This window comes from Rhizobium sp. RSm-3 (assembly GCF_001854685.1).
In the GTDB taxonomy this organism is placed as follows: domain Bacteria; phylum Pseudomonadota; class Alphaproteobacteria; order Rhizobiales; family Rhizobiaceae; genus Rhizobium; species Rhizobium ecuadorense.
The window spans coordinates 282,906-338,709 of the sequence record NZ_MAWZ01000024.1 but is presented as its reverse complement, the minus strand read 5'-3'; the positions used below and the strand labels follow the sequence as shown (position 1 = coordinate 338,709).

The window sequence follows — 55,804 nt, the reverse complement described above, 5'->3', positions numbered from 1 at the left end:
TGCTGGACGAGCGCTCGGCCGAATGCCGGGCCAAGGGCCTGGGGCTGGCGATCCTGCATATCGATCTCGACCGTTTCAAGCAGATCAACGACACGCTCGGCCACCGGGCCGGCGACGCCATGCTGCAGCATGCCGCAAGCGTGCTCAGAAATTCCGTCCGCGCCGCCGATTTCGTCGCCCGCATCGGCGGCGACGAATTCGTCATCCTCTGCACTGTCGATCCCGCGTCGAAGAAGATCGCCGGCCTTGCCGAACGTATCATTCGCGAGTTGCGCAAACCGGTGAGGTATGAGGGACACGACTGCCGTTTCGGGGCCAGCATCGGCATCGCCGTCGACAGCGGTCCGACGCTCGACGCCAAGCAGATGCTGCTCGATGCCGATATCGCGCTCTATCGCGCCAAGGGCCTCGGCCGCAACCGCTTCGAATTTTTCTCGGCTTCTGCCCGCCGCGACGTCATCTCGGCCAAACATCTCGCCGACCAGATCCTGATCGGCCTCGAGCGCAATGAATTTGTGCCCTTCTATCAGCTGCAGTTCGATGCCCGCACGCTCGATGTCGTCGGCGTCGAAACACTCGCCCGCTGGCAGCACCCGGTGCATGGGCTGCTGACACCCGACCGTTTCCTCGATATCGCCGAGGATCTCGACGTCGTCTCGACCATCGACGCCCTGATCCTGGAGCGCGCCATCGCCGATCGCCGCGCCTGGATCAAGGACGGGCTGCCGGTCCCGAAGATATCGGTCAATGTTTCCGCCCGGCGGCTTGCCGATCCCGATCTCGGCAAGAAGCTCCGCGCCCTGAAGATCGAGCCCGGCACCTTCGCTTTCGAATTGCTGGAATCGATCTCGCTCGACGATTGCGACGAGGCGGTCGCCGCCAACCTGAAAAAGCTGCGCAAGCTCGGCATCGACATCCAGATCGATGATTTCGGCACCGGCCATGCCTCGATCGTCAGCCTGTTGCGCTTGAGCCCGAAGACGCTGAAGATCGACCGCGAGCTGATCCGCATGCTGCCGCAATCGGCCGAGCAGCGCAAACTCGTCGGCTCGATCATCGATATCGGCCGCTCGCTTGATATCCTCGTCATCGCCGAGGGTGTCGAAACCGCCGATCATATCCGCATTCTCGAAGAGCTCGACTGCGACACGCTGCAGGGCTACGCACTCGCCCGGCCGATGCCGGCCATGCAGATCCCCTCCTTCATCCGAGCCGGAAGCTGGCGCCACGGGCAGATCGCCGCGCGCGCCCTGCAGACACAGCTTCGTCGCACGCTGCGAAGCAGAGCCGCCAAATAAAGATCTGCACAAGCTGCCCGCCATTTCGCCGTCATTTCACCCTACGGGAAAAAGGCGCTAGACTCGTCTTGCGAATTCATTCGATTCTCTTGGCGGTATTCCGTAAAATCCGGATACCGGGCCAGAAATCCGGAGACGGGGGCCAGAAATCCCGAAACCGGGGAAGGAGCGACAGGCGGATTGTGAAACTTACTCTTTTCCTTTAAGGGGACGCCACGAGATCGATCCACTCGCGCTATCCCAAGAGCGCCAACAATAGAGAATGACCACGATGAACCGTCGCCGCCGTATCTACGAGGGCAAGGCAAAGATTCTGTATGAGGGTCCGGAACCGGGCACTTTGATCCAGTTCTTCAAGGACGATGCCACTGCCTTCAACAAGAAGAAACACGAAGTCATCGACGGCAAGGGCGTCCTCAACAACCGCATTTCCGAATATATCTTCAGCCATCTGAACAAGATCGGCATCCCCACCCACTTCATCCGCCGCCTCAACATGCGCGAGCAGCTGATCAAGGAAGTGGAGATGATCCCGCTGGAGATCGTCGTGCGCAACGTCGCCGCCGGCTCTCTCGCCAAGCGCCTCGGCATCGACGAAGGTGTGGTGCTGCCGCGCTCGATCATCGAATTCTATTACAAATCCGACGCGCTCGACGATCCGATGGTCTCCGAAGAGCACATCACCGCCTTCGGCTGGGCCAACCCCGCCGAGCTCGACGACATCATGGCGCTTGCCATCCGCGTCAACGACTTCATGACCGGCCTCTTCCTCGGCGTCGGCATCCAGCTCGTCGACTTCAAGATCGAATGCGGCCGCCTCTTCGAAGGCGATCTGATGCGCATCATCCTCGCCGACGAGATCTCACCGGACAGCTGCCGGCTCTGGGATATCGAGACCCACGAGAAGATGGACAAGGACCGCTTTCGCCGGGATCTCGGCGGCTTGCTCGAAGCCTATTCCGAAGTCGCGCGCCGTCTCGGCATCATCAATGAAAACGAGCCTGTGCGCGGCACCGGCCCGGTTCTGGTCAAGTAAGGCAGGAAAGACAAAGTGATCAAGGCTCGTGTCACCGTCACGCTGAAAAACGGCGTTCTCGATCCGCAGGGCAAGGCTATCGAAGGTGCGCTCGGCGCCCTCGGCTTCTCGGGCGTCGGCCATATAAGACAGGGAAAGGTCTTCGACCTTGAGCTGGAGAGCACCGACAAGGTCAAGGCCGAGGCCGACCTCAAGGCCATGTGCGAGAAGCTCCTCGCCAACACGGTGATCGAGAACTACGCGATCTCAATCGACTGACGATCACCGACCCGTCGTCCGGCGGACTTTGAGGATTTGGCGTCATGACGCAAGCAAAGCTGGAGACGGAAGTCTCGAAATATATGAGCTATGTTTTGCGTCATGCGCCTGAAGCCGCTAGTCTGACGCTGGATGCCGAGGGCTGGGTGTCGTTCGATGAACTCGAAAAAGCGCTGACGTCGAAATACGACGTTTCCCGCGCCGATATTATCGAGATCATCGAAAGCAATCCGAAGAAGCGCTTCACCCTTGCCGACAACAGAATTCGCGCCAATCAGGGTCATAGCATCGACGTCGATCTCGCATTGAACCCGGTTGAACCGCCTGCCGCTCTTTTCCACGGCACGTCTTTGGCGAACTGGCAGTCGATCGAGCGCGAAGGTTTGCAGAAGATGCAGCGCCACCACGTTCATCTCTCGGCGGATGTCGAAACCGCGAAAATCGTCGCAACGCGCCGCAAGGGTGAATATGTCATCCTGCGCGTGGATGCGGCCCGCATGTTTTCAGAGGGTCATTCTTTCTTTGTCTCCGACAATGGAGTATGGCTCGCCGAAAGCGTTCCAGTTCAATATCTTTCGCCAGACGCGGGGACCCCATGAAATCAGCCGTCGTTCAACTTCCGGGCCTCAACCGCGACCGCGACATGATCGCCGCCTTGACCAAGATCTCCGGAAAACCGCCGGTGACGATCTGGCAAACGGAAACAGAGATCCCCGATGTCGACCTGATCGTCATACCCGGCGGCTTCTCTTACGGCGATTACCTGCGCTGCGGCGCGATTGCCGCCCGCATGCCGGTCATGCAGGCGATCATCGACAAGGCAGCAAAGGGCGTGAAAGTGCTTGGCGTCTGCAACGGCTTCCAGATCCTCGTCGAGGCCGGCCTGCTGCCCGGCGCGCTGATGCGCAATGCCTCGTTGAAATTCGTCTGCCGCGAGATCAAGCTTGAAGTCGTCAATGCCGAGACGGATTTCACCCGCGCTTATGCGCAGGGCCAGGTTATCCGCAGCCCGGTCGCCCATCACGACGGCAATTATTTCGCCGACGAAGCGACGCTGGCCAAGATCGAAGGCAATGGCCAGATTGTCTTCCGTTATGCCGAGGGCACCAACCCGAACGGCTCGATCAACGACATCGCCGGCGTGATGAACGAAAAAGGCAACGTGCTCGGCATGATGCCGCATCCGGAGAACCTGATCGAAGCCGCCCATGGCGGCTCGGACGGCCGCGGCCTGTTCGCCTCGGCGCTCGACGTCGTCGCTGCCTGAGCTTGGCTGGAGCAAGATCGATGCGCGCTCATGTCACCGTCGCCAACACCGCCCTGCTTGCCGCTCTCGCAGCCATGGTCGCAGCCTGCCAGTCCACGCCGGCGCCGTCAGGTCCGAACCGCGCCGCACTGCCGACGATGGAGCGCGTGGCGCTCGCCGCCAATGCCTGCTGGTTCAAATCGGGCGATCCGGCCTTTGCTGCTTACAAGCTCGCGCCGGAGCTCAATTCCTTCTCCGGCCGCCCGCGCATCCTGCTCGTCCATAAGGGCAGCCCGGAAAGCCGGCCGCTGCTCGTCGTCCAGGCCGAAGGAAGCCCGGCGCGTCTCCAGGCCTTCGGTCCGGTGATGTCGGAACCGGTCGCCGGCCGCATCGCCGCCGACGTCAATCGCTGGTCGGCAGGCAACAAGGCCTGCAGCTGATCGCTGCGGCCAATCCTCGCGGGATCAGTCCCAGAAGAACGACTTGCTGATTTCGCGCGCGGCATCGGACTGCGACACGCCGATATCCTTGAGTTCGCTCGCCGTCAGGCCTCTCAGCGCCCGGCGGCCTTCCCGCTTCTGATGCCAGAGAAGCACCGCCGCCCAGATCCGCCCCAAGCGAGTCGTCGCCTCTGCAGCCACATCGGGAAGGACGATCTGCCTCCTATCTTCGTAGGAGACAATCGGTACAATCGGCATTTTAATCTCAGGCAAGGCAGACATTCCAGGAATCCTCTCGGTTTTCCGTTGGAATTGACTCTTAATCTTGACGGATACAATGTGACAATATAGGTAATTGTCACCATGACAAATTGGCTTCCTGATCTTTCCCGCGGCTCCGGGCCGGTTTATCTCCGGCTTGCTGACAGCATCGAATCCGCTATATCGACCGGTGCCCTGCCCGCTGGCAGCAAATTGCCGCCGCAACGCAACCTCGCCTATGATATCGGGGTGACAATCGGCACGATCGGCCGTGCTTATGCGCTGGTGCACGAACGTGGCCTGGTCGCCGGCGAGGTCGGGCGCGGCACATATGTGCTCAACCGCTCGGAGACGCCTCCCGGCGAACAGGCCGACCCGTTGACGGTTTCGCTCGGCAGCACCCGCCTCCGGGATGCACCGGCAAACAAGATCCGTTTCGACACCACCGCCGCCCCCGATCTCGGCCAGGGCAAGATCATAGCCGGCATCCTTTCCGAGATCGGCGAGCAGCATCTTGCCGAAATCTCCTCCTATTCCCGGAGCTTTCCGGGCAACTGGTTCGAGGCCGGTCGCCGCTGGCTTGCCCGCAGCGGCTGGACGCCGGAAGCCGAAAACATCGTGCCGACGCTCGGCGCCCATGCGGCAGCCGTCGCCGTCATCGCCGCCGTCTCGGCGCCGGGCGACAAGATCGTCTTCGAGGACCTCACCTACACCCAGGTCAGCCGCAGCGCCCGCCTTCTCGGCCGCCGCACGCTGACGGTCGATTCCGATGAACACGGCGTGATCCCCGAGGATTTCGAGCGGCTCTGCCAGCAGCAGCATCCGAAGCTCGCCTTCCTCATGCCGACCATCCACAACCCCACCGTGACGATCATGCCCTATGAACGGCGTGCGGCAATTGCTGCAATCGCCAGGAAACACGGCGTCTGGCTGATCGAGGACGACCTCTACGGCGGCATGGCCGACGACGACACGCCGCTTATCGCCTCGCTTGCGCCCGATCGCACCTTCCTCGTCAGCGGCCTGTCCAAATCCGTCGCCGCGGGCGTGCGCGGCGGCTGGGTCGCCTGCCCGCCGCATTTTGCCCAGCGCATCAGGGTAACGCACAGGATGATCACCGGTGGCCTGCCCTTCATCCTGGCGGAAACCTGTGCGCGTCTCGTCGAAAGCGGCACGGCGCACGCGATCCGCAAGCAGAGTGTCGAAGAACTCTCCCGACGCGTCCGGCTTGCCCGCGAGCAATTGCAGGGCTTCGATTTCCAATCGCACCCGCACGCGCCTTTCCTCTGGCTGAAACTGCCGGAGCCATGGATGTCCGGCACGTTCAAGAACGCCGCCTACCGCGATGGCGTCCTGGTCGATGACGAGGATGAGTTCAAGGCAGCGCGCGGCGAGAAAATCTATCACCGCGTTCGCATCGGCTTCTCCTCGCCGAAGTCGGAACAGGAGCTGGCCTCCGGCCTGATGATCCTGCGCCGGCTGCTCGAAAATGGCGGCTCCGCCTATGACGGTGAAATATGACGTGTTGCAGATACACGTCATAATTTAGAAAAACGGCTGCGCCTGTCCGGAGCGCCTGTACCGACTCAACCGCCATGCTACCTCTTTGTTATTCCCGTCTGACGCGAATCAAAGGGCAGCAAATGAGGATCGACTTCGGAAAGATCGCGTTGCGTTGTTTGAGTAAGGCGTCGTTGGCAGTAATCGCCGTTAGCTTGTTGGCGGGCTCGGCGAATGCCGGCGAGCAGATATTCGATGAACTGCGTTTCGGCCTCTCGACCTCGGTGCAATCCGGCCATTCCAGGGAAGACGGCGTCTTCCCCGAGGTCACCGCTTTTTTCGATCCTTTCGGCTACGATTCCTCAGTCGGCTGGCAGCAGCAGTTGCTGCATCCCCGCGTCCATCTCGGCACCTCGATCGGCACATCAGGCGAGGCCACCCAATTCTTCACGGGCTTCACCTGGACGGTCGATTTCAACGAAAAGCTTTTTGCCGAAGCCGGCTTCGGCGGGGTCATCCATACCGGCGATCTCGAGGGCAATGGTGATGGCCCGGAACTCGGCTGCCGCGTTCTCTTCCACGAATATGCCGGCGCCGGCTATCGTTTCACTCCGCATTGGAACGTGATGGCCCAGATCGCCCATTCCTCGCATGCCAATCTCTGCGACGGACCGAACGACGGCATGACGCGTGCCGGCCTGCAGATCGGCTACAAGTTCTGAGCGATTGCGGCTTTGAGAAAAGTGTCTGCCCGCCCCGGTGAACTGACCCCCAAGTTGGGTGTCCAACTTTCGGGAGTCAGTTCACTGTGTTGACGGCGGGCTTTTTTCTGTCGCGCATCGCCGCGACATAAGCTAAAGACAGCGCAAAACGCGCCAGGGACTTTCCGCTCATGACCATTCCAAACACCATCGCGATCACGCCGGAACTCATTGCGGGCCATGGCCTCAAGCCGGACGAGTACCAGCGCATTCTGGATCTGATCGGCCGCGAACCGACCTTCACCGAGCTCGGCATCTTCTCGGCCATGTGGAACGAGCACTGCTCCTACAAATCCTCGAAGAAATGGCTGCGCACGCTGCCGACCAAGGGGCCGCGCGTTATCCAGGGCCCGGGCGAAAATGCCGGCGTGGTCGATATCGACGACGGCGACTGTGTCGTCTTCAAGATGGAGAGCCACAACCACCCCTCCTATATCGAGCCGTACCAGGGTGCTGCGACCGGCGTCGGCGGCATCCTGCGTGACGTCTTCACCATGGGCGCGCGCCCGATCGCCGCGATGAACGCCTTGCGCTTCGGCGAGCCGGATCACCCGAAAACCCGACACCTCGTCTCCGGCGTCGTCTCCGGCGTCGGCGGCTACGGCAATTCCTTCGGCGTGCCGACGGTCGGCGGCGAAGTCGAGTTCGATTCCCGCTACAACGGCAACATCCTCGTCAATGCCTTTGCCGCCGGCATCGCCAAATCCAACGCCATCTTCCTGTCCGAAGCCAAGGGCGTCGGCCTTCCGGTCGTCTATCTCGGCGCCAAGACCGGCCGCGACGGCGTCGGCGGCGCGACGATGGCCTCGGCCGAATTCGACGAATCGATCGAGGAGAAGCGCCCAACCGTTCAGGTCGGCGACCCCTTCACCGAAAAATGCCTGCTCGAAGCCTGCCTCGAACTGATGCAGACCGGCGCCGTCATCGCCATCCAGGACATGGGTGCGGCCGGCCTCACCTGCTCGGCCGTCGAAATGGGCGCCAAGGGCGATCTCGGCATCCTGCTCGAACTCGACAAGGTGCCGGTGCGTGAAGAACAGATGACGGCCTACGAGATGATGCTGTCGGAAAGCCAGGAGCGCATGCTCATGGTGCTGCAGCCGGAAAAGGAAGCGCAAGCCAAGGCGATCTTCGTCAAATGGGGCCTCGATTTCGCCATCGTCGGCAAGACGACCGATGATCTGCGCTTCCGCGTCATGCATCAGGGCGAGGAAGTCGCCAACCTGCCGATCAAGGATCTCGGCGACCAGGCGCCGGAATATGATCGCCCCTGGCGCGAATCCGGCAAACACGCCCCCCTGCCCGCAAATCTCGTCGCAGCCCCTAAGGATTACGGCCAGGCGCTGCTGCAACTCGTCGGCTCCGCCAACCAGTCGAGCCGCCGTTGGGTCTACGAGCAGTATGACACGCTGATCCAGGGCAATTCGCTGCAGCTTCCCGGCGGTGACGCCGGCGTCGTGCGTGTCGATGGCCACCCGAGCAAGGCGCTCGCCTTCTCCTCCGACGTGACGCCGCGTTATGTCGAGGCCGATCCCTTCGAAGGCGGCAAGCAGGCGGTCGCCGAATGCTGGCGCAACATCACCGCCACCGGCGCCGAGCCGCTCGCCGCCACCGACAATCTCAACTTCGGCAATCCCGAAAAGCCCGAAATCATGGGCCAGTTCGTCGAGGCGGTGAAGGGCATCGGCGAGGCCTGCCGGGCGCTCGATTTCCCGATCGTCTCAGGCAACGTCTCGCTCTACAACGAGACCAACGGCGTCGCCATCCTGCCGACCCCGACGATCGCAGGCGTCGGCCTGCTGCCGGATTGGCGCAACATGGCCCGCATCGGCGCCGCCAATAACGGCGACAAGGTGGTCATGATCGGCGTCGACGGCAGCCATCTCGGCCAGTCCGTCTATCTCAGAGACGTGCTCGCCAGCCGCGAAGGTCCGGCCCCCGAGGTGGATCTGTTTGCCGAGCGCCGCAACGGCGATTTCGTCCGTTCCGTCATCCGCAACGGCCAGGCGACCGCCTGCCACGACATTTCCTCGGGCGGCCTTGCCGTAGCACTCGCGGAAATGGCGATGGCCTCGGACAAGGGCCTGACGATCGATCTCGGCGAAGGCAAGGGAGCGCCGCATGCGCTGCTCTTCGGCGAAGACCAGGCCCGCTACATCTTGACGATCCCGGCCGATGTCGCCGATTTCGTCTGCGCCAATGCCGAAGGTGCAGGCGTTCCTTTCCGTCGTCTCGGCACGGTCGGAGGCACGGCGCTTGTCGTCGGCGATCTCATCTCGCTGCCGATTCAGCAATTGCGCGATGCCCATGAATCGTGGTTCCCTGATTTCATGGAAGGCCGCGGCGAACTGGCTGCGGAATGATGCGCAAGGAGTAACGATCATGGCCATGAAACCCGGCGATATCGAAGACATGATCAAGGCTGGGATTCCCGGTGCCAAGGTGACGATCCGCGATCTGGCGGGCGACGGCGACCACTACGCCGCCGAAGTCGTCGCCGAAGCCTTCCGCGGCAAGAGCCGCGTGCAGCAGCACCAGATGGTCTACGAGGCGCTGAAGGGCAATATGGGCGGCGTGTTGCATGCGCTGGCGCTGCAGACCTCCGCGCCCGAATAAAAGGCCTCGTCCTGGACAACGACGCCTGCCGCTTGGGCCTAGCCCCTAACCTAATGTGGCATCGAAGTAGATATGCCGAATCCCGTGCGGTAGGACGTTTCGCGTGGTTGCTGGAAAAATCTGCATGAAGCACTCAGCGCACTCACATGTCGCGGAATGCTTGTTTTCGCGACGTCGCAAAATCCAATCGTAAAACTGCCGCCTTAATTGGGAGTTTTGCTACGTCTGTCTTGAATATCACCGGCTAAATAGCTCTCCAGCCCATCCAGCAGCGCTCTCCAGCCGTGTTCCCGCCCTTCAGCCCCGTCGCTCGGCGGGATGATGCACAACTGTTCCACATAAGTCAGCTTCGTCCCGCCGCCATGTTCGGAGAACAGTACGGTCGCCAGCGACACCGTATGGATACGACCATTGAGGGCCATCGAATAGGCAAACACGATCCTCTTGGGCTCCTTGATCTCGAAATAGTGCGTCTGGTTGGTGTGGGTTCCCATGTCCGTGACGAAGTTGCTGCGCTCGGCTCCTCCCTCGCGAAAGTCGAATTCCGCCAGCCCTTCACCGAACCATTCTTTCTTCTTTTCGGGAATCGCCCACGCCGCCCAGACGTGATCCACGCAATTGGAAAAAACGCGCTCGATGGTAATCGATCTGTGCTCTTGTTCCGTTTTTGTCACTTTACTGCTCCTGATCTAGGAAGTTGCCAAGCCGGTCGAAACGTTCCTCGAGCCGGGCGCGGTGTTGCCGGACCCAATGCTCCACCCGCTTCAGCGTGTCTGAAACGAGGCTAACCGTTCTGACCCGCCCGGATTTGCTTGACGAGATGATGCCTGCATTTTCGAGTACGCGGAGATGCTTCAGGAACGAGGGGCCTGCCATATCGAACGGCCGCGATAGATCGGTCACCGAGGCAGGTCCATCCAAGAGCCTTTCGACGACTGCAAGTCGGGTTGGGTCGGACAAAGCCCCGAAAATCTTCGGGAAGCTCACTTCATAGGTATCCATACGGCTATCTTTACGGGAAGCAGATGGATCGGTCAACATAGATATCCATACGGCTACCTTTTTTGACTGGCACGCTTTGAGCAAGGAATATGAAGCTTGTTCGCACTTTGTTTGTCGCAAGATTTCTAACTTCCACGACAAACCGCCGACACGGCTGGGGCCCTCAGCCGGGCATTCTCTTCGCGTCAGGGCTAGCAAAGACCGAGGCCGGCATCGGACCCGATGTCATCAGCGTAAAGTCGAAAGGCGCCTGCAGATCGGGCCCCAGCACATATTGCCGGTGGACGCGGAGCTGGTCCTTGCGGATCCTGCGATAGCGCTCGCGCGTCAGCATCTGCTTGACGCGGATCAGGATCATCTTTGCTGGCGGTGCATCGGCATGGCCGGAAACGGCGACGATCGGCACCTTGTAGAAATTGATCGAATCCGTCAGGCACTGCACGTCGAGCCAGGAAATCTCCGGACAGCGGGCGATCAGCCCGACGCGGGCGCGAAGCCGCGCCGCCGATGACAGCAGCGCGCATTGCAGAATGGCGCTGCCGAGGGTGGCAAACACCACACGCTTGCCGGCAAAAATCTCCGGCTCCCTTTCCAGCAATATGCCGATGACATGGGCGGCCACATTCGATCCCATGCTGTGCGAGGAGATCACATACTCGTCTGCTTCTTCGTTGAGGGCCTCGCGCACGGCAGTTGCCCGGTCTTCCAGCCAGCCGTTGAAATCGGCCCGATCCATCCGGCCAAGCGCCACCGCCATTTTCCAATCGGCAAAGAGATGCAGCGTGTGGAAGCGTTCGGAAAACGGCAGGAAGGCGAAGATGAAGAAGCAGAGCCCCAGCGGCCCGCTCCAGAGCATGTGCCAGGGAGAAAAGCCGAGACTATAGGGCATGACGGCAATCTGCGCCGTCAGCGCGATCGCCAGTGCCGTCAGCAGGAACGGAAAGAGAAAGAACAGGCCGAAGCGCCAGGCATGACGGAAATATCCCCGCATACCGCCTTCGAGCATGATCTGAGCGCAGCTGCGAAAGCCTGCAATGATCTGGCTCAAAGTGTTGCCGCTGCGCAATTTGCGCACGAACATATCGTGATCGATCGTGTGGATCCGGCTCTTCGTCAGCCAACCGCGCGAACCGGTTTCTCCGAGCGCCGCATCGCCGGCTGCTCCGAGCGCCGCATCGCCGGCTGCCCCGGGCGCCGCATCCCCGGCTGCCCCAGGCGCCGCATCGCCGCCGCCCGTGGTGACCTCGAAACTGAGCGGATCGCTTCCTGCCGCAGGTCCGATCGCAACCGAATAGCCCCAGACAGCAGCGCTCTGCCTGGCAGAACGCTCGTAGCGCGCCCTGTGGGCGGCGCCATCGAGCGGCTCGAAGCCGGGAAAATGCAGGACGACCCGCTTCTCGATCAGTTTCATTCCACCTTCCGGCCCCGGCGAATGGCCGGCATATTGCTGCGGTCTGGCTGCTCTGCCGCTAACACCCGCAAAAAAGCAGCTTTGGTCTCGAAGCCGCCTTGCTAACCGAACTCATCCGGAATTCAATAGCAGGCATGTCGTTTCCACCACGAACGGAGGGGTTTTGTGGCCGATCTTGTCAAAGAATTGATCTCGGGCGTCGTCGACAGCGTGCTGAAGGAAATCCTGAAGAAAACCACCGGCCGCGCCACGACGAAGCGCAAGAAACGTAAAACGCGCAGCGCATCGACGACGGCCGTAGCGCGCAAGCCAGCCTCGACCGCCCGCAAGACCGCGGCGGCGGCACGCAAGCCCGCCCGCAAACAGGTCAGCAAGCGCCGCACCGCCGCCGGCCGCAGCCGCCAACGCCGCAGCTAGCAGTTGGTGCCTTGGCCGGCGCCGATCTTGCAGATTTCCATATCCCGCGCCGGCTCGATGCCGCGGCAACAAAAGCCGGCGCCTGCCAATGCCGATGTCAAACGGATTGTCACGATGGAGCGCGGCACATCTGCCTCCACAAGGTCTTTGGGGGCCCGGACCGATGAAACGCATTCTAAAAATCGTCCTCGCGTCGCTGGTCGCGATCTGTCTTATCGCCGTTGTCGGCATTTACGCCTTGTCGGAGATGCGCCTTTCCAGGACCTATGACGTCGCGGCCGCCGATATTGCCGTCAAGACGACGCTATCCCCCGACGAGGCCGAGCGCCGCGCTCGCACGCTGATGTGCGGCGGCTGTCATCACGATGCTGGCAACATCCTGCTCGACGAGCCGGGCGTCGGCCGCATTGTCGCACCGAACCTGACCCGCCTGGTGCCCATGTACAGCGATGCAGAGCTGGTGCGTCTCATCCGCCACGGCGTCAAGAAGGACGGCACCGGCGTCTTCATCATGCCGGCTGGCAATTTCGCCAATATCACCGATGACGATATGGCAGCACTCGTCGTCTGGCTGCGCACCCTGAAGCAGCTTCCCGACGCCGTGGCGGGAGGAACCCACTGGGGACCGCTCGGCCGAGTGGGCCTGGCGCTCGACAAGATCCCCTTTGAGGCCGACCTGGTGCCCGCCGTCGTCACACCCGCCGCCACACGCCCGGCCGATATCGGTGAATATGCCTTCAAGACCGATTGCAGCCACTGCCACAATCTCGATACAGCAAAGCAATCCGAAGCCTTTCTCGCCCCGGCGCTGAGGCCCTTGGCGCAATCCTATTCGGCCGCCGATTTCAAGACGCTGCTGCGAACCGGCAAGGGTGTCGGAGGCCGCGATCTCGGCGTGATGACGCAGGTTTCGCAATGGGATTTCCGCTATTTCACCGATATTGAAATCGAACAGATTCAGGCTTACCTCACCCGCCAACCGTAACGCGACGGCAACAATCTGGAGTGGTCTGACCAGATTGGTCTTTTTTTGGTTTGGGCGGGTGGAATTCCTGCCGCCACATGCTATCTAAAGACAACGATTGAAACGGCGGGCCTTTAACCCGCCTGTTGAAAGGATCAGGTTCTATGAGCGGCATTCACGAATTCATCGACAACGAAATCAAGAGCAACGACGTCGTCCTCTTCATGAAGGGCACGCCGCAGTTTCCGCAGTGCGGTTTCTCCGGGCAGGTCGTGCAGATTCTCGATTACATCGGCGTCGATTACAAGGGCGTCAACGTGCTCGCCGATTCGGAGATCCGCCAAGGGATCAAGGAATATTCCAACTGGCCGACGATCCCGCAGCTTTACATCAAGGGTGAGTTCGTCGGCGGCTGTGATATCGTCCGGGAAATGTTCCAGGCCGGTGAGTTGCAGCAGCATCTCCAGGAAAACGGCATCACTGTGCGCGGCGCCGCCTGACCGGTCACCGGACGTCCGCCCGGTTTCCAAATCTGTAATCTTGAGTCCGAGGCGCTGCGGCTAGCAGCGCCTTAGCCTGTTTATGGGAATTTCATTGTGACAGATTCATCACAAGCCGTGTCCGCGGGCCGCCTGCCCATGGGCAAGCGAGAATTTATCGCGCTTGCCGCCTTCCTGATGGCCGTCAACTCCCTGGCGATCGATATCATGCTGCCGGCCTTGCAGCAGATCGGCGCGAGCCTCGGTGTCGAGAGTGAAAATCATCGCCAGTTCGTTGTCTCAACCTATCTGCTCGGCTTCGGCTGTGCCCAATTGTTCTACGGGCCGCTGTCTGACCGTTTCGGCCGCCGCACGCCGCTGTTGATCGGTCTCGTCATCTACATTCTCTCCGCCATCAGTATCGTCTTCGTCCCCTCCTTCGCAGGCTTGCTCGCCCTGCGCTTCGTCCAGGGCGTCGGTTCGGCGGCAACCCGCGTCATCACCGTCTCCATTGTCCGCGATATCTATGGCGGCCGGCAGATGGCGGAAGTCATGTCGCTGATCATGATGGTCTTCATGATCGTGCCGGTGATTGCACCCGGCACCGGCCAGATCGTCATGTTCTTCGGCAACTGGCACCTGATCTTCCTCTTCATCGCCGCCATGGCGACAGCAATTGCCGTCTGGGCCTATCTCCGCCTGCCGGAAACCCTGCATCCCGCCAATGTCCGCCCCTTCACCGCCCGCTCGATCTTCGGCGCCTTCAAGCTGGTGCTGACCAATCGCATCGCGCTCTGCTACACCATCGCCAGCACCTTCATCTTCGGCGCGCTGTTCGGCTTCATCAATTCGGCCCAGCAGGTCTATGTCGGCATTTACGATCTCGGCGTCTATTTCCCCTTCGCCTTTGCCGGCGTGGCTATCTTCATGTCGCTGTCGTCCTTCTTCAACTCGCGCTTCGTCGGCAAGCTCGGCATGCGCCGACTGTCGCACGGCTCGCTCATCGGCTTCATCACCATCAACACCATCTGGCTGATCGTTCAGATGGCGAGTTCCGAGCCAATGCCGTTTGCTCTGTTCATCTCCTTCTTCGGCCTGGCCATGTTCCAGTTCGGCTGGATCGGCTCGAACTTCAATTCGCTCGCCATGGAGCCACTCGGTCACGTCGCCGGCACCGCTTCCTCGGTCCTCGGCTTCATGAGCACGGTCGGCGGCGCCCTCATCGGCGCCGGCATCGGCCAGGCCTTCGACGGCACCGCGCTGCCGATGGTCGCCGGTTATTTCATCGTGTCGATTATCGGGCTCGTCTTCGTGCTGATCGCCGAGAAGGGCCGCCTCTTCCAACAGCAGAATCCGGCCGTCTGAACGGCCGGCCAGCTCCGCATCCGGGATTTCACCACATGACGCCGCCGCATAAACCGCACCAGGAAAACCAGGGCTCCCGCCGCATCGGCATGGGTTTCGGCGAATTCGTCGTCACCATCGCCATCATGACCGCCAGCATCGCCATGGCCATCGACAGCATGCTGCCGGCATTGCCCAATATCGGCCATTCCCTTGGCGTCACCAACACCAACGACGCGCAGCTTATTATCGGCGTGTTCTTCTTGGGCTTCGGCGTCTCGCAGATATTCTTCGGCAGCCTTTCGGATACGTTCGGGCGGCGCAACATCCTGCTCGGCGGCATGGCCTGCTACGTGGTTGGAATGTTTGCCGCCGCCGCGACCGGCAGTTTCGAAATGCTGCTCCTCATGCGCTTCGTCCAGGGTGTCGGCGGTGCCGCCGTGCGCATCACCACCATGGCCATCGTCCGCGACTGCTTCGGCGGCCGCGAAATGGCCCGTGTCATGTCCTACGTCATGATCGTCTTCATGATCGTGCCGATCGTCGCCCCTTCCATCGGCCAGCTCATCATCCTCTATGCCAACTGGCACTGGATCTTCATCCTGCTCGGCATCACCGCCACCATTCTGTTCGTCTGGGCATTTCTGCGCCTGAAGGAATCCCTGCCGCCGGAAGAGCGGCTGCCGCTGTCGGTCGGTTCCGTCGTCGACGGCTTCAAGACCGTGCTCACCAACCGCATCACCTGCGGCTACATGGTCGGCCTCACCATGTTCACCGGCGTCATCAGCGCCTATGTGATCTCGGTGCAGCAGGTTTTCGGCGAGGTCTACGGCCTCGGCGACTGGCTGCCGATTGCCTTTGCGGCGACCGCCGGCGGCATCGCTGTGGCCAATTTCGCCAACGGTTTCTTCGTCCGCAAATTCGGCATGCGCCGCATCTCGCACGCCGCCCTGCTGATCTTTACGGCGCTGTCGGCCGCTGGCTTCTTCACTTCGCTGGCCGCCAAGCCGGATTTCGCCATCGCCTATGGCATCTTCACCATCGTGCTGATGATGTTTGCCGTCATCGCCACCAATTTTACCGCCATCAGCCTGGAGCCGATGGGCAATCTCGCCGGCACCGCAACCGCCGTCACCGGCTTCGTCTCGACAACATTCGGAGCCATTCTCGGCGGCCTGGTCGGCCAGATGTTCAACGGCACGGTCCAGCCTCTCTTCGGCGGCTTCGCGCTCTTCGGCGTGGTAACGATCGCCGCCACCCTCTGGGCTGAAAACGGCAAGCTCTTTACACACCCCGGCGACAGCCCGCAGTTGGATCCGGGTGCGGCCCATTTCTGACAAAGAGACGATTGGCAGCAGTGCGCGAAAGGCATCCCGGTGGACGACCCGATTCTGATCAGGCCTTACGCGCCAAGCGACGCAGACGCGACGATTGAGATTTTTCTGCGCGCCGTCCGGGAGGTCTCGTCGAGGGATTATTCACCCGCTCAAATAGAGGCTTGGGCAAAGGTGGAAGATCGCAGCCTTTGGGCGGAGCGCAGGATAAGCAGGTCAGCCTGGATCGCGGAAATCGACGGAGAACCGGTCGGCTTTTCCGATCTGACCGGCGACGGATGTCTGGACATGATGTTCGTTCACCCGGAATTTCAGGGGCGCGGTGTCGCAAGCCGCCTATTGAGCAGGGTCGAGCTGGAAGCTCTGAGGCTCGGCTTCAAGCGAATTCATACGGAAGCCAGCCGAACCGCCCGACCGTTTTTCGAGCGCAAGGGTTTCCGCGTGATAGCCAGGCAAACCGTGGGAAAACGCGGGCAAAGCCTGGAGAATTTCCGCATGGAAAAGCTTTACGCAGAGTAAGGTCGAACCACCGACACGCATCATCGAACGAAGCCGGCAGCCCCGTCGCAGGCTGCAGCCGCAAAATCGGCGTTCTGCGGCCGGTTTTCATGCCTTCAGACTGTGACGACCTCACGGCGCAGCAGCTCCCACGAGGCCTTGTCAGGCGCAACCAGCAGCCCGCCATCGACATGGTGCGGCAGGTAGGAAGAACCGTCGAAACGGGCGGCATAGGCGCCAGCCTCCTGCGAGATCAGCGTGCCGGCCAGATGATCCCAGGGCATCAGCTTGTTGTATATGAGGTAATGCACATGGCCGCCGGCAAGGGTGCGGTATTCATGGGCCGCGCAGCGGTAGTTGGTGAGAAAGCGCACCTTGGCGAGATTACCCAGAATCTCGGCCCGCTTGTCCTGCGGTAGATAGCCGGTCGAGGCCATGCCGACCATCTGGTCGAGCGCGACAGGCTCGGCCGCGCGCAACCGCCGCGCCTCGCCATCCGGCCGCCGCAACCAGGCGCCGGCACCCTTTTCCGACACCACCCAGTCGTCGCCCATCGGATCGTAAATGATGCCGGCAATCGTCTCGCCGCCGGAAACGACAGCGGCCATGACGCCGAAGGCCGGGATGCCGGCTGCGAAATTGAACGTACCGTCGACCGGATCGACGACAATGGCGAGATCGGCATCGGCGAGGCTGCCGAGCAGCGCCGGCTCAGCCGCGACCGATTCTTCGCCGAGGAACAGCGCGCTTGGCCAAAGCCGTTCGGCTTCCGCCTTGATCATCCGCTCGGCCTGCTCGTCGGCCTCGGTGACGAGATCGGTTGCCTCGCTCTTGGCGCGCACTTCGTCCTGGCCGAGCCGGCGGAAGCGTGGCAGGATTTCCGCCTTCGCCGCACGGCGCAAGAGATCGGCAAGAACGGTCACGTCGACAGTCGCAGTCATGTCAAATCCTTTCGGTCCGGCCTCTTGGTAGGGGCTCAAATCAGATGCCGACGATCTCCCGGCGGACCAGCTGCCAGCTTTCCCTGTCGGGTGCGGAGATGATGCCGCCCGTCGTCTCGCCAGGGCGATAGGGCGTACCGTCGAATTTTGCCGTATGGCCGCCGGCCTCCTGGTGTGCGAGCACGCCGGCCAGGTGATCCCAGGGCATCAGCTTCGCATGGCCGATGAAATGCAGCTTGCCCGAGGCGACCATCCAATATTCATAGGCCGAGCAGTTGAAAGCGAAGGTCATTTTGATCTTCGCCATGTTCGCTGAGATGCGCGAGCGATCCGGGTCGTCCATATGGCCCCATGAGATGCCGCCGACCATCTGGTTCAAGGCGGCAGGCTCGGCCACAGCAAGCTTGCTCGATTGCCCATCCTTCCGCGTCAGGAAGGCGCCCGCTCCCTTGATCGCCGTCACCGTATCGTCGAGGACGGGATCGTGAATGATGCCGGCTACGGTTTCGCCCCTGACGGTGACCGCTAGCATCGTCCCGAAGACCGGAAGCCCGGCGGCAAAATTGAACGTCCCGTCGACAGGATCGATGACGAAGGCCAACTCGGCATCGGCAAGGGCCGGCACGACGGACCGGTCCGCGTCATAGGCTTCCTCGCCGACGACGAGGGCCGAGCGAAAGCGCTCTTTCAGCGCCGCGGTAATCCTCTGTTCGGCGAGCAGATCCGCTTGCGTCACCAGGTCGATTGCCGAGGTCTTTTCCGAAACGTCGGAAGTGCCGAGATTGCGGAAACGCGGCATGATTTCCGCGCGTGCCGCCTCCTTCACGCAATCGCCGAGAAAGAGAATATCCTGATCTGAAATGGTCATGCGAATTCCTGCTCTTCATCGATAGCCAGCTGCTTAGCCGGAGTTTCATGAAGGGTCGGTGACACCAAGGGTGGAAAAGTCGAAGAGTTTCGGATCGAGCAGGTGCGACGGGTTCACATGTGACAGCGCCCGCAACATCGTGTCCTTACGCCCCGGCATGCGCCGTTCGATATCGGCGAGCATATCCTTCATTGCATTGCGCTGCAGCCCATCCTGCGAGCCGCAGAGATCGCAGGGAATGATCGGAAACTGCATGGCGGCGGCGAACTTTGCAAGGTCGTCCTCGGCGGCATAGGCAAGCGGCCGCAGCACCATCAGATCGCCCTCATCGTTCAGCAACTTCGCCGGCATGGAGGCAAGCCGCCCGCCGTGGAAAAAATTCATGAAGAAGGTTTCGAGAATGTCCTCGCGGTGGTGGCCGAGCACCAGCGCATCGCAGCCTTCTTCCCGGGCGACGCGGTAGAGATTGCCGCGCCGCAGCCGCGAACAGAGCGAGCAATAGGTCGCACCTTCCGGCACTTTCTCCTTCACGATCGAATAGGTATCCCGATATTCGATGCGGTGCCGCACGCCGATCCTTGTGAGATAATCCGGTAGCACATGTTTGGGAAAATTCGGCTGCCCCTGGTCGAGATTGCAGGCGATGAGCTCGACCGGCAGCAGCCCGCGCCATTGGAGATCGAGCAGCAGCGCCAGCAGCCCGTAGGAATCCTTGCCGCCGGAAAGGCCGACCAGCCAGCGCTTTTGCCCCTTCAGCATATCGAAATCGTCGAAGGCCTGGCGCACCTGCCTGAGCAGCCGCTTGCGCAACTTGTTGAAGGAGACCGAATGCGGCGCATCGGCAAACAGCGCATGGCCGCTGGTCACGGCTTCGCCGCTTTCCAATTCGTCGGCAATATTGGCTGCGATATTCATTGCGTCGTCCTATCGAGGTCTGTCTGCCTTAGCAGAAACGCGTTCGGCAACACAGCGTCAATCGCCGAAAACCGACCAGCCGGTGCGCGCCGCCAGCATTTCCAGCGCCACGGCGCCGAGCTGCGAGTTGCCGACCTTGTTCAGCCCCGGCGACCAGACGGCGATCGAGGCGATGCCCGGCGCAACCGCGAAGATGCCGCCGCCCACACCGCTCTTGCCGGGCAGGCCGACATGATAGGCGAAGTCGCCCGAGCCGTCGTAATGGCCGCAGGTCAGCATCAGCGCGTTGATGCGCCGCGCCCGCTTCGGCGAGACCACCGAATGGCCGGTCATCGGATTGCTGCCGCGCGCTGCGAGGAACAGCCCGGCGCGGGCCAGCTGCTCGCAAGTCATCGACAGGGCGCATTGATGGAAATAGACGCCGAGTACGTGATCGACGGGATGGTCGAGATTGTGGTAGGCGCGCATGAAGTTGGCCAGCGCGACATTTCGATATCCCGTCTGCGTTTCCGAACGCGCCACCTTGTCGTCGATGGAGATCGATTCGTCATCGGCGAGATAACGCACGAAGCGCAGCAATTCGCCGATCGCCTCGCGCGGCGCATGGCCGGCCATGACGACGTCGGAAACGGCGATCGCGCCGGCATTGATGAAGGGATTGCGCGGGATGCCGCTCTCGTGCTCGAGCTGGACGATCGAGTTGAAAGCCGATCCGGACGGTTCGCGTCCGACACGCTTCCATAAGCTTTCGCCGACTTTGCCGAGCGCTAAGGTCAGCATGAAGACCTTGGATATGCTCTGGATCGAGAAGGCGATATCGGCATCGCCGACACGATAAACTTTGCCGTCGACGGTGACGATTGCCATGCCGAACTGCCGCGGATCGACCTTGGCGAGCTCGGGAATATAGTCGGCGACCTTGCCCTCGCCGATGCGCGGCAGGATATCGGTATAGATACTATCGAGGGTCGCCTGCAAATCCGTCATCGCTTCTCTCCGGATAACAAAAAAGCCGCCCGAAAGAGCGGCTTTTCCATATGCAAAAACGCCTGGTTTTTCTTAACGCGAATAGAATTCGACGACCAGATGCGGTTCCATGACGACCGGGAACGGAACGTCGCTGAGCGTCGGGACGCGGCCGAAGGTGGCGACCATCTTGTTGTGATCGACTTCGATATAATCAGGAACGTCGCGCTCGGCGAGGCTGACGGCTTCCAGAACGATCACCAGCTGCTTCGACTTCTCGCGAACTTCGATCACATCGCCGGCCTTGCAGCGGTAGGAACCGATGTTGACGCGGACGCCGTTGACAGTGACGTGGCCATGGTTGACGAACTGACGGGCAGCAAAGACCGTCGGAACGAACTTGGCGCGATAGACGATCGCATCGAGGCGCGATTCCAGCAGGCCGATCAGGTTTTCCGAGGTGTCGCCCTTGCGGCGGTCGGCTTCGGCGAAGATCGCGCGGAACTGCTTTTCGCGCAGGTCACCATAATAGCCCTTGAGCTTCTGCTTGGCGCGCAGCTGCACACCGAAGTCCGAAAGCTTGCCCTTGCGGCGCTGGCCGTGCTGGCCCGGGCCGTATTCGCGACGGTTCACCGGGGACTTCGGACGGCCCCAGATGTTTTCGCCCATACGGCGGTCAATTTTGTACTTGGACGATTCGCGCTTGCTCATCGTATTTCCTTTCAAAGGTTTATGACGGTTTGCTGCCAAACCGCGCGAAGGAAACACGCCCTCCTCTGACCTCTTTGCGAGACCTGACAGGATGTCTCGGTTAGCGAACCGAAACGTTCCACGGGACATGTCAAATGAAACACCGGACATTGCTGCCCGGTGCTTGGCGCGGTCTTTAGAGGCCCGTCATGAAAATGTCAACTGCGCCAAAGCCCGAAAGCGCCACTATTCCGCAGCCAACGGCTGATCGCCTGTATCAGGCGCATTCGCGTCACCAGGCGCGGTCTGGCAATTCATGTCGGGGAAAGCCACGATGCGCTTGCCGGAGAAGTCCGTGTGCACGACGACGATCCCCTGCTCTTCGAAATAGCCGAGCAGGCGCCGCGCACGGCGGGCGGAATGGGTGCCGTAGGCGCGGGCGATGCGGGCGTCCGACGGGCACGGTTCGCCGCAAGCTGCGGCTTTAGCGAGCATCAGGAAGACGCCCTGCAAGTCGTCGGTAACGCCAGATGACAGCGACAGCGCCGTCGTCCACTCGTCGGTCGCGGCAGTCGCGGCATCGACACCGGAGCGGGAGATCGCCACACGCCGGCGGAAATCCGGCAGCGCGATCGGCGGTCCCGGCACGCGGCGCATGCGCAGCCGCACGAGAAAGTCCTGGTAGAGCACCGAATCGGTGCGGAAGGCGGAGGTGGGGTCGTCGAGGATTTCGGCCAGCACGCCGGCCAGGCGCTCTTCCCGCTCCTCGGCGGAAACCTCCACCTGGCTCGCCCTCGCCTCGACCGGCGCGGGTGACGCCGCCGGCGTCGAGCGTGAAAGCTCGGCCAATATATCGGTGGTCGGCCGCGGCGCCGGCGGCGCGCGGCGCACGAGCGGACGCTGAAACTCCTCCGGATCGGGCGTGAAGATCAGGTCCTCGACATCCTGCGGCGCATCCGGCAGCGGCATCAGCTTCGGACTGGAAGAGCGCGCCGAGGTTTCCACCGCGCCGATCTGGATCGGCAGCGGCCGGCGCGACAGCGCAGGGCCGAGGGCGACGAAATTGCCGCGCTTCAGGTCCCGGAACATCTCGGCCTGGCGTCGGTCCATGCCGAGCAGGTCGGCGGCGCGCGCCATGTCGATATCGAGGAAGGTGCGGCCCATCAGGAAATTTGAGGCCTCGGCCGCGACGTTCTTGGCGAGTTTGGCAAGCCGCTGCGTGGCAATGACGCCGGCAAGCCCGCGCTTGCGGCCGCGGCACATCAGGTTGGTCATCGCGCCGAGCGACATCTTGCGCGCATCTTCCGAGACGTCGCCGCCCACCGACGGCGCAAACATCTGCGCTTCGTCGACGACGACGAGAACCGGATACCAATATTCCCGATCGGCATCGAACATGCCGTTGAGGAAGGCGGCGGCCGCGCGCATCTGCTGTTCGATATCGAGACCTTCGAGCGTCAGCACGCAGGAGACGCGATGCTGACGGATGCGATTGGCAATGCCCGCCAATTCCGCCTCGGTGCGCTCGCCGTCGACGACGATATGGCCGAACCTGTCGCTGAGGGTGACGAAATCACCCTCGGGATCGATGATGACCTGCTGCACCCATTGCGCGGATTGCTCGAGCAGACGGCGCAAGAGATGCGATTTGCCCGATCCTGAGTTGCCCTGCACCAGCAGACGGGTCGCCAGCAACTCCTCGATATCGAGCGTCGCCGGGCTGCCGGACGCCAATCCCATATCGATGCCAACTTGCAATGCCGATCCTCGCGACGAAGAGACTCACATGAACGAAACGCCATTCTTCCGAAACGGCAACGCCCCGTCTATCAAAGAATCTGCTGATTTTCAGGGCCGGATTTCGCCAACCCACAGGACAATTCCCGGCGTCACCCGAGAAGCCGATCCATCGCCGCGATCGGCAGAACAAGCCGAAGCGCGGTGCCCGAAAGCCTCTGAAACCCAAAGCGCTGGTAGAAACCTGCCGCGCGCTCATCCTTTGCATCGACAATTATGCCTAGAATGCCGATCTGAGCCGCGGCTGATCGCGTTATCGCAAAGGCGTGAACGATCAGCGCATCTCCGAGACCCCTGCCCTGATATTTGCGATCGACGGCAAGCCGGCCAAGAATCAGGAATGGCAATTCCTCATAGGGTCCCGCCTGGATCTTTGGTGGAAGATCTTGCCGGGAAACGGAATGAGCGCTCAGCGAGAAATAGCCGGCAATTCGCGCTTCATCGCATAGAATATAGACGCGTGTCAGACCGCGCTTGATATCCTGATTGGCGAAGCGTCTGAGGTAGGAATTCAATGCGTCCACGCCGCAATCGAATCCATCCCGATCATGCCGTTTCGGATCGAGCAATTCGAATTTCATGAGCCGACGATGTCGCGGTACTTTTTGACGGCATTGATCATACGCTCTGTCGGCTTGGCCGGTTCGTCGAATGCCGCGAAAAAGCATTCCCAGTCCTCGGCCGTAAAGCGCGTCCGCCCGTGTTCGGCAATCACGGCCTCTGCCTTCTCGCGAATGCTTTCGCGGATGAATTTGCTTTTGTCGAGGTGAAGGTAATTACGCGCGGTTTCCATCAGTTCGAATGTCGGTCGGTCCACGCGGATCTTCAGCGTGTCGTCTTTGTGAGTATTCTGGGCCATATCGGCTCCTCGTTTTCGTGGGTGCAATTGTACCCACAAATCTTTCAGCCGTCAAATATAGACTCTACGCCCTCAGCCCAAATCCCTGCATCAGCCGCCGCGTCGCGAAATCCTGCTGGCCTGACGTAAACACGGCGAAGTCGAAATTGTCGGAATGCGCGGCATCGGCCGCCGCCGGCACGAGCGTGCGGGCGCGGCGCGCGATTGCTTCAGCCGGATCAAGCCAATCGACCGGCCAGGGTGCAATCCGCCGGAACAGATTGGCCATGAAGGGATAATGCGTGCAGGCCAGCACGACGATATCGGTCTTCTGACCGTCCTTCTCGACGAAACACTGGTCGATTTCGGCAAGCACGGCTTCGTCGGAGACGGCATCGCCGCGAATATAGGCCTCCGCCATGCGCGCCAGATTTTCCGAACCGACGAGGCGGACATGGCATTGCTGCGCGAAGGACTGGATGAGATCGCGTGTGTAGGCCCGCTTCACCGTGCCGGGCGTTGCAAGCACCGAAACCAGGCCCGAGCGGGTGCGCTCGGCCGCCGGTTTGATCGCCGGCACGGTGCCGACGAAGGTCATCTGGGGAAAGGCGGCGCGCAGGTCGGCGCCGACCAAAGTGAAGGCGGTGTTGCAGGCGATGATGCAGACTTCGGGATCATAATCCGTCAGCAGCTTGCCGAAGAGCCCGATGATCCGCTCCTTCAGCGCCTGTTCTTCCCAGCCGCCATAGGGAAAGCCGGCATCGTCGGCGACATAGATGAAGCCGCGTTCCGGCATCAGCACGCGCGCCTCGCGCAAAACGGTCAGCCCACCGATGCCGGAATCGAAGAGCAGGATGGGTTTCAGCTCACGCGTCGTCGCTGTCATCTGGCGGTGTTTCCTTGGCCGATGTCGGGAACCTGCCGCCGCGCGGGCTCTTGCGCGAGAAGCGGTCGAGGGAGGAGATGACGCCGCGCAACACGCTGATTTCCTGCTCCGTGAAAGCCCGGCGGGATAGAACTGCACGCAGATTGTCGACCATTTTGGGCTTTTTCCCGGCAGGATGGAAATATCCACGCGCGTCGAGCGCCTCTTCCAGCTGATCGAACAGACCGAACAGCTGCTCCTTGGTCGAGGGGGTCTGTCCCATTGCCTGGAAGGGCACGGCGCCGATATCCTGCATGCCTGACTTCATCCATTCATAGGACATCAGCAACACGGCCTGGGCGATATTCAGCGAGGCAAAGGCCGGATTGACGGGAAAGGTGACGATCTCGTCGGCCAGCGCCACTTCCTCGTTGGTCAGCCCCCAGCGCTCGCGCCCAAAGAGAATGCCGGTGCCCTCGCCCGCGCGGAATTTCGCCCTCAGCGTCTCGGCGGCGATGACGGGCGAGCGCACCGGCTTATAACCGTCGCGCTCGCGCGCCGTCGTCGCATAGACGAAGTTGAGATCGGCGACCGCCTGCTCCAGCGTGTCGTAGACCTTCGTTGCCGCGATCACATGATCGGCCTTGGAGGCGGTCGCCAGCGCCTTCTCGTTCGGCCAGCCGTCACGCGGATTGACGAGGCGCAGTTCGGCAAGGCCGAAATTCGCCATGGCGCGCGCCACCATGCCGATATTTTCGCCCATCTGCGGCTCGACCAGAATAATGGCCGGCCCTTCGGCCAGAAGTTGACGCTCGCTGTTCGTGCCTGCCATGGTCTTATCCCTGTTTCGAGCGCGCAATAGCCTCGCCCGCCGCAAACGGCAAGATGTCGGCCTGCGGATAGAGCCTTTCCAGCGCCGAACCGATCATTTCGAGGCCCAGCCTGGCGCCTTCGCGCGACAGCGGCAGGTGCCGTCCCGTTGTCCGCGACGCCTTGCGTTTGATCAGGAAGCAGCTGGATCCGCGCGGGGCGGCCTCGTCGATCAGCGCCAGATCCGCTGCGATCAGCCTGTTCAGCGTGTCGGCGGCGGCCGGCGCTTCATAACTTTTCGCCAGGATACGCGCCCAATAGGTGCAGGACAGGAAGATCGCCAGCGTCTGGCGGATCTGGCCCGGCCGCGTCACCACCGACCAGGAAGAGCCGAGCGGCCGCGCCGCCACCGTCACATCGCGGTAGCAGCCATCGATCTTCTGCGACAGCGCCATCAGCTCGAAACTGCTCTTACCCTCGCCGAGCGCGCCAAGCAGGTCGCGCAACGCCTGGAACCAGCGGGCAAGCGCTGAATCAAGCGCGCCGCGTGTGCGTGTGGGAAAGACGATGAAGGCGACCGCCGTTCCGGCGGCTGCGCCGATCATGGTCTCGCCGATGCGCAGCTTCAAGAGATCGAGCGTCAGCACGCCGGTCATGCCGTAGACCAGGCAGAGCACGATCGAGATGAAGAAGGTCATCGTCGCATAGGAAACCTGCAGGAAATAGAAGGCGAGAAAGATACAGACGACGGCAACCGGAATGGCGATATCAGGCTCGCCTGAAAGCAGCGTTGCCAGCACAAGGCCGATGGCGATCCCGAACACGGTGCCGAGCGAGCGTGACAGCGCCCTCATCGCAGTGTCGCCGCGCGAATTGGTGTTGGTGAAGACGAGGAAGGAAGCAAGCACCGCCCAGAACCAGCGTTCGCGCGACAAGAGCAGGCCGAAACTCATGGCAATCGCCGACGCGATGGTGATCTGCAGCGCCGAGCGCAGCAGCGGATTGGCGAACGAAAAGTCGATCGCCGGGGATCGTGCCGTATCCTTGACCGCATCGATCTCGGAAAAGCCGGAGGCCTGCCCCTCGCCAATCGCCTGCGTCAGCTGCTGCCTGGCCTCGCCGAGCCAGAGAAGCGCCCGCACGGTTTCGCCCTGCGGCCTATCGTCGATGGCTTCCGCCATCCCCTCGAATCTTGCAAGTTCGGCCGCATCCGCCTCGATAACGGCATGGACGAGCGCAAAGGGCGGCGGACTCTGGAAACTCAGCACGATCGCGCTCTCGGCGGCAAGATGGGCGTCGAAAAGCCGGATCGCGAGTTCAGCGGCAGGATCGGCGGCGCCGTCGAAAACACCGGCCGGCGGGCGCGGGATGAAGGTCTCCGCCATCAGCACCACTTCCTTCAGCCGGTCTTCCAGCTGGCGCAGCTCCTGCCGGTCGGCTTCGCCGATCTCGGCGCCGCCGGCGATGGCGGCGAGCTTGAAAAGGATCTGGTTGATCCGGCCGCGCACGCTTTCGAGCGAGCGCAGCAGGTCGCGCCGCCAGTCGTCGGGCAAAAGCACCGCCCTGACGAGATGGCCGACGAGGACCGAGACGAGCGGGCCGATCGTCACCTCTGGCAGTTCGGCAAGCGGCGGCCGGAAATAAGCGCCCATGAAATAGGAGGTGAAGGCAAACATGCCGATGGCAAAACCGCGCGGCCCGAACACCCGTCCCGCCGATGCGAGCGCGATCACCGCCAGGAAGACGAGATCGGAGAGAAAACGGCGATCCTCGAGCCCCGCCGCAATGCCGACGACGGCAAGGCTTGCCACACAACCGAAGAGCCGCGTCACCAACTGGCGGGAATTGCCCTTGTCGCGCACCGCCACCCCTCCTTCGATCGACAGCACGATGCCGAGGCCGAAAGCCGCGGTCGGCAACGGCAGGATGAACATGTGGATGGCAAGAAGGACCAGAAACGACAAAATGATCGTCAGCGTCACCCGCAGCCCCATGCGCAGGCGCGAAAGCGCCGGGTCATTGGCAAGCAGCCAGTCGCGAGCCTGAAAGCCGGAAAACAAATGCAGAAACCCCTCATGCCGCGGAAGGATCGACAGATAATGCCATGCCGGGCGAAAGCAAATCGCCCGAAATCAAATCTCGACGCTCGCGAATGTCGCGCGCCTATTGGCCCTTGGCAATCAACGCCATCGTCGCCTTCAGGGAATCGCGGCCCTGCGTTTCGATATTCTCGGTGACGATATCGTCGATCACGGCTTGGCCGGCCTCCTCGACCACCTCGAACCGAACGGTCGTATAGTCCTTGGCGTCAGGCGTGTCCGCGCAGGCGGATTTCTTGAAGCGCACCGTCACCTCGGTCGTGCCGTCGACCGGCGGCGCCGCCGCCACCGTCAGATCCTCCAGCGGGCATGCATCCTGACCGTTGACGATGACGTCGTAGTCGAAGGGCGATATGCCGTCGTCGTCGCCGGCGGGAAATTGCGCGGCCGCCTGATATCTGGCAACGAAGTCCTTGCTGTAGAGATGGTCGAGCCGGCTCGCATCGAAGATGTCCGTCCAGTCACTGTTGTTGTCGGCCCAGTTGCTCTTGGTCGCGTCCATGATCTCCTTCACGGGAGCAGTGGCGTCAGTCGCATAAGCGGCGCCTGAAAAGACGATAAGGCTTGCGATAACAATGGCGATTGTCTTCATGGTCGAAGGTTCCGGGTGGGCAAATCAAGCCGGACACTAGCCAGATTTCCGCGCTTGGCAATGGCGGCAAAAACGCATCGTGAAACCCGTTGCAGCTTTGCGTTCCCGGTTCACAGTGCTATAGCGCTCCTCATCAGGTCACCCACCCGGGACGCTTGTCCCCCTTCAAGCTCGAACGAGGCAGATACATGAACAAGATCAAGGTCGCCAATCCCGTCGCCGATCTCGACGGCGATGAAATGACGCGCATCATCTGGCAGCTCATCAAGGACAAGCTGATCCATCCGTATCTCGACCTCGATATCGACTATTTCGACCTCTCCGTCGAAAACCGTGACGCCACCAACGACCAGGTGACCGTCGACGCCGCCAACGCCATCAAGAAGTACGGCGTCGGCATCAAGTGCGCGACGATCACGCCGGATGAGGCCCGCGTCAAGGAATTCAGCCTCAAGGAAATGTGGAAGAGCCCGAACGGCACGATCCGCAACATCCTCGGCGGCGTCATCTTCCGCGAGCCGATCATCTGCAAAAACGTGCCGCGCCTGGTTCCCGGCTGGACCCAGCCGATCGTCGTCGGCCGCCACGCTTTCGGCGACCAGTACCGCGCCACCGACTTCAAGTTCCCCGGCAAGGGTAAGCTGACGATCAAGTTCGTTGGCGAAGACGGCACCGTCATCGAGAAGGAAGTCTTCAACGCACCGGGCGCCGGCGTCGCCATGGCCATGTACAATCTCGATGAGTCGATCCGTGAATTCGCCCGCGCCTCGATGATGTACGGCCTGATGCGCAAGTGGCCGGTCTACCTGTCGACCAAGAACACCATCCTCAAGGCCTATGACGGCCGCTTCAAGGACATCTTCGAGGAAGTCTACGAGACCGAATTCAAGGATCAGTTCAAGGAAGCCGGCATCACCTACGAACACCGCCTGATCGACGACATGGTCGCCTCCGCTCTGAAGTGGTCCGGCGGCTATGTCTGGGCCTGCAAGAACTATGACGGCGACGTCCAGTCCGACACGGTTGCCCAGGGCTTCGGCTCGCTCGGCCTGATGACCTCGGTGCTGCTGACGCCGGATGGCAAGACGGTCGAAGCCGAAGCCGCCCACGGCACTGTCACCCGCCACTACCGCCAGCACCAGAAGGGCCAGGAAACCTCGACGAACTCGATCGCCTCGATCTTCGCCTGGACCCGCGGCCTCGCCCATCGCGCCAAGCTCGACGACAATGCCGAACTGGCCCGCTTCGCCTCGACGCTCGAAAAGGTCTGCGTCGATACCGTCGAATCCGGCTTCATGACCAAGGACCTGGCGCTCTTGATCGGCCCCGACCAGCCGTGGCTCTCGACCACCGCCTTCCTCGACAAGATCGACCAGAACCTGCAGAAGGCGATGGCGTAAGCCTGCCCTTTCGGATTAACATTGAAACGGCGGGGATTTCCCCGCCGTTTTCATTTGGGAGAACAGCTGATGACGGCGACCGTGCGCCCGCTCGAACCATCCGACCGTGCCGCCTGGGAACCCCTGTGGGAGGCGTATCAGCGCTTCTACGAAGTGGTCATCCCGCCCGAAACCACCGATCTCACCTGGGGCCGCTTCCACGATCCTGACGAACCGATGCACGCGCTCGGCGCCTTCGGCGAAGACGGCCGCCTCGTCGGCATCGTCCATGCCATCTTTCACCGCTCCTGCTGGCTGCCGCAATGGACCTGCTACCTGCAGGATCTCTATGTCGAAAACAGCCAGCGCGGGCTCGGCACCGGCGCCGCGCTGATCGACGCGGTCGCCGATCTTGCGCGCGAAAACGGCGCAGGCCGGCTTTACTGGATGACGCATGAAACGAACGCAACGGCACGGCGGCTCTACGACAAGATCGCCGAACGTTCGGGTTTCATCCAGTACCGCAAGGCTCTCTGAAGAGCGGGGGTTGCCCAAAGACCTCGCCGCGCTATTGATTCCGAGCGACGCAACAGGAGGAGGATGTCATGACCGAAGAATTGGTATTCTACACCAACCCGATGTCACGCGGCCGCATCGCGCGCTGGATGCTGGAGGAAATCGGTCAGCCCTATCGCACCAAACTTCTGACCTTCGGCGAAACCATGAAGGCGCCGGAATATCTCTCCGTCAATCCGATGGGCAAGGTGCCGGCGATCCGCCATGGCGACACCGTCGTCACCGAATGCGCGGCAATCTGCGCCTATCTCGCCGAAACCTTCCCGGAAAAAGGGCTGGCCCCCAAGCCGGAAGAGCGCGCCCGCTATTACCGCTGGATGTTCTTTGCCGCCGGCCCGCTGGAATCGGCGGTGACGATGAAGGCGCTCGGTTTCGAAATCCCCGCAGAACGCCTGCGTATGGCCGGCTGCGGCGGCTTCGGCGACGTCATGAACACGCTTGAAATGGCCGTTTCCGGCTCGACCTACGTCGCCGGCGAGCGCTTCACCGCCGCCGACGTCTATGTCGGCTCACATATCGGCTGGGGCCTCGGCTTCGGCAGCATCGAAAAACGCCAGGCCTTCGTCGATTACTTCGGCCGCATCAGCGAACGTGAGGCCTATAAGCGCGCCAGCGCGCTTGATGATGAGGCCGGAAGGACGATGCAGGCCGCCTGATCGTCACCGGCGCGGCTCGAACGTGGCCGCGCCGGGATGTCAGCCCTCAGGCAAGCGGCATATGGATATCCGTTATCAGCTCGGTCGGCGGCACGTCGCGCGGGTTGTTGAGATATTCCTCGAACATGACGCTGTCCTTCAGCTGCCGCCCGGATTTCGGCAGCCAATCCGCATAAAGCCACTGATAGGCCTTGTGCATGTCGGCATAGGGGCCTTTGTGGCGCAGCACGGCGTAGTCGCCGCCGTCGATCGTACGCCGCTCGAACGGCGCCTCGGCCGGCCCCGTGGCAACGCCGGTGACGCAGGCGATCGAGCGCAGCTGTTCGGCCGGCACGATATCGGGATCATCGAGATAAACGCCGATCATCCGCATGTCGGGCTTGGCGAGACCGCGTGCGTAAAGCGTGCCGAACAATGTTTCGAAGGCTTTGCCGATCTCCATATAGGAGCCGGTATGAGCGACACCGATCAGTTCCGTCGGTGCGATCTCACGTATGGTAACGTCGAACATGGCTTTGGTCTTTCCGTTAGCTGAGGGTTGGAAGGCTGTGTGGCTTCCCTCTTTCCGGTAGCGTGCCGGCGGCATGCCGTAGACCGACTTGAAAATGCGGTTGAAGGATTGGAGATTGGGATAGCCTGATCGCTTCGCAATCTCACGGACGGCAAGCTCCGTGCGGACGATCTCGCCCGCCGCGCGATGCAGCCGCAGCCGCTTGACGGTCGCCGCCAGCGTCTCGCGGTAAATCGCCCGATAGATCCTATGCCAGTGATAGCTGGACAAGCAGGCGATCTCGGCTAGGCGCCCCATATCCAGCTCCTCGTCGAGGTGCTCGTGAATATAGGCCGAAACCCGTCTCAGGCGGGTTTCATAGAGTGCCCATGCCGTATCGCCATTCATGTCAAACCTCGTGCAAATCGATCGGCTGCAGCAAAGCATAACCCGATTTGACAAATCTTGCTGACTTGCCGGCTCCGGAGCGCAAGTCCAAGAGAGCCTCATCCTGAGGTGCCCCGCAGGGGCCTCGAAGGACGAGGCGGGTGCTCCGGCATCACCCCACCCTCATTCCTGTCCTCGGGCTTCGACCCGAGGGATGTCACAGGAATCCAGCCACGGCGCGTCCGCGCCGTGAATGAATCAGTACCTGAAGAAAAAGAGTCTTTCGCGCCCAAGGACTTGGGCGCACTGGATTCCCGTGACATCCCTCGGGTCGAAGCCCGAGGACCGGAATGAGGGAGGAGAGGCGACGTAACCGGCAGCTCAGCCGGCGAGTGCTACGGCCACCGCCTCGATTGCCTCGTCTGCTTTCGATCCGTCCGGACCGCCGGCCTGGGCCATGTCGGGACGGCCCCCGCCGCCCTTGCCGCCGAGGGCGGCAGAGGCGATGCGGACGAGATCGACGGCGCTGTAGCGCTCGACGAGATCCGGCGTCACCGCCACGACGGCGCTTGCCTTGCCGTCGTCGGACACACCGATCAGAGTGACGACGCCGGAGCCGATGCTGGTCTTGCCGTCATCGGCAAGTCCCTTCAGATCCTTGGGATCGACCCCCGATATCGATTTGCCGAGAAACTTGACGCCGGCGACTTCGCGCACGGCATCGCCCGAGCCGCCCTGCCCGCCGCCCATGGCGAGCTTACGCTTGGCATCGGCCAGTTCCTTCTCCAGCTTGCGGCGCTCGTCCATCAGCGCCTCGACGCGCAATAGAACCTCCGAAGGCTGAACCTTCAGCGAGGCAGCGAGGGTCTTCACGCGATCATCCTGCTCGGCGAGATATTCGCGCGCCGTTTCACCGGTGACGGCCTCGATACGGCGAACGCCGGCGCCGACGGCACTTTCGCCAAGCACGCGGATCAGGCCGATCTGACCGGTGGCCGACACATGCGTTCCGCCGCAAAGCTCGACCGAGTAAGGCTTGTTGCTCTTCGCACCATGAAGGCCCGTGCCCATCGAAACGACACGCACTTCATCGCCGTACTTCTCGCCGAAGAGGGCCATGGCGCCTTCCTCGATGGCGTCGTCGACGCTCATCAGCCGGGTCGTGACATGAGAATTCTGCAGCACGATCTCGTTGGCCATATCCTCGACGATTTTCAGTTCCTCGGCCGACATCGGCTTCGGATGCGACACGTCGAAACGCAGCCGCTCGGGCGCGACCAGCGACCCCTTCTGGGCAACATGGGTGCCGAGCACCTCGCGCAGCGCCTCATGCAGCAGGTGCGTTGCCGAGTGGTTGGCGCGCAGGCGTGAACGGCGGGCGTGATCGACGGTCAGAACAACTGCGTCACCAGTCTTGAATGCACCTTCGACAACGGTGCCGGAATGCACGAAGAGTCCTTCGCCCCTCTTCTGCGTGTCTGATATTTCGATCTTGCCGTGATCGGAGGAGATGACGCCGGTATCGCCCATCTGACCGCCGGATTCGCCATAGAACGGCGTCTGGTTCACGACGATCTGCACCTTGTCGCCGGCCTTGGCTTCTTCAGAGACGGCGCCGTCCTTGACGATCGTCTGCACCACGCCTTCGGCGGTTTCGGTATCGTAACCCAGGAATTCGGTTGCGCCGTGTCTTTCTCTAAGCTCGAACCAGATGGTTTCGGTTGCCTTCTCGCCGGAACCGGCCCAGTGCGAGCGGGCTTCGGCCTTCTGGCGCTGCATGGCATCGGTGAAGCCGGAGATATCGACGCCGATCTCACGGGCGCGCAGCGCATCCTGCGTCAGGTCGAGCGGGAAGCCGTAGGTGTCGTAGAGCTTGAAGGCGGTTTCGCCGTCCAGCATGTCCCCCTTGTCGAGATCCGTGGTCGCATCCGACAGCAGCGACAAGCCACGCTCCAGCGTCTTGCGGAAGCGGCCTTCCTCGAGTTTCAGCGTCTCCGAAATCAACGCTTCGGCGCGCACGAGTTCCGGATAGGCGCGCCCCATCTCCTGCACCAGCGTCGGCAGCAGCTTGTACATCAGCGGCTCCTTGGCGCCGAGAAGCTGGGCATGCCGCATGGCGCGGCGCATGATACGGCGCAGCACATAGCCGCGGCCTTCATTCGACGGCAGCACGCCATCGGCGATCAGGAAGGCCGAGGAGCGCAGATGGTCGGCGATGACCCGGTGGCTGGCGCTACCCTCCGCCTTGACGCCCATCGACTCCTCGATAGTGCCGATCAGCGTGCGGAACAGGTCCGTGTCGAACACGCTCTGAACGCCCTGCAGAACGGCGGCCATGCGCTCGAGCCCCATTCCGGTATCGATCGACGGGCGCGGCAGCGGGTTGCGAACACCAGGCTCGGTCTGTTCGAACTGCATGAAGACGAGGTTCCAGAATTCCAGGAACCGGTCGCCATCCTCCTCAGGCGAACCAGGAGGGCCGCCCCAGACGTTTTCCCCCTGGTCGATGAAGATTTCAGAGCATGGGCCGCAAGGGCCGGTATCGCCCATCTGCCAGAAGTTGTCGGAGGTCGGGATGCGGATGATCTTGTCGTCGGAGAAGCCGGCGATCTTCTTCCACAGCGTCGCGGCTTCCTCGTCTTCGGAATAGACGGTGACCAGCAGGCGATGTTTCGGCAGGTCGAAACCTTCGGTCACCAGCTTCCAGGCAAGCTCGATCGCATTCTCCTTGAAATAGTCGCCAAACGAAAAGTTGCCGAGCATTTCGAAGAAGGTCAGGTGGCGGGCCGTATAGCCGACATTGTCGAGGTCGTTATGCTTGCCGCCGGCGCGCACGCATTTCTGCGAGGTGGTCGCCGTCGAATAAGGGCGTTTCTCCAGACCGGTGAAGACGTTCTTGAACTGTACCATGCCGGCATTGGTGAACATCAGCGTCGGGTCGTTGCGCGGCACGAGCGGGCTCGACGAGACGATCTCATGACCGTTCTTCTTGAAATAGTCGAGGAATGTCGACCGGATATCGTTCACACCGCTCATGCTATGCCCTTCAATGCTGCCGGAGGCAGGTAAATCTAAATCCATCGGCTTTTAACGTTCACCTCCGCCACTGTCCAGCAGACAAACAAAACCGGCCGCATTCTGATCAGGGAATGCAGCCGGCCTGGATTTTCAAAGGGACTGGCAGAAAACCGACAGCGAAATCACATTTCCGCGGCGGCGTCACCGTCATCGGGGTCCGGTCCGCCGTTCTGCAGGAAGCGGTCGGCGATCAGGCCGGCATTCTGGCGCAGCGACAGTTCGATCTCGCGAGCCAGATCCGGATTGTCGCGCAGGAAGGTCTTGGCGTTTTCGCGGCCCTGGCCGAGACGCTGGCTGTTATAGGAGAACCAGGCACCGGATTTCTCGACGATGCCGGCCTTGACGCCGAGATCGACCAGTTCGCCGGTCTTGGAAACGCCCTCGCCATACATGATGTCGAACTCGACCTGCTTGAAGGGCGGCGCCATCTTGTTCTTGACCACCTTGACGCGGGTCTGGTTGCCGATCACCTCTTCGCGCTCCTTGACCGCGCCGATGCGGCGGATGTCGAGGCGCACGGAGGCATAGAACTTCAGCGCATTGCCGCCGGTCGTCGTCTCAGGCGAACCGAACATGACGCCGATCTTCATGCGGATCTGGTTGATGAAGATCACCATGGTGTTCGACTTGGAAATCGAAGCGGTGAGCTTGCGCAGCGCCTGGCTCATCAGGCGCGCCTGCAAGCCGGGAAGGCTGTCGCCCATCTCGCCCTCGATTTCGGCGCGCGGCGTCAGTGCGGCGACCGAGTCGACGACAAGAACGTCGACCGCGCCGGAGCGCACCAGCGTATCGGTGATTTCGAGCGCCTGTTCGCCGGTATCGGGCTGCGAGATCAGCAGGTTCTGCAGATCGACGCCAAGCTTGCGGGCATAGACGGGATCGAGCGCATGTTCGGCATCCACGAAGGCGCAGATGCCGCCCTTCTTCTGCGCCTCGGCAATGGTCTGCAATGCAAGCGTCGTCTTACCCGAGCTCTCCGGCCCGTAAATTTCGATGATACGGCCCCTCGGCAGACCACCGACGCCAAGCGCGATATCGAGGCCAAGCGAGCCGGTCGAGATCGTCTCGATCTCGACAACATTCTCGTTGGAGCCGAGTTTCATGATCGAGCCCTTGCCGAACGACCGCTCTATCTGTGAGAGTGCCGCTTCAAGCGCTTTGCTTTTGTCCACCGATTTGTCCTCTACCAGCCGCAATGAATTCTGAGACATCCGATCCACCTTTAGGTTATTGAAGCCGCCCAAGCAATGTCGAGTTTGTACCCTATTTGTTCTATTCCCGCAATAGGCGATCAAACGATTGAAAGAAAAAGGTAAAACAGCCCGTGTTCTATATTTGTTTTATCGATGCAAAGCAACGGCTTAGGCCATATGCGCCGGCTTTGCCGCGGCCGGTAGCACCGCCTCGATTCGCTTTTTGCGCAGCGGAAGGCGGTTGAAATGAACAAAAAGATTCTTGTTCTCGGCGGTGCCCATATCGACCGGCGCGGCCGGATCTCCGGCGAAACGGCGCCGGGCGCCAGCAATCCCGGCACCTGGTTCGAGGAGCCGGGCGGCGGCGGCTTTAATGCGGCGCGCAACCTTGCAAGGCTCGGTTTTCAGGTGACGATGATTTCACCACGCGGCGGCGACCCCATCGGCGAGATGGTCAGCGAGGCGGCCGATTTCGCCGGCATCGACGACCGGCCTTTCGTGTTCCTCGACCGCAAGACCCCGAGCTATACGGCGATCATCGAGAAGGACGGCGATCTGGTGATCGCCCTTGCCGACATGGACCTCTACCGTTTCTTCGTGCCGCGGCGTCTCTCCATCCGCTGGGTGCGGGAGGCCTTCGCCGCCCATGATCTCATTCTTTTCGACGCCAACCTGCCGGAGGAGACGATCGCGGCGATCGTTGCCAAGGCGCGTTCCCTGGCAAAGCCGGTCGCGGCGATCGCCATCTCGCCTGCCAAAGTCGTCAGGCTGAAACCCTGTATCGGGGATATCGACTACCTGTTCCTGAATGAGGCCGAGGCTTCCGCCCTTGCCGGGCAACAGCCGGAGGACGCTGCCGGCTGGCCGCCGCTTCTGAACGAGATCGGCATCAGGAACGCCGTCGTCACCCGCGGCCGCCGCGAACTCGTCGCACTTTGCGGGGGCCGCGCCATGACGCTGCAGCCGCCGGTCGCCGACACCGTCGCCGACGTCACCGGTGCCGGCGATTCCCTTGCCGCCGGCACGCTTGCAGCCTTGATATCAGGCCTGCCGCTCGAAGAGGCCATTCGCCACGGCACCGCGGCCGCCACGCTGACCGTGCAATCGCGGCATGCCGTCAACGAAAATCTGACGCCGGATCTCTTGAATGCGGCGCTTGCCCTTGTTCCCAAGGCCAGAATTCTGCATTGAAGCGACGAAATTAAATAGCTTGCGTGATGTCGTCCGAAAACTGCAGAGACTTTTCGGCATCATGCTCTATCGACGACAGGACAAGATCATGACCAAGCCCATTTCGCCCCTTCTGCCGATCGCCTATTCGAAGGAGGTCGCCAGCGCCAAGCAGCGCGGCGCGCCGCTGGTGGCGCTGGAATCGACGATCATCACCCATGGCATGCCCTATCCCGGCAATATCGAGATGGCCCGCAGCGTCGAGGCGATCATTCGCGAACAGGGTGCGGTGCCGGCAACGATCGCCGTTATTCATGGCACTCTGCATATCGGCCTTGAAGCCGGCGAACTGGAGCAGCTCGCCAAGGCGACCGATGTGATGAAGGTGTCGCGCGCCGATCTCGCCTTTTCGATCGCCGAGCGCCGCACCGGCGCCACCACGGTCGCCGCGACGATGATTGCGGCCGCCCTCGCCGGCATCCGGGTTTTTGCCACAGGCGGCATCGGTGGCGTGCACCGCGGCGCCGAGGAAAGCTTTGATATCTCCGCCGATCTCGAGGAACTGGCGCGCACCGGCGTTATCGTCGTCTGCGCCGGCGCCAAGGCGATCCTCGATATTCCAAAGACGCTGGAAGTGCTGGAAACCCGCGGCGTCCCCGTCGTTACCTACGAGAGCGAAGAATTCCCCGCCTTCTGGTCACGCTCCTCGGGCATATCAAGCCCGCTGTCGCTGAACAGCCCGGCCGCCATTGCCAATTTCCAGACGGTGCGCGAACAGCTCGGCATCGACGGCGGCATGCTGATTGCCAACCCGGTGCCCGAGGCCGACGAAATCGCCCGCGAGGAGATGGAAATCTATATCGAGCGGGCGCTGGATAGCGCCGAGCGCGACGAAATCACCGGCAAGGCGGTCACGCCCTATCTGCTCTCAACCATCTTCGACCTAACGGACGGCCAGAGCCTGAAGACGAATATTGCGCTGGTCGAGAACAATGCGCGGCTGGCGGCGGAGATTGCCGTGGCGTTGGGTGAGTGAGGGTTGACGGGGGCAGACAGTATCGCCTTGGCAATAGGCGTGCCGTGTAAGCCCTATCTACCAAGGCCATGCCGGCTGCCTTCACCCGTCCAGCGTCTCCTTCACCACCACCGCAAGCTGCTTCAGCGAAAACGGCTTCGGCAAAAACCCGAATTTTGACTCAGGCGGCAGGTTGCGGGCGAAGGCATCTTCGGCATAGCCGGACACGAAGATGAATTTCATGTCGGGATAGGTCTTGCGCAGCTCGCGCAGCAGCGTCGGGCCGTCCATTTCGGGCATCACCACGTCGGATACGACGATGTCGACCTTGCCGTCGAGTTCTTCCATGATGCTCAGCGCCTCGACGCCCGAGCCCGCCTCGTGCACGGTGTAGCCGCGCGTTTCCAGCATGCGCTTGCCGCCGCGGCGCACCGCCTCCTCGTCTTCGACGAGAAGGATGACCGCCGATCCCGTCAGGTCCTCCGGCTGCTGCGGCGATACGGGCTGGGGCAGCACTTCGGCCCCCGCGATGGCGCCGTCGATCGCGTCTGCTTCGCCGGCAAGCGCCGGCTCCGGGATGTGGCGCGGCAGGAAGACCCGGAAGGTTGTGCCCTTGCCGACTTCGGATTCCGGCTGGATGTAGCCGCCCGATTGCTTGACGATGCCGTAGACCATGGCAAGGCCAAGTCCCGTGCCTTTGCCGACATCCTTGGTGGTGAAGAAGGGTTCGAAGATCTTGTCCATGATCTCGGGCGCGATGCCGGTGCCGTTATCGGCGACTTCGATCAGCACCATGTCCTCGGCCGGCATGTAGGAATAGTTGAAGGCGGAGACCTCTGAAGCAGTCAGGTTTCGGGTGCGCAGCGTCAGCGTGCCGCCCTCGGGCATGGCATCGCGTGCATTGACGCACAGATTGATCAGCACCTGTTCGAACTGCGAAAGGTCGGTTTTGACAGGCCAGAGGTCGCGGCCATATTGCACGTCGAGCTTGACGTTGGTGCCGGAAAGCAGCCGGTCGACCAGCATGCGCAGGTCGCCGACGACATCCGTCAGGTTCAGCACCGAGGGCCGCATCGTCTGCTTGCGCGAGAAGGCGAGCAGCTGGCGCACCAGCACCGCGGCGCGGTTGGCATTGCGCTTGATTTCCATCAGGTCGGCAAAGCTTGCATCGGCCGGCCGCGCCTGCAGCAGCAGATGGTCGGAGGAAAGCAGGATCGCCGTCAGCACATTGTTGAAATCATGCGCGATGCCGCCGGCGAGCGTGCCGACAGCATTCATCTTCTGCGTCTGCGCCATCTGCGCTTCCAGCGCCTTCTGCTCGGTCACCTCGACGGCATAGACGATCGCCGCCTCCTCGGGCGCCTCGTCGCTCTGGTCGATGACGGCGTTGACATAGAAACGGAAATAGCGCGCCTCGTCGGTCGGCGTGCGGGTATCGAGGGGCGCGATGTCGCCCTGCCGGTCCTTGGCCGCCGCCAGCGCCTCGGCGAGCTGCGGCCGGTCGCTTTCCTGCACGATGGTTTCGAGATGCGGCGCCTTTTCGAGATCGTCGCGCGAGACGACGCCGGAGAACAGCTTCAGGAACGGCGCGTTGGTCCGCAGGATGCGCCCTTCGCCGTCCACCGAGGCGATCGCCATCGGCGTGTTGTTGAAAAAGCGGGTGAAGCGCATGGCGGCGGCAGAAGCGGATTGGCCGCCGGCTTCGTTCTTCTCACGCCCCAGCACGATCGTCCGGCTCTCGCCGGGTGCGCCGTCGCGCATCGAAGTGACGCTGTGAATGATCTGCACCGGCAGGCTCTGGCCGTTGGTCTTGCGCAGGTCGAGATCGAGCGTCACGGTCTTCTTCAGCCCGGGTTCGGCCTGCACCGACTGGATCAGAGCCAGCCCCTCGCCCGCCACCACGTCGCCGATCGTCATCGAGCCCGGCACGAATTTGGTGAGGTCGAGCCCCAGCCACTCGGCAAGCGTTGCATTGAGATAGAAGATCTCGCCCTTCCTGCCGGCGGAAAAGAAACCGGCCGGCGCATGGTCGAGATAGTCGATCGCGTTCTGCAACTCCTTGAAGAAGCGCTCCTGGTCGTCGCGCTCGGTGGTGATGTCGGTGATCTGCCAGATCTGCAGCGGTTTGCCGCCGTTCTCTTCCTGAGGCAGCAGCCGCGCCTTCAGCCGGTACCAATGGGCGCCGGAGCTGTTGCTGCCGGGCCCGACGGCGCGCAGCAGGCGGAATTCCTCACGGCCTTCCTTGCCCTCGCGCAGGCCGTTGACCAGCCTGTAGAGCGCCTCGTTCGATTCGCGGTGGCGCGACAGCAGGGTTTCCAGCGTCTGCACCTCGGTCGCCTTGCGCGCGCCGGTCAGCGCGCCATAAGCGGCGTTGGCATAGATGATCCGGCCTTTTTCGTCGGTGATCAGCGTGCCGTCGGGATGACTGTTGAGGAAGGCGCGCGCCAGGCTGTCGGACTGGTGCTGCGGCATCACCTCGATGAAGCCGATGACCGAGGATACCAGGAAGAAGATGCCGACCATGGCGAGCACGCCGAGACCGCCCAGCACGACCTCGTTATCAAGCGATCTCTTGAAGACGACGAAGCCGCCGGCGGCTGCGATCAGCACGAGGGCGAGCAGAAGAATGCGCAAAACCGTGCCAGAACGCCCCCCACGATCCACAAGCGGTGCGTTATAATCGTCGGCCTGACGCGGTTTCGTCATGTATTCCTCACATAAGCCCCTTCAGCTTCGTAGCACGAACACGAAGCGGGAATCAGGCACTGTTTCCTTCTTAGCAATTTGCCGCGTCGGCAAAAACACCGGTCGCCGGCAAGACTGCTTGAATTCACAGGCAACAGCGCCATCTGCCCCTGAACCCTGATACGGCCGCCCGTACGCAAGATCGCCGGGCGCCCCGGCAGCGGAACACGAAATCGCGTTCTCCCGTGACTGGACAGCACCCGCGGCCCTTGCCTAAGGAACGGAAAAGTCGTCAATATGTGCCGAATGTGAAATGGAGTAAGTGATTATGTTGGATGATGTTGTCGGAGCTTATGGCAGCCGTTTTCTGCTTGCCGCCGGTGGCGTCGGCCTGGCGCTTCTCCTGCTCATCCTCGTGCTCTGGGTGATCCGCAGACGGGCGCCCTCGCCCTTCGTGCGCGGCGGCCGCAACCGCCAGCCCCGCCTGCAGGTTCTGGATGCCGCAGCGGTCGATACCCGTCGCCGGCTGGTGCTGGTGCGCCGCGACGACGTCGAGCATCTGATCATGATCGGCGGCCCGAGCGATATCGTCATCGAAAGCCGTATCCTGCCCGGAGCGGCGCAACAGCCGGAAAGCGCCGACCGCCCGCAACCCGTCGAGCAGCGCCCAATTTCCGCGGCGCGCCCGGAAACGCCACCGGTTTCTCCGGCCCGCGCCCCGGTTGCAGTCCCAGTCCCAGTCGCCGCTCCTGCCGCAGCCCGCATCGAGCCGGCCGCCGAGCCTTCCTTCTCCGCGCCGATTTCGCCGGAGCCGCGCCCGCGGCCCGAACCGCCAGCCCCGCCGGTCGTGGCCCCGCCGGTGGCGACGAGCCCACTTCCGGCAAACCCCGTGACGGCGCCGCTGTCGGCCGAACGCGACATTCCTGCGCCTCCCGCCCCGCCTCAGCCGCGCCCGCCGGAGCGTCCCGTCGCTTCCCCGATCGCGCAGCCCGCATCGTTCCACGATACTGCAAGTGCGGCCGAGATTCTCGATGCCGCCCGCCAGCGCGTGCTGCCGCAGCAGCGCATCGAACCCGAAATCTCTGCTCCATCTTTCCAGGGCACGCCGGCCGCCGCCCGCGCAGCACCCGGCACAGCCGAGGACGATGCGACAGCGCAGCCGGCAGCGGCGATCCGCGGTGATTTCCAGCGAGTGCTGGAAGAGGAGATGGCGAACAATCTGACGGCCGAACGCATCGTCCCGGTGCCGGCAAACCAGCCCCCCCGCCAAGCCATACCGCAGCCGCAGCCGGGCAACCTGCCGCGCCGTGATCCCGATCTCGCCCCGATCACCGGCGCCGATACCGAGCTGCAGAAGGAAGTCGCCCGCATCTTCGGTGAGATGAGCGTCAATCGCGACAAATGAGGGCAAAGACGTCCGCGTCACACTGGGTTGTCGCACCTTCGCCTTCACCATGAAGTTGCACAAAAGCCGCACTGCCGCGGCTTTTTCAGTTTGGAATGCCTCAGCTCTCCCTTTGATGCCGATCATTTGGTATCGATCGGGTGAAGAGCGTTGGCGCATCCGAGGTTGGACTTTGCCTAAGTAAACACCGGTCTCACTCCAGTTTAACCCGTACTGCCGCTAGCGATGCGCTGGCGGCATGCGAACATGTTTATCGGGTGGTGGCGAGAGACCGGTTTGGCATTGTTACAATGTGCCACGGCAGCGCCGCTGTCTCAGCTCTTCAGCCACCCGCAACATCGCCACACCGAGCCCGCAAGGGTTTTCTCATGCACCATCTCGATGGACTTCCGAACGGAAGACCAAGACGATATGTGCAAGACGCTTCGGGTCCAATGGACCATTATTCCCAAGAAGGCGCCTCAGCCTTGGATTGCATGCGGCGGATGCGGCGGCCTGAGAGCCTTCCAATCCAGCGGCAAGATCCGGCTCAACGCCAACGGCCGCAAGCTGGATGCCTGGCTCATCTATAAATGCCTGACCTGTGAAAGAACCTGGAATCGGCCGATCATCGAGCGTCGCAATGTCCGCGACATCGATTCTGCCGTCTTTGAGGCGCTGCAGTCCAACGATCCCCACTGGATCCGGACCGAGACCTTCAACCTCGATGCTCTCCGGCACAAATCGCCGCGTGTGGATGAGTTTGCCGAATTTGAAATCGCCAAGGAGGTACAGCACGAAACTGCGAATTGGACGAGATTGGCAATCGAACTGATGGTTCCTGTCCCAACAAGCACACGCCTCGATCGCCTGCTGGCGTCCGAGCTGAAACTTTCACGCTCGAAGCTGCAGGCTCTTCACGCGGAAGGCATGGTTCGGACGGATCCTGGCAAAGCGGACATCCTGCGACGACGAATCAGGAACGGCACCCTTGTCACGATCGATCTCTCCATGGAGGACGAACGAGAGCGATCATGGAAACCGCTGGTGACAGGCAATTACGCAGTGGAGCAGTGATCGATGGACAAGCGTCGCGATCCGATCGCGGCGCTTGTCTGCTCTCATGTCTGCATGAAAACCATTATTCGTCGCGATAGACTTTTTCGCGGCGTTCGTGGCGCTCCTGCGCCTCGATCGACAGCGTCGCGATCGGGCGGGCGTCGAGACGCTTGAGGCCGATCGGTTCGCCGGTTTCCTCGCAGTAGCCGTAAGTGCCGTCTTCGATGCGCTGCAGTGCCGCGTCGATCTTGGAAATCAGCTTTCTCTGCCGGTCGCGAGCGCGAAGTTCGATCGCCCGGTCGGTTTCCGACGACGCCCGGTCGGCGAGATCGGGATGGTTTGCGCTTTCCTCGGCCAGATGGTCGAGGGTTTCACGCGCTTCTCTAAGGATGTCATTTCTCCATGCAACCAGCTTGGTCCTGAAGTAGGCACGCTGGTTTACGTTCATGAACTCTTCCTCTTCCGAGGGAACGTAATTGCTAAGATCGATCTTCTCACTCAACGCGATTCTCCTGAAGAACATCTCATCTGGGCGGGTGTATATCCCAAGCGCTAGCCGCGGTTCAAGCCAAATACGACAGGTAAACAGATTTTTAAATCTGTTACAATTTTAGGCTAACGACCTATTTTGTCATGGTTATTCCGGCCGCCATTTTTTTCTTCGCCTTCAAAACGCCGGTTGTCAGCCACGTTTTGCGCCATTGCGGCATGGCTGGCGATTGACGGCGGCCGATTGCAACCGCTACTGAAAAGACCCGCCCGATCCTGGATTTGCCCATGACCGTACCGCTGCCTCCGCCCAACCGCATCTATCTCCTGCGTCATGCCGAAGCCGCTTGGGCCGAGCCCGGGCAGCGCGATTTCGACCGGCCGCTCAACGAAAAGGGCTTCGGCGATGCCGAGATCATCGCCGACAAGGCCGCCGACAAGGGCTACCGTCCCGATCTTCTGATCAGTTCGACGGCGCTGCGCTGCCGCGGCACTGCCGATGCGGTCCATCGGGCAATGGGTCTCACGCTAGACATGCGTTATGTCGATGCGCTCTACAACGCCACGATCGACACTTATCTCGAGATCGTCGATGCGCAGGATGAGGCAGCCGTCATGCTGGTCGGCCACAATCCGACCATGGAGCAGGCGCTGGAGGCCCTGATCGGCCATGAGGCGATGGCAAGCGCCCTTCCCGGCGGCTTCCCGACGGCGGGCCTCGCCGTCGTCGATTACGACGCTTCAGCCGCCGTCTGGCGCCTCACCGATTTCGTGGTCGTCTGAAAGCTTTCGCGCCGCGTCTTTTTCAGGCGGCGCGCCCTTCCTATATTGCCGGCAGTCACCAACCGGAATTGCGCCTTGCCGCCACGCCTGACATCCTTTGCCGATGACGCCCGCATCGCTCTCGACAATCTCGCCGACCGGGCGAGCGGCCTCGTCAATCCGACCGTGCGGCTCGGCGTCACCGGCCTCTCGCGCTCCGGCAAGACAGTCTTCATTTCTTCGCTGGTGCACAATCTCCTGCATGGCGGCCGCCTGCCGCTGTTCGAGCCGGTGCAGTCGGGCCGCGTCTCGGCGGTGCGGCTAGAGCCGCAGCCCGACGATGCCGTGCCGCGCTTTCAGTACGAGGACCATATCCGGGCGCTGGTGAAGGACCGTATCTGGCCGGATTCGACCCGCGCCATCTCAGAGCTGCGCATCACGCTGGACTATCAGAGCGCCAGCGGTTGGAACCGGCTGTTTTCGCCCGGCCGCCTGTCGATCGACATCGTCGATTATCCCGGCGAGTGGCTGCTCGACCTGCCGCTGCTCGGCAAGGATTATCGCACCTTCAGCGAGGAGACGATCGCACTGGCGAAAACCGGCATCCGCTCCGAGCTGTCGCGCGGGTGGCTGGCGCTGACGCATGCCGCCGATATCCAGGCCGGCGCCGACGAAATGGTCGCCCGCGACCTCGCCACCGCCTTTGCCGATTATCTCAAGGCCTGCAAGGCCGACGAACGCTCGCTCTCCACCCTGCCGCCAGGCCGCCTGCTGCTGCCCGGCGATCTCGACGGCTCGCCGGCGCTGACCTTCGCGCCGCTGGCCTTGCCGGCGGACGGCCGTCCGGGGCGCAACTCGCTCTGGACGATGATGGAGCGGCGTTACGAGGCCTATAAATCGGTCGTCGTCAAACCCTTCTTCCGCGAGCATTTCGCCCGCGTCGACCGGCAGATCGTGCTCGTCGATGCGCTGCAGGCGATGAACCGCGGCCCCGAAGCCGTCCAGGATCTGGAACGCGCGCTGACCGATGTGCTCGCCTGTTTCCGCCCCGGCACCAATTCGCTGCTGTCTTCGCTGCTCGGGCGCCGCATCGACCGCGTGCTGGTCGCCGCCACCAAGGCTGATCATCTCCACCATGAAAGCCACGACCGGCTCGATGCGCTCACCCGCCGTCTGGTGGATCGTGCCATCGACCGCATCGGCATGGCGGGTGCGGGCATCGACGTCATGGCGCTCGCCTCCGTGCGCGCCACCCGCGAGGCATCGGTCAAGCGCGACGGTCATGACCTGCCGGTCATCGTCGGCACGCCGATGGAGGGCGAAACCATCGCCGGCGAGCGTTTCGACGGCCAGAGAAAGACCGCGATCTTTCCCGGCGATCTGCCGGAGGATCCGGAAAGCCTGTTTGACCGTATCGCCTCGGGTGAGGCCGGCTTGCGGCTGCCCGATGTCAATGTCGTCAGGTTCCGCCCGCCGCAGCTTGAGGAAACCGGCGGCGGCATCAAGCTGTCGGTGCCGCATATCCGCCTCGACCGCGCCATGCAGTTCCTGTTCGGAGACCGTCTCGCATGAGCAAGCCCCCGTCAGAGCCGCCACGCCGCCCGCCCGCCGCCTTCACCTACGAGGACGAGGCCGCCGAGCGTCATGACAACGGCCGCCGGGCAGAACAGCGGCGCAGGCCGGAAAGCTTCTCCGACAACATTGTCGTGACGGCGGATGAGGACGACCCCTTCCTCAATCCCGACAGGGATCTGAGCGCGGTGCCCGTGGCAACGCCGCTGAGACGCCGGACCTCCTTCGGCAAGATCGCCGCCGGCGCCTTCGGCATCCTGCTGTCGCTCGGCCTCGGCCTCTGGACCGATAGCCTGATCCGCGATCTCTTCACCCGCGCCGACTGGTTGGGGTATGCGGCGCTTGCCGTGCTCGCGGTCGGCATCCTCGCCGTGCTTGCTCTCGTCATCCGCGAGACATCAGGGATGATGCGTCTTGCCGCCGTCCAGGCGATCAAAGCCGAAGCGGAAGTCGCGATGGTCGAAACCCGGCCGGCAAAGGCACGCGCCGTCGTCACCCGCCTGACCACGCTGCTTTCGGCCAATCCCGAGACATCGAAGGGCCGCGCCACGCTGAAGGCGACGGAAGGCGAGGTCATCGATCCCCCGCATCTGATTGCGCTCGCCGAACGGGAATTGCTCGCGCCGCTCGACCGCAAGGCCCGCGCTCTGATCGTCAACGCCTCCAAGCGCGTCTCGATCGTCACCGCCGTCAGCCCGCGCGCCGTGGTCGACCTGCTCTATGTGCTCTATGAGTCCGTGCGCCTCATCCGCGCCATGGCCGAGCTTTACGGCGGCCGCCCCGGCACGCTCGGCATGTTCCGTCTGCTGCGTGACGTACTGGCGCATCTGGCCGTCACCGGCTCGATCGCTGTCGGCGACAGCCTCGTCCAGCAGGTGCTCGGCCATGGGCTGGCCTCCAAGCTCTCGGCCCGACTGGGCGAAGGCGTCATCAACGGCCTGATGACCGCCCGCATTGGAATCGCGGCGATGGATCTCTGCCGCCCGCTCGCCTTCCGCGCCCTGAAACGGCCGGGAATCGGCGATTTCATCGGCGACCTCACGCCCTCCATGTCGCCGCGCGGCAACACTCCTTGAGAGACGGAGCAATTCCGCAGCCTTCGCCATCCCTAACGGAATGTTGGAGAAATTACAGCAAATTCAAGGCTCTAATGATGAGAAGCTAAAATCCGAGCCGCGCGAAATCCGTGTATTACAGCGCATTTCGGCACGATTGAAAGGAAGGATTAACCATTCCCAGGCAAAACTTGCAGCCAATTCGTGAGTGGTGTTTGCCAAGGAAAATCCATGTATTCGCGCAAGTTTCTCATCATATGCGGCCTGGCCGCCGCGGCATTGTCTCCCGTCGCAGATGTCGCTCCGACAGCCACCGCTGCAACCCGTGACAAAGCCTTCTTCGATTCCGTTACCGGCTCCTGGAAGGGCCCCGGCGAAATCGTCGCCGGCAAGTACAAGGGCACGAAATTCACCTGCAACCTGGTCGGTGAACCCACAGGCGACAGTAGCGCCGGCATCAAGCTCGACGGCACCTGCCGTGTCGGTGTCTTCAAACAGCCGATGACCGCCGTCATCTCCCAGTCGGGCTCGACCTACAAGGGCAAATTCCTCGACGGTGCCGCCGGCAAGGGTCTCGACGTCGTCTCCGGCGCCGTTTCCGAGGATACCGTCGTCGTCGGCATCAACCGCGCCAAGCTGAACGGGGCGATGATCGCCCGCGTGCGCGATGACAAGACGATGAACGTCACCGTTTCGGTCAAGGTCGAAAGCCAGATGATCCCGGTCATCGGCCTGACGCTGACCCGCCAGGTCGACGAGATGGCCGTCGGCTCCATCCAGTAGATAGTGCCACAGCGGATTTTCCTGAAGCGGCGGGTTTCCCGCCGTTTTCCGTTTCAGGAGCTCCGCTCAGATCTGGAGCCACCAGTCGCGGCGGTTGTCGGCGATTTCGATGCCCGCCACCTCGGCATCTTCAAGCCAATCACTGACCGCCCTGCCCTTGATGACAAGGTCCGGCGCGATATCGGCAAGCGGCATCAGCACGAAACCGCGATCGGTCATGCGCGGATGCGGCAGTTCCAGCCGCGGCGCCTCCTGGATGACGTCGCCATAGGTCAGCACGTCGATATCGAGTGTGCGCGGCCCCCAGCGCTCGATGCGTTCGCGTTTCATCTCCCGCTCGATCGACAGGCAGACATCGAGCAAAGCCTCAGGCTCCAGTCTGGTTTCGACGGCGGCGCAGGCGTTGAAGAAGAAGGATTGGTCGGTCTTGCCCCAGGGCGGCGTGCGATAGAGCCGCGAGACCGCCGTAACCCGGCAGTCGTCTCGCGCGTCCAGCCGCTGCAGTGCGGCGACCATCGCCTTCACGGGATCGCCGATATTGCCGCCGAGGCCGAGTGTGGCCGATTGCCATGCGGTCTCAGGCAAAGTGCTCAACGCTCACCTGCACGAAATCGAGCACGCCGGGCACCGGCGCGTTCGGTTTGCGCACCGTGATCTTCGCCCGCCGGACCTGCGGGAATGTCTCGCAGAGCCCTTTGGCGATATCGAGCGCCAGGGCCTCGATCAGGTAGCGCCGCTTGCCGGTGACGATCTGCTCGATCACCGTGAAGGCGATGCCGTAATTGACGGTATCGTCGATCGAATCGCTTTTCAGCGCCTCGCCGGCGACGACATCCAGCTCGGCATCGACGAAGAATCGCTGGCCGAGGAATTCCTCCTCGTCGTGCACGCCGTGGCGCGCGAAGAAGGCGCAGTTCTGCAGCGTGATCGTATAGGTGGTCATGTCGGCCGCTTCCTCTCGAATTCCTGGCGCGCATTCAGCATAGCATCGGCGATATCGAGCGCATCCCTGTTGATTGCGACATTGTGCACCCGGAAAACCGCAGCCCCTTGAAGCCTGAGCAGGGCGCTAGTGACGGCCGTCGCCGCATCCCTGTCTGCCGCCTCACGCCCCGTCACCGCGCCGAGGAAGCGTTTGCGCGAGGTCCCCGCAAGCAGCGGCAGGCCGAAGCGGGAAAGTTCGGAAAACCGCGCCATCAGTTCGAGGTTCTCCTCCGCCGTCTCCTTGGCGAAACCGAAGCCGGGATCGAGCACGATGCGGTCGCTGTTGACGCCGGCTGCCTGGGCGATCTCAAGCGACCGCTTGAGAAAGTGCACCTGGTCGGCAATCACGTCGGGAAGCTTCGCCCTGTCGCGGCCGGTATGCATGATGCAGAGCCCGGCCCCGGTCGCCGCCGCGATGTCGGCGATATCGGGCTCCCTCTGCAGCCCGAAGACGTCGTTGACGATATGGGCGCCGGCGCTGACCGCAAGCCGCGCCGTCTCGGCGCGATACGTGTCGATTGAGATAAGCGCCTGGGTGCGCCCGCGCAGCGCCTCGATGACCGGCAGCACACGCGCCTGCTCCTCGGAAGGGCTGACGGCAGCGGCGTTCGGCCGGGTCGATTCGCCGCCGATATCGATAATCCCGGCACCCTCGCTCACGGCCCGAAGCGCATGTTCGACCGCCGCATCGACGGTTTCGAAGCGTCCGCCGTCGGAAAAGGAGTCCGGCGTCACATTGATGATCGCCATGATGAGAGACCGACGGCCGAGTTCGATCTCCCGGCCATGGCCCACACGCCACAAACTGCCTTCGAACCCTGTCACCAGACTTATCCCATCGATCGCGAAAAAAGCGCCATCCGATATTGCGCTTGCGGTGGCTATGCCCCAAGCTCCGGTCGATTTCAACACGGGTTGCGTACAGAATGCCGCTTGTAGTGCGTTATATGGTCCTTCCTATCGCCTTTTCCATTGCTCTTTCCGTCTGCAGCCCAGTGCAAGCAGAAGTGATTGCATCGAAAAGCTATTCCTATTTCGACATTCGCGGCAAAACCGCGGATGAGCTCGACCGCGAACTCAGCCGGCGCGGCCCGACGTCGAGCGGTTCCTCGGCGCGCCATCCCGGCGCAACGAAGATCCGCTTCGGCGGTGAAGCCACCTATATCCAGGATAACGGCCGCTGCCGCGTCGGCAACGTCAAGGTCACGGTCCACACCCAGATCATCCTGCCGCGCTGGAACAGCCGCAAGGGCGCCAGTAAGGAGCTGTCGGTGATTTGGGACGCCCTGTCGAGCGATATCAAGCGCCACGAGGAGCGTCATGCCGAAATCGCCCGCGATCAGGCCCGCGCCATGGAACGCGCCATCCGCGCCCTGCCGCAGCAGCGCAGCTGCGAGGCCATGCAGGAACTCGTCTCAGGCGAATCAGCTCGCGGTATAGAGGAGCACGATCGGCAGCAGGCGCGATTCGACCGGGTCGAGGCGGTCAATTTCCAGAAGCGCATGCTGAGATTGCTGAACAATCGAATCAATGGCCGAGCCGGCGCAAAATAAGGCTTTTTCAGTCTGGTTGCGAGCGGAAAACCTTAGCTGCACAACGAAACTTGTGCGAAACTTGCCCCCTCCCCAGTGATTGAATGGTCATTTTTCATCCTGGCAGACTCAACCGGAACGCGTTAATATGAACACATTCGAAAGTGCAGCTAAGGCATCTGCTCTTTCATCGCTGGGTTCTCCTGGCGCGTTCCGAAGCCGCGGATGTTCCTCCCTCATCCGTAGGTAATGCGCCCGCCTCGCCTCGCTCGCACCAGCGCGCGAGGCGTCTTTTTTCTGGATCCTATACCGGCGAAGGTGAAGCGCAGGCGCTTAAGCCTGGCGTTCCGGCACGTGCACCACGAGGCCGTCATAGACAGCCTTCATGCGGATCTGACAGGACAGCCGCGAGGTCGGGCGTACGTCGAAGGCGAAGTCGAGCATATCCTCTTCCATCGCTTCCGGCTGGCCGACCTGCTCGGTCCATGCCTCGTCGACATAGACATGACAGGTCGCGCAGGCGCAGGCGCCGCCGCATTCTGCCTCGATGCCGGGCACCGAATTGCGCACGGCATTCTCCATGACGGTGGAGCCTTGGTCGACGTCGAGGTCGAAGCGCGTGCCGTCGAAGGCGACGATGGTAAGTTTGGGCATCAGGACTATTTCCGGTCTTCAAGTGATGGGCGGATTTTCTTCCGACAATTCGACGCGTCAGTCAACATCGGGAAGGTCGCCCTAACCTCGCAGATCGGGCTTTCGCCCGCCGTCTTCAAAGCGTCATGCAAGACGTCGCAAAAAGACCCGAGGTTCCGCAATGGAACAACGGGCCTCATTCGAACGCATCTCCAGCAGGGATCAGCCGCGGCAGAGCTTCAGGATGAAATTCTCGGCGTCGATGACGGCGGCACCGAGCGCAGCGGTCGACCCGGCGTCACCGCCGGTTTCCTCGACGGCCTCGGCCGTCTGCGACACGCGGAAGGCGCCGACCGAGCTTGCTGCGCCCTTCAGGCGGTGCGCAGCCGCGCCGACGCGGATGGTTTCGCCGCTCGCAATATCCTGCAGACATGCGCGAGCCTGGCGCGCAAACATCTGAAGGACTTCGATTTCCAGCGACTTGTCGCCCATCGTCTGCTTGGCGAGATGGACGAGATCGATCGGTCGGACCTTCGAGGGACAGGGTCCCTTTGCATTATCCGGCGCCTCGAATACGATGTTCAATGCTGCCATCTGAGCTGCCATTGCCAATTCTCCCGTCTCGTGTCGTGCGCAGTTGCAACAGTTCTGCGCCAGGAGGGTGGCCATCACGTTAAATTCCGGCACATTCGGGGCGGAAATCTCGCCATATGGTTAACATCCGTTAAATACCCCTAAATTATTGGTTTTTAAGCGGTGCCGCGGATTTAAAGATGTTAACAACGAGTTAACGAGCCTTGAATCTCAAGCCTTCATTAATTGTGTGAGGAGCCCAGATGTGTCACTACGATACTGGTGGAGCGGGTTTATGGTACGCGCCTTTGCCGAGCGAGTGGATAATGGTAGTGTTTTGATACCTTCCGTTTGAAAAAGCGGCTATCTACTCTGAAATGACATGCTTATCCGTCCGTCGTTGGGATGGAAGGCTGGAACGGCAAAGTTGTTCCCCGGGTGAGGCGGAAGCCCGGGATTGCGCTGCCGGACCGGCCGACAGTAACGAGGCATAACCAATGGCGAACAACAAATATAACGAGTCGATTGAGGACAAGGCGTTCAAGGCATTGGACGAGGCGCTCCAGATCGACTTCGGCAAAGATAACGTGCCGTCTCGCCGCGGCGACGCGCCTGAGGCCCCGGAGGCTAATGTGTCTGATCCATCGAATGCGCGTAACCAACAGGCCCAGGAAGAAGCGCAGCGCCGCAACCGCCGCGCCGCCGGCGAGCAGGCTTCCAGGGGGCCGGCTTTCGCGCCCGCCAACGATGCCAGCCGCAACACGCCCGCCTCGATCCTGAAATCCTTCGACGGCGCCTCCAGCCGCTCGGCGGTGCGCACCGCCACGCTGTTCTCGGTGCTCTGGGTCCTGGGCGGGCTCGGCCTGATGTCGCTGCTTTATGGGCCGCAAATCTGGCAGATCCGTTCGCTCGCCGATCTCGTCGCCCTGCCCGGCGTCATCGCCGGTCTCGTCGGCATCATTATCCCGGTGATGATGTTTTATGCTTTCGCCATCATGATCGCCCGCGCCCAGGACATGCGCAACGCCGCCCGTTCCATGGCGGAAGTGGCATTGCGCCTGGCGGAACCGGAAACCATCGCCTCCGAGCGCATCATGACCGTCGGCCAGGCCGTGCGCCGAGAGGTCTCGGCCATGAATGAAGGCATCGAGCGCACCATCGCGCGTGCGTCCGAGCTGGAAACGCTCGTCCATTCCGAAGTCAATGCACTTGAACGCTCCTATGCCGACAATGAGCTGCGCGTCCGCGGTCTCGTCCACGAACTCGGCTCCGAGCGCGAGGCGATCGTCAACCATGCCGACCGCATCCGCACCTCGATCGGCAGCGTCCACGACCAGTTGAAGGAAGAGCTGTCGCTTGCAACCGAAGAGATCGCCGTGCGGCTTTCCACATCGGGCGAAGCCTTTGCCTCGCTGATCGATACGCGCGCTGCGACAATTCTGGAAAAATCCGACAACGCCCTGCAGTCGATAGGCAGCCTGCTCGCCGCCAAGACCGATAGCCTGCTGCAGACATTGAACGCATCGGGTTTCGCGCTCGCCACCGAATTCGACAACCGCCTCGAAGCGCTCTCCGTCAACCTCAACGACCATGGCGAAAGGCTGCTCAGCCAGTTCGAAACACGCGCGTCGACCATGGACAGCAGCACCGAGAAGCTGAATGCCGCGCTGCACGAGCGCACGCAGCAGCTGAGCGAGATCCTGATCGCCCGCACCCGCGAGATCAATGAGAGCCTGACATCGGGCGAACGCACCATCGGCGGGACGCTCGACGACGTGCTGTCGAAGCTGAACAGCGCCCTCGATGAAAAGGGCGCGAGCTTCCGCCAGAGCCTGCAGAGCACCGCTGACGACGCCGTCATGGATCTCGACGTCCGCTCCGGCTTCTTCGAAGAGCGGCTGCAGACGACCGTTGCCCAGCTGTCCACCGCCTTCGACGAACGCGTCGCCGAATTCACCAGCGCCTTCGACAAACGCACCGGCTCGCTCGACACCAAGCTGATGGAAAGCCTCGCCCGCATCAACGAGACGCTGACCGGCGGCTCGGAATCGATCGACGGCATCCTGAGTTCCAGCATCGACCGGCTCGGCTCCTCGATGACCGACCAGTCGCTGGCGCTCGCGACTACGCTGGCCACCGGCCATGAAATGCTGGAAAGCTCGCTCGGCACCCGGGCGGACGAAATCACCACCGCGCTCAGCAGCCGCACCGGCGAATTGACCTCGGCGCTGCAGAGCGCCACCTCAGACCTCACGCTGGCGCTTGCATCAGGCACCTCCGATCTGCAGAACAATCTTCGGGCCCGCTCGGCCGAATTCCGCGACACGCTGCGCAGCACCACCACCGATCTGACGACCGCCGTTGCCGCCGGCACCGAACAGGTGACCGCGGCCTTCGGCGGCCGTGCCGAGGAACTGAGCGGCGTGCTTGCGGCCCGTGCGGCAGAGATCACCGAGGCGCTCGGCGCAGCCCACGGCCGCATCGACAGCGTCATGGCAGAGCGCGGCGGTGCACTGGTGGAGGCACTCACCACCCATCACGGCCGCTTCGAAGAGGCGTTGACCACGCGTGCTGACGCCATCATCGACGCCGTCTCCGGCACCCATGACCGTCTTGCCGAGACGCTCGACGAGAGAGCGATGGCGCTCGCCATCTCCCTGAACGAGAGCCAGGCCCGCATCGAGGATACGCTTGAGACCCGCTCCGCAGCGCTGCTGAGCGCCGTATCGGGCACGCATGACCGCCTGTCCGAGACGCTCGATGAAAAGGCGATGGCGCTTGCCATTTCGCTCAACGAAAACCAGGCCCGCATCGAAGATACGCTCGAGACCCGCTCCGCAGCCCTGCTGAACGCCGTCTCCGGCACGCATGATCGCCTGTCCGAAACACTGGACAGCAAGGCCGCCGCCCTTACGACCTCGCTCGACGAGCGGCATGCCCGCATCGAGGATGCGCTGGGAACGCGTGCCGAGGCGCTGTTGAACACCGTGTCCGGCACGCGCGACCGTCTTGCCGAAACCCTCAACGAAAAGGCGGCGGCCTTCGCCACCTCCTTGAGCGAGAGCCAGGCCCGCATCGAAGACACGCTCCAGACCCGCTCGGCGGCTCTGCTGAACGCCGTCTCCGGCACCCACGACCGCCTGTCGGAAACGCTGGAAGGCAAGGTGGCAGCTTTCGCCACCGCGCTGAGCGAAGGCCAGGCCCGCATCGACGAGACGCTCGAAACCCGCTCCGCAGCCCTGCTGAACGCCGTCTCCGGCACCCATGACCGTCTGTCCGAAACGCTGGACGAAAAGGCGATGACGCTCGCCATCTCGCTGAATGAGAGCCAGTCGCGGATCGAAGACACGCTGGAAGCGCGCTCCGAAGCCTTCCTCAAGGCCGTGTCCGGTACGCATGACCGTCTTTCGGAAACGCTCGACGAAAAGTCGGCAGCCATCGCCGCCTCCCTGGATGAGGGTCGCAGCCGCCTGCAGGACACGCTGGAAGGTCGCTCGGAATCCATCCTCAATGCGGTCTCCGCCACCCACGACCGACTGTCCGAGACGCTCGACGACCGGGCGATGGCGCTTGCCATTTCGCTGAACGAGAGCCAGAGCCGTCTCGAAGAGACGCTGACAACAGGCGCCGACGCCATCACCAAGGCGGTCGCCGGCACGCATGACGGCCTGAACGGTGTGCTCGACCGGAAGGCGGCGGCCATTGCCACCTCGCTGAACGAAGGCCAGGCCCGCCTCGAGGAAGCCTTGGTGCACCGCACCGCTGCGATCATCGGCGCCGTGACGGCAACGCACGACAGGCTGACCGACACGCTCGACGAAAAGACCATGGCGCTCGCCATTTCGCTCGACGACAACCAGAGCCGCTTCGACAGCGTGCTCGAAGCGCGCAGCAATGCCATCATGGAGGCCGTCTCCGGCGCCGAGTCACGCGTCGCCGGCGCCTTCACCGACAAGACCGATGCGATCCGCGCCGCCTACACCGACAATCAGCAGCGGCTTGAAAATGCGCTTTCCGAACATAGTGCCTCCCTGTCCGGCGTTCTCGATGCCGGCGGCGCCCGCTTCGAGGATCTCGTCGGCGGCCTGACCGGCCGCATTGAA

General features: G+C 62.3%; 56 protein-coding genes (2 of these 56 only partly in view). 29 read left to right on the top strand and 27 right to left on the bottom strand.

Annotation, left to right across the window (positions count from 1 at the left end):
- From BBJ66_RS20660 to BBJ66_RS20635, 6 genes are all read left to right on the top strand, one after another.
- Window positions 1-1,298, top strand: partial view of a putative bifunctional diguanylate cyclase/phosphodiesterase gene (locus tag BBJ66_RS20660; RefSeq protein WP_071089374.1) — the 3' portion only. It extends 988 nt beyond the left edge of the window; the window shows 1,298 of its 2,286 coding nt (coding positions 989-2,286); the start codon falls outside the window, past its left edge; the stop codon is at window positions 1,296-1,298.
- Between the two features lie 271 nt (window positions 1,299-1,569).
- Window positions 1,570-2,334 (top strand): phosphoribosylaminoimidazolesuccinocarboxamide synthase, encoded by a 765-nt coding sequence (gene purC / locus BBJ66_RS20655; protein WP_003568927.1) that lies wholly within the window; start codon window positions 1,570-1,572, stop codon window positions 2,332-2,334.
- Between the two features lie 15 nt (window positions 2,335-2,349).
- On the top strand, window positions 2,350-2,592 hold the full coding sequence (gene purS / locus BBJ66_RS20650; protein WP_049735066.1) for a phosphoribosylformylglycinamidine synthase subunit PurS: 243 nt from the start codon (window positions 2,350-2,352) through the stop codon (window positions 2,590-2,592).
- Window positions 2,593-2,636: 44 nt separating this feature from the next.
- Window positions 2,637-3,191: an RNA 2'-phosphotransferase gene (locus tag BBJ66_RS20645; protein WP_071089369.1), complete on the top strand. Its 555-nt coding sequence runs from the start codon at window positions 2,637-2,639 to the stop codon at window positions 3,189-3,191.
- Entirely contained in the window at window positions 3,188-3,859 is a 672-nt protein-coding gene (gene purQ / locus BBJ66_RS20640; RefSeq protein WP_049735064.1) for a phosphoribosylformylglycinamidine synthase subunit PurQ, read from the top strand. Before BBJ66_RS20645 ends, purQ begins: the two co-directional genes overlap by 4 nt.
- 20 nt (window positions 3,860-3,879) lie before the next feature.
- Window positions 3,880-4,278, top strand: coding sequence for a hypothetical protein (locus BBJ66_RS20635; protein ID WP_071089366.1), 399 nt, complete (start codon window positions 3,880-3,882; stop codon window positions 4,276-4,278).
- A 24-nt stretch (window positions 4,279-4,302) separates the two neighbouring features.
- Here the strand turns inward: BBJ66_RS20635 and BBJ66_RS20630 are convergent, their stop codons facing one another.
- On the bottom strand, window positions 4,303-4,560 hold the full coding sequence (locus tag BBJ66_RS20630) for a DUF1127 domain-containing protein (RefSeq protein WP_071089363.1): 258 nt from the start codon (window positions 4,558-4,560) through the stop codon (window positions 4,303-4,305).
- A gap of 81 nt (window positions 4,561-4,641) precedes the next feature.
- Between BBJ66_RS20630 and BBJ66_RS20625 the strand changes: the two genes are divergently transcribed.
- From BBJ66_RS20625 to BBJ66_RS20610, 4 genes are all read left to right on the top strand, one after another.
- A complete protein-coding gene (locus BBJ66_RS20625; protein ID WP_049735061.1) occupies window positions 4,642-6,060 on the top strand; it encodes an aminotransferase-like domain-containing protein in 1,419 nt (472 codons plus the stop codon).
- Between the two features lie 122 nt (window positions 6,061-6,182).
- Window positions 6,183-6,761 (top strand): acyloxyacyl hydrolase, encoded by a 579-nt coding sequence (locus BBJ66_RS20620; protein ID WP_071089360.1) that lies wholly within the window; start codon window positions 6,183-6,185, stop codon window positions 6,759-6,761.
- 170 nt (window positions 6,762-6,931) lie between these two features.
- Window positions 6,932-9,163 (top strand): phosphoribosylformylglycinamidine synthase subunit PurL, encoded by a 2,232-nt coding sequence (gene purL, locus BBJ66_RS20615; RefSeq protein ID WP_071089357.1) that lies wholly within the window; start codon window positions 6,932-6,934, stop codon window positions 9,161-9,163.
- Window positions 9,164-9,182: 19 nt separating this feature from the next.
- The gene (locus BBJ66_RS20610; RefSeq protein WP_003540079.1) at window positions 9,183-9,416 is read left to right on the top strand and encodes a BolA/IbaG family iron-sulfur metabolism protein; all 234 of its coding nucleotides are present in this window, start codon (window positions 9,183-9,185) and stop codon (window positions 9,414-9,416) included.
- Window positions 9,417-9,619: 203 nt separating this feature from the next.
- On the opposite strand, the gene BBJ66_RS20605 is transcribed toward BBJ66_RS20610, so the two are convergent.
- The 3 genes from BBJ66_RS20605 to BBJ66_RS20595 all read right to left on the bottom strand — a co-directional run bounded on the left by BBJ66_RS20605 (window position 9,620) and on the right by BBJ66_RS20595 (window position 11,829).
- Window positions 9,620-10,090 (bottom strand): SRPBCC domain-containing protein, encoded by a 471-nt coding sequence (locus BBJ66_RS20605; RefSeq protein WP_049735058.1) that lies wholly within the window; start codon window positions 10,088-10,090, stop codon window positions 9,620-9,622.
- A 1-nt stretch (window position 10,091) separates the two neighbouring features.
- Window positions 10,092-10,418: an ArsR/SmtB family transcription factor gene (locus BBJ66_RS20600; RefSeq protein WP_049735113.1), complete on the bottom strand. Its 327-nt coding sequence runs from the start codon at window positions 10,416-10,418 to the stop codon at window positions 10,092-10,094.
- 163 nt (window positions 10,419-10,581) lie between these two features.
- Window positions 10,582-11,829, bottom strand: coding sequence for a hypothetical protein (locus BBJ66_RS20595; protein WP_071089355.1), 1,248 nt, complete (start codon window positions 11,827-11,829; stop codon window positions 10,582-10,584).
- Between the two features lie 165 nt (window positions 11,830-11,994).
- Between BBJ66_RS20595 and BBJ66_RS20590 the strand changes: the two genes are divergently transcribed.
- The 6 genes from BBJ66_RS20590 (at window position 11,995) to BBJ66_RS20565 (ending at window position 16,886) form a co-directional block, all read left to right on the top strand.
- Window positions 11,995-12,246: a hypothetical protein gene (locus BBJ66_RS20590; protein WP_071089353.1), complete on the top strand. Its 252-nt coding sequence runs from the start codon at window positions 11,995-11,997 to the stop codon at window positions 12,244-12,246.
- A 163-nt stretch (window positions 12,247-12,409) separates the two neighbouring features.
- Window positions 12,410-13,231, top strand: a complete 822-nt coding sequence (locus BBJ66_RS20585) for a c-type cytochrome (protein WP_071089351.1) — start codon at window positions 12,410-12,412, stop codon at window positions 13,229-13,231.
- Window positions 13,232-13,374: 143 nt separating this feature from the next.
- Window positions 13,375-13,710 carry a Grx4 family monothiol glutaredoxin gene (gene grxD, locus BBJ66_RS20580; RefSeq protein WP_003586231.1) on the top strand — a complete coding sequence of 112 codons (336 nt, stop codon included), beginning with the start codon at window positions 13,375-13,377 and terminating at the stop codon, window positions 13,708-13,710.
- Window positions 13,711-13,848: 138 nt separating this feature from the next.
- Window positions 13,849-15,054, top strand: coding sequence for a multidrug effflux MFS transporter (locus BBJ66_RS20575; RefSeq protein WP_071089643.1), 1,206 nt, complete (start codon window positions 13,849-13,851; stop codon window positions 15,052-15,054).
- 35 nt (window positions 15,055-15,089) lie between these two features.
- Window positions 15,090-16,370, top strand: coding sequence for a multidrug effflux MFS transporter (locus tag BBJ66_RS20570; protein ID WP_071089349.1), 1,281 nt, complete (start codon window positions 15,090-15,092; stop codon window positions 16,368-16,370).
- A 39-nt stretch (window positions 16,371-16,409) separates the two neighbouring features.
- Window positions 16,410-16,886, top strand: coding sequence for a GNAT family N-acetyltransferase (locus BBJ66_RS20565; RefSeq protein WP_071089347.1), 477 nt, complete (start codon window positions 16,410-16,412; stop codon window positions 16,884-16,886).
- Between the two features lie 95 nt (window positions 16,887-16,981).
- On the opposite strand, the gene BBJ66_RS20560 is transcribed toward BBJ66_RS20565, so the two are convergent.
- The 12 genes from BBJ66_RS20560 to BBJ66_RS20505 form a co-directional block, all read right to left on the bottom strand.
- Window positions 16,982-17,806, bottom strand: a complete 825-nt coding sequence (locus tag BBJ66_RS20560) for an inositol monophosphatase family protein (protein ID WP_071089344.1) — start codon at window positions 17,804-17,806, stop codon at window positions 16,982-16,984.
- A gap of 40 nt (window positions 17,807-17,846) precedes the next feature.
- Window positions 17,847-18,674, bottom strand: a complete 828-nt coding sequence (locus tag BBJ66_RS20555) for an inositol monophosphatase family protein (RefSeq protein ID WP_071089341.1) — start codon at window positions 18,672-18,674, stop codon at window positions 17,847-17,849.
- A 45-nt stretch (window positions 18,675-18,719) separates the two neighbouring features.
- Window positions 18,720-19,589, bottom strand: a complete 870-nt coding sequence (gene ttcA, locus BBJ66_RS20550) for a tRNA 2-thiocytidine(32) synthetase TtcA (protein WP_049736063.1) — start codon at window positions 19,587-19,589, stop codon at window positions 18,720-18,722.
- Between the two features lie 57 nt (window positions 19,590-19,646).
- Complete coding sequence (locus tag BBJ66_RS20545; protein ID WP_071089339.1) at window positions 19,647-20,576, bottom strand: glutaminase; 930 nt, start codon at window positions 20,574-20,576, stop codon at window positions 19,647-19,649.
- 72 nt (window positions 20,577-20,648) lie between these two features.
- Entirely contained in the window at window positions 20,649-21,266 is a 618-nt protein-coding gene (gene rpsD, locus BBJ66_RS20540; protein ID WP_003586216.1) for a 30S ribosomal protein S4, read from the bottom strand.
- A gap of 225 nt (window positions 21,267-21,491) precedes the next feature.
- Window positions 21,492-23,003, bottom strand: coding sequence for an ATP-binding protein (locus tag BBJ66_RS20535; protein WP_049736061.1), 1,512 nt, complete (start codon window positions 23,001-23,003; stop codon window positions 21,492-21,494).
- A gap of 131 nt (window positions 23,004-23,134) precedes the next feature.
- The gene (locus tag BBJ66_RS20530) at window positions 23,135-23,566 is read right to left on the bottom strand and encodes a GNAT family N-acetyltransferase (RefSeq protein WP_244511720.1); all 432 of its coding nucleotides are present in this window, start codon (window positions 23,564-23,566) and stop codon (window positions 23,135-23,137) included.
- A 53-nt stretch (window positions 23,567-23,619) separates the two neighbouring features.
- On the bottom strand, window positions 23,620-23,901 hold the full coding sequence (locus BBJ66_RS20525) for a type II toxin-antitoxin system TacA family antitoxin (RefSeq protein WP_049736059.1): 282 nt from the start codon (window positions 23,899-23,901) through the stop codon (window positions 23,620-23,622).
- A 64-nt stretch (window positions 23,902-23,965) separates the two neighbouring features.
- Window positions 23,966-24,766, bottom strand: coding sequence for a glutamate racemase (gene murI / locus BBJ66_RS20520; RefSeq protein WP_071089333.1), 801 nt, complete (start codon window positions 24,764-24,766; stop codon window positions 23,966-23,968).
- The gene (locus BBJ66_RS20515; RefSeq protein ID WP_071089330.1) at window positions 24,747-25,577 is read right to left on the bottom strand and encodes an RNA methyltransferase; all 831 of its coding nucleotides are present in this window, start codon (window positions 25,575-25,577) and stop codon (window positions 24,747-24,749) included. Before BBJ66_RS20515 ends, murI begins: the two co-directional genes overlap by 20 nt.
- A gap of 4 nt (window positions 25,578-25,581) precedes the next feature.
- Window positions 25,582-27,621, bottom strand: coding sequence for an FUSC family protein (locus BBJ66_RS20510; RefSeq protein WP_184342465.1), 2,040 nt, complete (start codon window positions 27,619-27,621; stop codon window positions 25,582-25,584).
- Window positions 27,622-27,718: 97 nt separating this feature from the next.
- Window positions 27,719-28,246: a hypothetical protein gene (locus BBJ66_RS20505; RefSeq protein ID WP_049736055.1), complete on the bottom strand. Its 528-nt coding sequence runs from the start codon at window positions 28,244-28,246 to the stop codon at window positions 27,719-27,721.
- A 188-nt stretch (window positions 28,247-28,434) separates the two neighbouring features.
- On the opposite strand from BBJ66_RS20505, the gene BBJ66_RS20500 reads away from it, so the two are divergent.
- From BBJ66_RS20500 to BBJ66_RS20490, 3 genes are all read left to right on the top strand, one after another.
- Window positions 28,435-29,646, top strand: coding sequence for an NADP-dependent isocitrate dehydrogenase (locus tag BBJ66_RS20500; protein ID WP_071089324.1), 1,212 nt, complete (start codon window positions 28,435-28,437; stop codon window positions 29,644-29,646).
- A 69-nt stretch (window positions 29,647-29,715) separates the two neighbouring features.
- Entirely contained in the window at window positions 29,716-30,162 is a 447-nt protein-coding gene (locus BBJ66_RS20495; RefSeq protein ID WP_071089321.1) for a GNAT family N-acetyltransferase, read from the top strand.
- Between the two features lie 68 nt (window positions 30,163-30,230).
- A complete protein-coding gene (locus BBJ66_RS20490) occupies window positions 30,231-30,857 on the top strand; it encodes a glutathione S-transferase family protein (protein WP_071089318.1) in 627 nt (208 codons plus the stop codon).
- Window positions 30,858-30,903: 46 nt separating this feature from the next.
- Here BBJ66_RS20490 and BBJ66_RS20485 read toward each other — a convergent pair whose 3' ends face one another.
- The 3 genes from BBJ66_RS20485 to recA all read right to left on the bottom strand — a co-directional run bounded on the left by BBJ66_RS20485 (window position 30,904) and on the right by recA (window position 36,023).
- Window positions 30,904-31,755: an AraC family transcriptional regulator gene (locus tag BBJ66_RS20485; protein ID WP_071089315.1), complete on the bottom strand. Its 852-nt coding sequence runs from the start codon at window positions 31,753-31,755 to the stop codon at window positions 30,904-30,906.
- A 360-nt stretch (window positions 31,756-32,115) separates the two neighbouring features.
- Entirely contained in the window at window positions 32,116-34,770 is a 2,655-nt protein-coding gene (gene alaS, locus BBJ66_RS20480; protein ID WP_071089311.1) for an alanine--tRNA ligase, read from the bottom strand.
- A gap of 164 nt (window positions 34,771-34,934) precedes the next feature.
- Window positions 34,935-36,023: a recombinase RecA gene (recA, locus tag BBJ66_RS20475; protein WP_003586201.1), complete on the bottom strand. Its 1,089-nt coding sequence runs from the start codon at window positions 36,021-36,023 to the stop codon at window positions 34,935-34,937.
- A gap of 228 nt (window positions 36,024-36,251) precedes the next feature.
- Here recA and BBJ66_RS20470 point away from each other — a divergent pair, with 228 nt between their 5' ends.
- Together BBJ66_RS20470 and BBJ66_RS20465 are read left to right on the top strand one after the other, a co-directional pair.
- Entirely contained in the window at window positions 36,252-37,196 is a 945-nt protein-coding gene (locus BBJ66_RS20470; RefSeq protein ID WP_071089308.1) for a carbohydrate kinase family protein, read from the top strand.
- An 88-nt stretch (window positions 37,197-37,284) separates the two neighbouring features.
- The gene (locus tag BBJ66_RS20465; protein ID WP_071089640.1) at window positions 37,285-38,211 is read left to right on the top strand and encodes a pseudouridine-5'-phosphate glycosidase; all 927 of its coding nucleotides are present in this window, start codon (window positions 37,285-37,287) and stop codon (window positions 38,209-38,211) included.
- An 81-nt stretch (window positions 38,212-38,292) separates the two neighbouring features.
- Here BBJ66_RS20465 and cckA read toward each other — a convergent pair whose 3' ends face one another.
- Window positions 38,293-40,896, bottom strand: coding sequence for a cell cycle histidine kinase CckA (cckA, locus tag BBJ66_RS20460; protein WP_071089303.1), 2,604 nt, complete (start codon window positions 40,894-40,896; stop codon window positions 38,293-38,295).
- Window positions 40,897-41,203: 307 nt separating this feature from the next.
- On the opposite strand from cckA, the gene BBJ66_RS20455 reads away from it, so the two are divergent.
- Entirely contained in the window at window positions 41,204-42,280 is a 1,077-nt protein-coding gene (locus BBJ66_RS20455) for a flagellar biosynthetic protein FliO (protein ID WP_083335592.1), read from the top strand.
- Between the two features lie 411 nt (window positions 42,281-42,691).
- On the top strand, window positions 42,692-43,336 hold the full coding sequence (locus tag BBJ66_RS20450; RefSeq protein WP_071089296.1) for a DUF1062 domain-containing protein: 645 nt from the start codon (window positions 42,692-42,694) through the stop codon (window positions 43,334-43,336).
- A 64-nt stretch (window positions 43,337-43,400) separates the two neighbouring features.
- Here BBJ66_RS20450 and dksA read toward each other — a convergent pair whose 3' ends face one another.
- Window positions 43,401-43,820 carry an RNA polymerase-binding protein DksA gene (dksA, locus tag BBJ66_RS20445; protein ID WP_003569003.1) on the bottom strand — a complete coding sequence of 140 codons (420 nt, stop codon included), beginning with the start codon at window positions 43,818-43,820 and terminating at the stop codon, window positions 43,401-43,403.
- Window positions 43,821-43,941: 121 nt separating this feature from the next.
- Window positions 43,942-44,097 carry a hypothetical protein gene (locus tag BBJ66_RS34780; protein WP_161492681.1) on the bottom strand — a complete coding sequence of 52 codons (156 nt, stop codon included), beginning with the start codon at window positions 44,095-44,097 and terminating at the stop codon, window positions 43,942-43,944.
- On the opposite strand from BBJ66_RS34780, the gene BBJ66_RS20440 reads away from it, so the two are divergent.
- From BBJ66_RS20440 to BBJ66_RS20425, 4 genes are all read left to right on the top strand, one after another.
- Complete coding sequence (locus BBJ66_RS20440; protein ID WP_071089292.1) at window positions 44,096-44,590, top strand: SixA phosphatase family protein; 495 nt, start codon at window positions 44,096-44,098, stop codon at window positions 44,588-44,590. The genes BBJ66_RS34780 and BBJ66_RS20440 overlap by 2 nt on opposite strands.
- A 75-nt stretch (window positions 44,591-44,665) precedes the next feature.
- Window positions 44,666-46,141, top strand: coding sequence for a YcjX family protein (locus tag BBJ66_RS20435; RefSeq protein ID WP_071089289.1), 1,476 nt, complete (start codon window positions 44,666-44,668; stop codon window positions 46,139-46,141).
- On the top strand, window positions 46,138-47,217 hold the full coding sequence (locus BBJ66_RS20430) for a YcjF family protein (RefSeq protein ID WP_071089287.1): 1,080 nt from the start codon (window positions 46,138-46,140) through the stop codon (window positions 47,215-47,217). The genes BBJ66_RS20435 and BBJ66_RS20430 overlap by 4 nt, the downstream gene beginning before the upstream one ends.
- A 210-nt stretch (window positions 47,218-47,427) precedes the next feature.
- Window positions 47,428-47,979, top strand: a complete 552-nt coding sequence (locus BBJ66_RS20425; RefSeq protein ID WP_071089284.1) for a hypothetical protein — start codon at window positions 47,428-47,430, stop codon at window positions 47,977-47,979.
- 66 nt (window positions 47,980-48,045) lie between these two features.
- Here the strand turns inward: BBJ66_RS20425 and folK are convergent, their stop codons facing one another.
- The 3 genes from folK to folP are packed head-to-tail and all read right to left on the bottom strand — an operon-like array spanning window position 48,046 to window position 49,788.
- On the bottom strand, window positions 48,046-48,564 hold the full coding sequence (gene folK / locus BBJ66_RS20420) for a 2-amino-4-hydroxy-6-hydroxymethyldihydropteridine diphosphokinase (RefSeq protein WP_071089281.1): 519 nt from the start codon (window positions 48,562-48,564) through the stop codon (window positions 48,046-48,048).
- On the bottom strand, window positions 48,557-48,922 hold the full coding sequence (folB, locus tag BBJ66_RS20415) for a dihydroneopterin aldolase (protein ID WP_009986496.1): 366 nt from the start codon (window positions 48,920-48,922) through the stop codon (window positions 48,557-48,559). Before folB ends, folK begins: the two co-directional genes overlap by 8 nt.
- Window positions 48,919-49,788, bottom strand: coding sequence for a dihydropteroate synthase (gene folP / locus BBJ66_RS20410; protein WP_071089277.1), 870 nt, complete (start codon window positions 49,786-49,788; stop codon window positions 48,919-48,921). Before folP ends, folB begins: the two co-directional genes overlap by 4 nt.
- 101 nt (window positions 49,789-49,889) lie before the next feature.
- On the opposite strand from folP, the gene BBJ66_RS20405 reads away from it, so the two are divergent.
- Window positions 49,890-50,516, top strand: coding sequence for a DUF922 domain-containing Zn-dependent protease (locus BBJ66_RS20405; protein ID WP_071089274.1), 627 nt, complete (start codon window positions 49,890-49,892; stop codon window positions 50,514-50,516).
- 312 nt (window positions 50,517-50,828) lie between these two features.
- Here BBJ66_RS20405 and BBJ66_RS20400 read toward each other — a convergent pair whose 3' ends face one another.
- Both BBJ66_RS20400 and BBJ66_RS20395 read right to left on the bottom strand, forming a co-directional pair.
- Complete coding sequence (locus tag BBJ66_RS20400) at window positions 50,829-51,149, bottom strand: 2Fe-2S iron-sulfur cluster-binding protein (RefSeq protein WP_003569017.1); 321 nt, start codon at window positions 51,147-51,149, stop codon at window positions 50,829-50,831.
- Window positions 51,150-51,350: 201 nt separating this feature from the next.
- Window positions 51,351-51,734, bottom strand: a complete 384-nt coding sequence (locus BBJ66_RS20395) for an Hpt domain-containing protein (RefSeq protein ID WP_082336774.1) — start codon at window positions 51,732-51,734, stop codon at window positions 51,351-51,353.
- Between the two features lie 464 nt (window positions 51,735-52,198).
- On the opposite strand from BBJ66_RS20395, the gene BBJ66_RS20390 reads away from it, so the two are divergent.
- A protein-coding gene (locus BBJ66_RS20390; RefSeq protein ID WP_071089271.1) for a hypothetical protein crosses the window boundary here: on the top strand, window positions 52,199-55,804 show its 5' portion. Its footprint extends 3,414 nt past the window's final position; the window shows 3,606 of its 7,020 coding nt (coding positions 1-3,606); the start codon lies at window positions 52,199-52,201; its stop codon lies off the right edge, out of view.

Excerpts from the sequence above, each read along its gene's own strand:
- purC (WP_003568927.1), top strand. The coding sequence starts at position 1,570 with ATGAACCGTCGCCGCCGTATCTACGAGGGCAAGGCAAAGATTCTGTAT.
- BBJ66_RS20645 (WP_071089369.1), top strand. The coding sequence starts at position 2,637 with ATGACGCAAGCAAAGCTGGAGACGGAAGTCTCGAAATATATGAGCTAT.
- purQ (WP_049735064.1), top strand. The coding sequence starts at position 3,188 with ATGAAATCAGCCGTCGTTCAACTTCCGGGCCTCAACCGCGACCGCGAC.
- BBJ66_RS20635 (WP_071089366.1), top strand. The coding sequence starts at position 3,880 with ATGCGCGCTCATGTCACCGTCGCCAACACCGCCCTGCTTGCCGCTCTC.
- BBJ66_RS20630 (WP_071089363.1), bottom strand. The coding sequence starts at position 4,560 with ATGTCTGCCTTGCCTGAGATTAAAATGCCGATTGTACCGATTGTCTCC.
- BBJ66_RS20625 (WP_049735061.1), top strand. The coding sequence starts at position 4,642 with ATGACAAATTGGCTTCCTGATCTTTCCCGCGGCTCCGGGCCGGTTTAT.
- BBJ66_RS20620 (WP_071089360.1), top strand. The coding sequence starts at position 6,183 with ATGAGGATCGACTTCGGAAAGATCGCGTTGCGTTGTTTGAGTAAGGCG.
- purL (WP_071089357.1), top strand. The coding sequence starts at position 6,932 with ATGACCATTCCAAACACCATCGCGATCACGCCGGAACTCATTGCGGGC.
- BBJ66_RS20610 (WP_003540079.1), top strand. The coding sequence starts at position 9,183 with ATGGCCATGAAACCCGGCGATATCGAAGACATGATCAAGGCTGGGATT.
- BBJ66_RS20600 (WP_049735113.1), bottom strand. The coding sequence starts at position 10,418 with ATGGATACCTATGAAGTGAGCTTCCCGAAGATTTTCGGGGCTTTGTCC.
- BBJ66_RS20595 (WP_071089355.1), bottom strand. The coding sequence starts at position 11,829 with ATGAAACTGATCGAGAAGCGGGTCGTCCTGCATTTTCCCGGCTTCGAG.
- BBJ66_RS20585 (WP_071089351.1), top strand. The coding sequence starts at position 12,410 with ATGAAACGCATTCTAAAAATCGTCCTCGCGTCGCTGGTCGCGATCTGT.
- grxD (WP_003586231.1), top strand. The coding sequence starts at position 13,375 with ATGAGCGGCATTCACGAATTCATCGACAACGAAATCAAGAGCAACGAC.
- BBJ66_RS20575 (WP_071089643.1), top strand. The coding sequence starts at position 13,849 with ATGGGCAAGCGAGAATTTATCGCGCTTGCCGCCTTCCTGATGGCCGTC.
- BBJ66_RS20570 (WP_071089349.1), top strand. The coding sequence starts at position 15,090 with ATGACGCCGCCGCATAAACCGCACCAGGAAAACCAGGGCTCCCGCCGC.
- BBJ66_RS20560 (WP_071089344.1), bottom strand. The coding sequence starts at position 17,806 with ATGACTGCGACTGTCGACGTGACCGTTCTTGCCGATCTCTTGCGCCGT.
- BBJ66_RS20555 (WP_071089341.1), bottom strand. The coding sequence starts at position 18,674 with ATGACCATTTCAGATCAGGATATTCTCTTTCTCGGCGATTGCGTGAAG.
- ttcA (WP_049736063.1), bottom strand. The coding sequence starts at position 19,589 with ATGAATATCGCAGCCAATATTGCCGACGAATTGGAAAGCGGCGAAGCC.
- BBJ66_RS20545 (WP_071089339.1), bottom strand. The coding sequence starts at position 20,576 with ATGACGGATTTGCAGGCGACCCTCGATAGTATCTATACCGATATCCTG.
- rpsD (WP_003586216.1), bottom strand. The coding sequence starts at position 21,266 with ATGAGCAAGCGCGAATCGTCCAAGTACAAAATTGACCGCCGTATGGGC.
- BBJ66_RS20525 (WP_049736059.1), bottom strand. The coding sequence starts at position 23,901 with ATGGCCCAGAATACTCACAAAGACGACACGCTGAAGATCCGCGTGGAC.
- murI (WP_071089333.1), bottom strand. The coding sequence starts at position 24,766 with ATGACAGCGACGACGCGTGAGCTGAAACCCATCCTGCTCTTCGATTCC.
- BBJ66_RS20515 (WP_071089330.1), bottom strand. The coding sequence starts at position 25,577 with ATGGCAGGCACGAACAGCGAGCGTCAACTTCTGGCCGAAGGGCCGGCC.
- BBJ66_RS20505 (WP_049736055.1), bottom strand. The coding sequence starts at position 28,246 with ATGAAGACAATCGCCATTGTTATCGCAAGCCTTATCGTCTTTTCAGGC.
- BBJ66_RS20500 (WP_071089324.1), top strand. The coding sequence starts at position 28,435 with ATGAACAAGATCAAGGTCGCCAATCCCGTCGCCGATCTCGACGGCGAT.
- BBJ66_RS20495 (WP_071089321.1), top strand. The coding sequence starts at position 29,716 with ATGACGGCGACCGTGCGCCCGCTCGAACCATCCGACCGTGCCGCCTGG.
- BBJ66_RS20490 (WP_071089318.1), top strand. The coding sequence starts at position 30,231 with ATGACCGAAGAATTGGTATTCTACACCAACCCGATGTCACGCGGCCGC.
- BBJ66_RS20485 (WP_071089315.1), bottom strand. The coding sequence starts at position 31,755 with ATGAATGGCGATACGGCATGGGCACTCTATGAAACCCGCCTGAGACGG.
- alaS (WP_071089311.1), bottom strand. The coding sequence starts at position 34,770 with ATGAGCGGTGTGAACGATATCCGGTCGACATTCCTCGACTATTTCAAG.
- recA (WP_003586201.1), bottom strand. The coding sequence starts at position 36,023 with ATGTCTCAGAATTCATTGCGGCTGGTAGAGGACAAATCGGTGGACAAA.
- BBJ66_RS20470 (WP_071089308.1), top strand. The coding sequence starts at position 36,252 with ATGAACAAAAAGATTCTTGTTCTCGGCGGTGCCCATATCGACCGGCGC.
- BBJ66_RS20465 (WP_071089640.1), top strand. The coding sequence starts at position 37,285 with ATGACCAAGCCCATTTCGCCCCTTCTGCCGATCGCCTATTCGAAGGAG.
- cckA (WP_071089303.1), bottom strand. The coding sequence starts at position 40,896 with ATGACGAAACCGCGTCAGGCCGACGATTATAACGCACCGCTTGTGGAT.
- BBJ66_RS20455 (WP_083335592.1), top strand. The coding sequence starts at position 41,204 with ATGTTGGATGATGTTGTCGGAGCTTATGGCAGCCGTTTTCTGCTTGCC.
- BBJ66_RS20450 (WP_071089296.1), top strand. The coding sequence starts at position 42,692 with ATGTGCAAGACGCTTCGGGTCCAATGGACCATTATTCCCAAGAAGGCG.
- BBJ66_RS20440 (WP_071089292.1), top strand. The coding sequence starts at position 44,096 with ATGACCGTACCGCTGCCTCCGCCCAACCGCATCTATCTCCTGCGTCAT.
- BBJ66_RS34780 (WP_161492681.1), bottom strand. The coding sequence starts at position 44,097 with ATGGGCAAATCCAGGATCGGGCGGGTCTTTTCAGTAGCGGTTGCAATC.
- BBJ66_RS20430 (WP_071089287.1), top strand. The coding sequence starts at position 46,138 with ATGAGCAAGCCCCCGTCAGAGCCGCCACGCCGCCCGCCCGCCGCCTTC.
- BBJ66_RS20425 (WP_071089284.1), top strand. The coding sequence starts at position 47,428 with ATGTATTCGCGCAAGTTTCTCATCATATGCGGCCTGGCCGCCGCGGCA.
- folB (WP_009986496.1), bottom strand. The coding sequence starts at position 48,922 with ATGACCACCTATACGATCACGCTGCAGAACTGCGCCTTCTTCGCGCGC.
- BBJ66_RS20405 (WP_071089274.1), top strand. The coding sequence starts at position 49,890 with ATGCCGCTTGTAGTGCGTTATATGGTCCTTCCTATCGCCTTTTCCATT.
- BBJ66_RS20400 (WP_003569017.1), bottom strand. The coding sequence starts at position 51,149 with ATGCCCAAACTTACCATCGTCGCCTTCGACGGCACGCGCTTCGACCTC.
- BBJ66_RS20395 (WP_082336774.1), bottom strand. The coding sequence starts at position 51,734 with ATGGCAGCTCAGATGGCAGCATTGAACATCGTATTCGAGGCGCCGGAT.